The following is a 44,372-nucleotide window of genomic DNA, read 5'->3' as shown; positions in this document are numbered from 1 at the left end:
GACCAATGGCCGGTGCTCGGCGCCCTCACCCCAGCCCTCTCCCGAAGGGAGAGGGAGTTGGCCTGGCGTCGGCCCGAAGCACCGTGGCTTCACTCACCCCACCACCTCGGCGATCACCGCCAGGGTGTCGCCGCTCTGCACCCGCCCGGGAAAGTGCCGGGCGCTGATCAGGCCGGCGCGGCGGGCGCGGTATTCCACCGGGGCCACGCCGGTGCGGCGGGCGTCGTGGACCCGTGCCACCAGTTCCCCGGCCTGCACGGTCTCGCCCAGGTCCCTGCACATCTCCAGCAGTCCGTCGCTCTCGCTGCACAGGTAGCAGCCGTCATCGGGCATGTCCAGCATCACCGACTCGCCCCGCTGCGGCTCGCCTTCGAGCATGTCGAAGTGGATCAGCAGGTTGCGCACGCCGCGCTCGGCGATCGCCAGGCTGCGCGCGCTGAGGGTGCCGCCGCCGCCGAGCTCGGTGGTGACGAAGACCTTGCCCAGCGCCTCGGCCGCGGTGTCGTAGAGGCCCTGTGCGTCCTGCTCCAGCATGCGCATGCAGTAGGGTGCGGCGAAGGCGCGCATGCCCGCCTCGCAGCGCGCCTGCTGGGCCGGGTCGGGCAGCAGGTGGCAGGCGGCGAACGGCAGGAAGTCCAGGGTCTTGCCGCCGGAGTGGATGTCCAGCACCAGGTCGGCCATCGGCAGCAACGTGCGCTGGAAATAGTCGGCGATCTTCTGCGTTACCGTGCCGTCGGGCCGCCCCGGGAAGCTGCGGTTGAGGTTGCCGCGGTCGATCGGCGAGGTGCGCGTGCCGGCCCACACCGCCGGGGCGTTCATGAAGGGCACGATGATCAGCCGCCCGCGGATGGCCGTCGGGTCGAGGCTGCCGGCCAGCTTGCTCAGCGCCAGCGGGCCCTCGTACTCGTCGCCGTGGTTGCCGCCGGTGAACAGCGCGGTGGGGCCCGCGCCGTTCTTCACCACGCTGATCGGGATCATCACTGCGCCCCAGGCCGAGTCGTCGCGCGAGTAGGGCAGGCGCAGGAAGCCGTGCTGCACGCCGTCGCGCTCGAAGTCAACGGTGGGGCTGATGGGGTTGCGCAGGGTCTCGGTCATGCCTTCAGTCCTTCACGTAGAGCTTGCGCGGCAGGTCGCAGAAGGTTTCCACGCCGGTCTCGGTGATCAGGATGCTCTCGGTGATCTCCAGGCCCCAGTCGTCCATCCACAGCCCCGGCATGAAGTGGAAGGTCATTCCCGGCTCGAGCACGCTTTCGTCGCTCGGGCGCAGGCTCATGGTGCGCTCGCCCCAGTCCGGCGGGTAGCTGATGCCGATCGGGTAGCCGCAACGGCTGTCCTTCTGGATGTCGAACTTGTCCAGCACCTTGAAGAAGGCGCGGGCGATGTCGCCGGTGGTGTTGCCCGGGCGCGCCACCGCCAGGCCCGCGGAGATGCCTTCGACCACCGCCTGCTCGGCCTCGAGGAAGTGCGCCGGCGGCGTGCCCAGGTAGATGGTGCGCGACAGCGGGCAGTGGTAGCGCCTGTAGCAGCCGGCGATCTCGAAGAAGGTGCCGGCGCCGAGCCGGAACGGGCTGTCGTCCCAGGTCAGGTGTGGCGCGCTGGCGTCGGCGCCGGTGGGCAGCAGCGGCACGATGGCCGGGTAGTCGCCGCCGTGGCCCTCGACGCCGAGGATGCCGGCGCGGTAGATCTCGGCGACCAGCTCGTTCTTGCGCAGGCCCGGTTCGATGCGCTCGTAGATCGCCTCGTGCATGCGCTGGACGATGCGCGCGGCGATGCGCATGTACTCGATCTCCTGTGGTGACTTCACCGCCCGCCGCCAGTTGACCAGCGCGGTGGCGTCGCAGAAGCGCGTGTGCGGCAGGTGCTGTTGCAGCGAGCGGAAGGCCGCGGCGCTGAAGTAGTAGTTGTCCATCTCCACGCCGATGGCCAGGCGGTCCCAGCCGCGTGCGGCTATCACTTCGAGCGACAGGTAGTCCATCGGGTGGCGCACGCTGGACTGCACGTAGTGGTCCGGGTAGCCGATGATGTCGTCGTCGCCCATGAACACCGTGCGTCGCGCGCCGTTGGCGTCCTGGCCGCGGCCGAACCAGACCGGGTCGCCGTCCAGCGCCAGCAGCACGCACTGGTGCACGTAGAAGGACCAGCCGTCGTAGCCGGTAAGCCAGGCCATGTTGGACGGGTCGGACACTATCAGCAGCTCGATGCCGCGGGCGGCCATTGCCCGCCGTACCCTGGCGATTCGCGACGCATATTCCTCCCGGCTGAACGGGAGATTGACGACGATTTCGGACATTCTCTTGCCCTCGTGGATGGACCGTTTCTGCTCTGCAGGGGCGAGCTGGCTCGCGGGCCACGAAAGGCGGCCCGGGCGCGAACAGGCTCGCGTCTGCAGATCAGGGGTTGAAGACGAACCCCTTGCCCGCCGCGCGCGCCCGGTCGAAGGCGAAGCTGGCGATGGCGGTGTCCTGCGCGCCGGTGCCGGTCAGGTCGCAGAGGCTGACCTGGGCGGCCGAGGTGCGCCCGGGGTGCTGCCCGGCGATCACCTGGCCGAGCTCGGCCAGGGCGGACGAATCCTTCAGCGCACCCGCCGCGAGGGCGTGGTGCAGCTCGCCGAGCACGCGGGTCTGGCTCAGGCGGTCGGCGACGTAGAGGTCGCAGGCGGCCAGCGCCGCGGGGGCGATCTCGTTCTTGTGCTCGGCGTCCGAGCCCATGGCGGTGATGTGCAGGCCCGGCTGCAGGTGACGGGGCTGGATCAGCGGCTCGCGGCTCGGGGTGGTGGTGATGGCGATGTCGACGCCGTCCATGGCCGCGTCGACGCTCTCGGCCACGCGCGCCTCGACGCCCTGCAGCCCGGCGGCCAGCGCCGCGGCCCTGGCCGGGTCGCGGGCCCAGACGCGCACCTCGCGCACGTCACGTACCAGCCTCAGCGCGGCGAGCTGCAGCCGCGCCTGCTCGCCGGCGCCGAGCACGGCGACACGGGAGGACTCGGGACGGCTCAGCCACTTGGCCGCCACCGCGCCGGCGGCGGCGGTGCGCACCGCGGTGAGGAAGCCGTTGTCCAGCAGCAGCGCGTCGAGCAGCCCGGTGCGCGCGCAGAACAGCATCATCAGCCCGTTGAGGCTCGGCAGCCCGAGCGCCGGGTTGTCGAAGAAGCCCGGGCTGACCTTGATGGCGAACCGCGGCAGGCCCGGCAGGTAGGCGGTCTTCACGTCGACCTCGCCGTTGTGCTCGGGAATGTCCAGGCGCAGGATCGGCGGCATCGCCACCGCCGCGGTGGCGAGCAGGCGAAAGGCGTGTTCCACCGCGTCGAGGCTGGCCGCATCGAGGGCCAGGCAGGCACGCAGGTCGCTTTCACTGAGCAGGAGGGTCTCGGCCATGGGTTCTCCATCGGGTGCGCCGGGCACCGGTAGCAGGTTGCTCGGGGTCGGTCGCTACTCGCAGGCGCCGCCGAGCACCCGCAGGTGCTGCGCGGTATCGACGTTGCGCCCGCTGATCACCACCACCACCGGTCCGCGCGGCTTCACCAGCCCCTCGAGCAGGGCGGCGATGCCCACCGCGGCGGCGCCTTCGAGCACCAGCCGCTCCTCGTGATAGGCGTGGCGCATGCCGGCGGCGATGGCCGGTTCGTCGAGCAGGTGGATGCGGTCGGCCAGCTCGCGGACCAGGGCGAAGGTGTAGCGGTTGTCCATGCCGATGCCACCGCCGAGCGAGTCGGCCAGGCTCGGCAGTTCCTCCACCTCGACCGGGTGGCCAGCCTCGAGGCTGGCGTGCATCGCCGCGCCGCGGCGCATGCTGATGCCGTGGGCGCGGATCGCCGGGCGCTGGCGCTTGAGGCCGAGCGCGACGCCGGCGAACAGCCCGCCGCCGGACAGCGGCACCAGCACCTCGGAGACTTCCGGGCACTGCTCGAGGATTTCCAGGCCGAGGGTGCCCTGGCCGGCGATGATGTCCGGATGATCGAAGGCCGGCAGGAAGGTGGCGCCCTGCTCACGAGCGATGCGCTCGGCTTCCACCCGGGCGTCGTCCTGGCTGTGGCCGACGATGACCACTTCGGCGCCGAGATCGCGGATCGCCTGAACCTTGTTCGCCGGCACCAGCTGCGACAGGCAGACGATCGCCTTCACCCCCTGCTGCGCAGCGGCGTATGCCAGCGCCCGGCCATGGTTGCCGGTGGAGGCGGTGACCACCCCGCGGCGCTTCTGCGCGTCGGCAAGCTGCGCCACCGCGTTGCTCGCGCCGCGCAGCTTGAAGCTGCCGGTGGCCTGCTGCGATTCCAGCTTCAGCCAGACCGGCACGCCGGCCAGGCGGCTGAGCGAGCGCGAGGGCTCCAGTGGCGTCTCGCGCACCAGGCCACGGGTGCGCTGGCGGGCGGCGTATAGCTGGTCGAGAAGGATCGGCTGCATGGCGTACATTCCGATGGCGAATGCCGCGGAGTGTAGGAGCGCCGATTTCGGCCGCCGAATGTACTAGTACTCTTTTTTTTCGCCCCAAAATTGACCTGCTTCAATGCCTGCAGGTGCGCTGTTTCGGGGCCTGCAGCGGATTCCGGTCACAGGATGGTGCATCCGCCCCGCGCCGCTCAGCGGGCGCCGCGGAATTCGTGGATTTCCGGGTACTGCTCGAAGACTTCGCGGATGTCGCGCAGCCCCTCGCGCAGGCGCTGCTCGTCGCATTCGGCGCCGACGCACAGGCGCATCGCCCGCGGCCGGCGGGTGCCCGGCGGCAGAAAGGGGTCGGGCAGGGTAAGGGCGATGTCGCGCCGGCGCAGTTCGCGCTGCAGCGCGTCCAGGTCCCAGTGCCCGGGGATGTTAAGCCAGGCGTTGAGCGACGCCGGATGGCTGCCGCGCAGGTAGTCGCCGAGCTCAGCGCTCACCGCCGCCTGGCGGCTGGCGATCAGTTCGCGCTGCAGGCGCACCAGCTCGTCGGCGTGGCCGCGCTCGATCCAGCGCGTGGCCACCTCGCCGAGCAGCGGCGCGGCCATCCAGCTGTTCACCCGCAGGATGCTCTCGGTGCGCAGCGCCAGGCGCCGCGGCATGGCCAGGTAACCCAGGCGCAGGCCGGTGAGCACAGACTTGGTGAAGCTGGTGCAGTAGAACGACAGCTCCGGCAGGTAATGGCTGATCGGCGGCGCCTCGCGGCGGTCGGCCAGCAGTGGGCCGTAGATGTCGTCCTCGATGACGTAGACGCCGTAGCGGCGGGCAATGTCGGCGATCTCCCGGCGGCGCATTTCCGGCATCACGCTGCTGGTGGGGTTGTTCAGGTTCGGCGTGCAGACCAGTGCGGTGACCCGTTCGTTGGCGCAGAGGTCCTCGAAGTGCTCCGGATCGAGGCCGTGGCGGTCGGTCTCCACGCCTTGCAGGGTGAAGCCGAGGACCTGGGCGGTGCCGATCACGCCGTGGTCGGTATAGTTTTCGCAGAGCACCAGGTCGTCGGGTCCGGCCAGCGAGGCAAGGGCGAGGAAGATGGCGTGGGAGGTGCCGTTGGTCAGCAGCAGGTCCTGCAGTTCCACCTCAAGCCCCAGCCCGGCCAGCCACTGGAGGCCGACCTCGCGATGATGCTCGAAGCCGGCGATCGGCCGGCAGGCGTGGATCCACGGCTGCTCGTGCTCGGCCGCCAGTTCCTCGCAAGTCTGCCGCCAATAGCGGTCGTGAGTCTCGGTATGGACGATGCGCGCGGTGGAAAAGTCGAGCAGCGAGTTCTCGCCGCGGTCGAGCATGGAAGTGGCCACGCGCTCGCTGGTGCGCCGGCTGACGAAACTGCCGCGGCCCACCTCGCAGCGCACCCAGCCTTGGCGCTCGAGCTCCTTGTAGGCGTTGGTCACCGTCTGCACGCTGATGTCCAGCTGGTCGGCCAGCAGCCGCTGCGGCGGCAGGCGCTGGCCGTCCTGCAGGTTGCCCTGCTCGATGTCGGTCGCGATCGCGTTCACCAGCAGCTTGTACTTCGACGCGCCGGTGCGGGCGGCGAGCAGGGCCTGTTTCCAGTTACGCATGGCAGTCCACCTGAATTCGAGCCGACAGCATCGGTCGAAGCGAGGTGTCGTGCAATTGTCCTAGTGCAATCCTTCGAGCAAAACAGCTTTTGTATGCTCGGGCGGCGTAAACGCGGCGCACCTCCCAGCAGAAAAGAATCGGTGCCCGCGCCTAGGCAGGGAATGCCCTGTCCTGATGCTCTTGAAACTGCCTCCTATAAAAGCAGGTCCGCCTGCAAACCATAACAGCACAGGAGTACTCACGATGAGTCGCGCACGTCCCTTCCGCCTCGGCAAGTTGCTGCTGGCCTGTACCGCGCTGGCCGGAATGACCCTCGGCCTGGCCCAGGCCGACACCCTCGACAAGATCAAGGAAAGCGGCAGCGTCCGCATCGGCTACGCCAACGAGACCCCGTTCGCCTACACCGCGCTGGACGGCAGCGTGACCGGCGAATCGCCGGAGATCGTGCGCAAGGTCTTCGAGCGCATGGGCATCGAGAAGATCGAGCCGGTGCTCACCGAATGGGGTTCGCTGATCCCCGGCCTGCGCGCCGGACGCTTCGACCTCATCGCCGCCGGCATGTACATCACCCCCGAGCGCTGCAAGCAGGTGATCTTCACCGATCCGCAGTACCAGCTGCCCGACACCCTGCTGGTGAAGGCCGGCAATCCGAAGAACCTGCACAGCTACGAGGACATCGCCAAGAGCGGCGCCAAACTGGCGATCATGGCCGGCACCGTCAACCTGGCCTATGCCCGCGACGGCGGCATCAGCGACGACCAGATCCTCCAGGTGCCGGACACTGCCGCCCAGCTGCAGGCGGTGCGCAGCGGCCGCGCCGATGCCGCGGTGGGTACCCAGCTGACCATGAAGGGCCTGGCCGAGAAGGGCGGCGACTCCCTCGAGGCGATCGCCGAGTTCAAGGACGATCCGGCCCACACCGGCTACGGCGCGCTGGCCTTCCGCCCGGAAGACACCGCCCTGCGCGACGCGATCAATGCCGAGCTGAAGGGCTGGCTGGGCAGCGAGGAACACCTCGCCACGGTCGCCCCCTTCGGTTTCGACCAGTCGAACGTCACCGACAAGACCGCCGCGCAGCTCTGCGCCCAGTGATCCACGGGCGAACCGCCGCGCCGGTCCTCGGCGCGGCTTCGTTCGTCCGGCTCGCTTCGTCCCTGCCATAGAGGTAACGAACCGATGGGTGAACTCCTTCCCCTCATGCTGCAGGGTGCCTGGGTGACATTGCAGATCACCTTCTGGGCTTCGCTGCTGGCGATTGCCTGCGCGGTACTCGGGGCGCTCGGCCGGCTCTCGCCGTTCGCCCCGCTGCGCTGGTTTTCCATCACCTACATCGAGGTGTTCCGCGGCACCTCGCTGCTGGTGCAGCTGTTCTGGCTGTATTTCGTCCTGCCGATGCCACCGTTCCACGTGGAACTCTCGGCCTTCTCGGTGGCCGTGCTCGGCCTCGGGCTGCACATCGGCGCCTACGGGGCCGAGGTGATGCGCGGCGCCATCCGCTCGGTGGCGCCCGGCCAGTACGAGGCCTCGTTGGCGCTGAACATGACGCCGCTGACCCGCTTCCGCCGCATCATCCTGCCCCAGGCGCTGCTGGCAGCCATCCCGCCGGGCACCAACCTGCTGATCGAGCTGCTGAAGAACACCTCGCTGGTGTCGCTGATCACCCTGTCGGACCTGGCCTTCCGCGCCCGCCAGCTGGACCAGGCGACCTTCATGACCCTGGAGATCTTCGGCCTGACGCTGGTCCTGTACTTCCTCATGGCCCAGGCCATCAACCTGGCCATGCGCCTGGTCGAGCGCCGTCTCGGCCGCGGCCGGATCAAGGGAGGCCTGGCATGAACTTCTTCGACTGGCAGTTCGCCTGGGACATCCTTCCGCAGCTGCTCGAGGCCTCGCTCAAGACCATTGGCATCACCCTCGGCGGCTTCGCCATCGCCGTGGTGCTCGGCCTGATCCTCGCGGTGGGCCGGCGCAGCCGCCTGCCCTGGCTGTCCTGGCCGGTGACCGGACTGATCGAGTTCATCCGCAGCACGCCACTGCTGATCCAGGCCTATTTCCTGTTCTACGTGTTCCCCAACTACGGCCTGAACCTCAGCGCCCTGCAGGCGGGGATCATCGCCATCGCCATCCACTACGCCTGCTATACCGCGGAGGTCTACCGGGCGGGGCTGGATGCGGTGCCGCGCGGGCAGTGGGAGGCGGTCACCGCGCTGAACATGAAGCCGCTGACCGCCTACCGCGACGTCATCCTGCCGCAGGCGCTGCGGCCGATCCTGCCGGCGCTGGGCAACTACCTGGTGGCCATGCTCAAGGACACCCCGGTGCTCTCGGCCATCACCGTGGTCGAGATCATGCAGCAGGCCAAGAACATCGGTTCGGAGAGCTTCCGCTACCTCGAGCCGATCACCCTGGTCGGCCTGTTCTTCCTTCTTCTCAGCCTGGCCCTGGCCTGGTTCGTTCGCCGCCTCGAAGACCGCATGGAGGTCGCCCGATGAGCATGCAGCAACGTTTCGACGATTCCCCGATGGTCCGTCCCTCACGCCGGGACGGCTCCGCCGAACCCCTGGTGCGCTTCGATCAGGTGACCAAGCGCTACGGCAGCCTGACGGTGCTCGATCAACTGAACCTGGAAGTATCGCCCGGAGAGAAAGTGGCGATCATCGGCCCGAGCGGCTCCGGCAAATCCACCCTGCTGCGCGCGCTGATGACGCTGGAAACCATCGACGACGGCGTCATCGAGGTCGACGGAGAGCCGCTGACCCACATGCCCACCGCCGGCGGCCACCTGATACCGGCCAACGCGCGGCACCAGCGGCGCATCCGCGGCCGGATCGGCATGGTGTTCCAGAGCTTCAACCTGTTCCCGCACATGAACGCGCTGCAGAACGTCATCGAGGCGCCGGTGCAGGTGCTCGGCATGAGCAAGGCCGAAGCCAGCCAGCGGGGCGAGGAACTGCTGGCGATGGTCGGTCTGGAGGACAAGCTCGGGCACTACCCGGCACAGCTGTCCGGCGGCCAGCAGCAGCGGGTGGCGATCGCCCGCGCGCTGGCGATGCGCCCGAAGGTGATGCTGTTCGACGAGGTCACCTCGGCGCTCGACCCGGAGCTCTGCGGCGAGGTGCTCAACGTGATCCGCCAGCTCGGCGAAGCACACAACCTGACCATGCTGATGGTCACCCACCAGATGGGCTTCGCCCGCGAGTTCGCCGACCGGGTATGCTTCTTCTACAAGGGCCGCATCCACGAGCAGGGCACTCCCGAGGAACTGTTCGGCAACCCGCGCGAGGAACGTACCCAGGCCTTCCTCAGTGCCGTGAACGAGGCCCACTGACCAACCCGCAAGAGGTGCCACGCCCATGCTCGAATCGCTGGAAAGGATGCTCGCCCGCGGCAACGACAATCCGCTGCTGCGCTTCGGGCTGGGCAAGGGCTATCTGGATGCCGGCAAGGTGGAACTGGCGGCCGAGCATCTGAGGCACTGTGTCGAGCAGGACCCGCTGTACTCGGCGGCCTGGAAGCTGCTCGGCCAGGCGCTGCTGCGCCAGGGCGACGAGCAGGGCGCCCGGCGCGCCTGGGAGCAGGGGTCGAGGGTCGCCTGCACCCGTGGCGACAAGCAGGCCGAACGCGAGATCGCGGTGTTTCTGCGCAAGCTGGACAAGCCGCGCCGCGAGCCAGGCGACGCCTGAGCGCCGTCAGTCGCGGCGCACGAAGCGGAAGCCGGCGCCTTCGGCGTCGACCCGCATCACTTCCAGCTCGAGCTCAGGCGCGGGTATCGGCAGGTCCTGCACTTGGCCGGTGACGATCATTCCGGGCCGTAGCGCAGCAAGATCCTGGTGCTGGATGTAGATGTAGACACCACCATCGGACAGGTCGCGCGTCTGCGCGACCACGCTGCCGAGGCTGTCGTGGCTGATCCGGATACGGCATTTCATGGGGGTACGCGGATGCTCGCGCTGATTTCTGCTCATCGCCTTCTCTTCCCTGTTCAGGCGCGGTACTTCAATCAATACCAGCGCGGCTCGCCCGGCGGGCGCTTCTTGAAGCGTTTCATCGTCCACATGTACTGGCTCGGCCATTGCCGCACGTAGCGTTCGATGACCTGGCTCATGGCTGCCACACCGGTTTCCACATCCTCGCTGTACATCGCGTCGGGGGCCGCCTCGAGGATCACCTTGTAGCCCGAGCCGTCCTCCAGACGCAAGGCGTGCAGGAACACGCCGCGCGCCTTGCCGCCGGCGAGCATGCCGGGGACGAACTTGCTGGTCAGCGCGCGGGTGGCGAAGAAGGGCACGAACACCCCGCTGCCTTCGCTCGGCTCGGGGTCGGCGGGAATGCCGACCGCGCCGCCGCGGCGGACCTCCTTGATGACGCTGAGGATGCCTTCGCGGGTCGAAGGCGCCACCCGGTTGCCCAGCTGCACGCGCTGGCGGGCGAGCAGTTCGTCCACCGCCTTCAGCTTCGGCGGCCGGTAGAAGATGATCGGCTTGCACTGCGAGCAGTAGAAGTGATTCAGCACTTCCCAGTTACCCAGGTGGCTGGTGATGCCGACCACGCCCTGGCCGGAGGCCAGCGCCTGCTCCAGCACCTCCAGGCCTTCGACCTCCCTGATCAGCGACAGCGACTTCTGCGCCGGCCAGATCCAGGCGCAGGCGCTCTCGGTGAGGGTCTTGCCGGTGTCGCGCAGGGTCCGACGCAGCAGGGCGTCGAGCTCGGCCCCGGCCAGTTCCGGGAAGCAGTGCGACAGGTTGATGCGCGCGACCTCGCGCGAGCGGTTCGGCAGCTTCCACATCAGCCAGCCGATCAGCGTCCCGACGCGCTGCACCATGCGCCAGGGCAGGCGGGCGAACAGCCGCAGGAAACCCACCACCAGGGCCCCCTTGAGTTTTTCCACGACAGGCTCCAACCGCTCAGAAAAGCTTCGATTGTAACGACGCGGCCGAGTGCAGTCAGTAAAGGCTGGTACGAAGCCGTTGCTGCATGTCTCGCTCGTAAGCCTCGACGTCGAATTCCTCATAGATGCAGCGGAAGATATCGCCGGCGCTCGGCAGGCTGGCGCGCTCGACCTGGCGCGACGCATCCCACAGGCCGGAGCGCACCGCCGCCTTGGAGCACTGGAAGTAGCAGGTGTCGATGTGGATGCGCAGCGCACTGCGCGGCAGTTTGCCCTGGGCACGGCCCAGCTCCAGCAACTCGGGGTCCATGGAAATCTCGGCGCGGCCGTTGACGCGCAGGCTCTCGCCGACGCCGGGAATGAGGAACAGCAGCGCCACCTGCGGGTTCTCCACGATATTGCGCAGGCTGTCGATGCGGTTGTTGCCGGGGCGATCCGGCAACAGCAGGGTGCGGTCGTCGAGGATGTGCACGAAGCCCGGCGCATCACCGCGCGGCGAGCAGTCCAGGCCATCCGGGCCGACGCTGGCCAGCACCACGAAGGGCGAGGCCTCGATCAGCGCACGGTAGGGTTCGATCAGGCGGGGCAGTTCCTTGCGCCGCGAGCGCTCATGGCTTTCGCCGTACAGTGCCAGCAGCTCCTCCAGCGTGGTGATGGTGCTCATGGGGCCTTCAAATGCGCGTAACGATCGCAGTCCGTGGTGTGATCCATCACCATACCCGTGGCCTGCATGAAGGCATAGCAGATGGTCGGTCCGACGAAGGTGAAACCGGCCTTCTTCAATGCCTTGCTCATGGCCTCGGCCTCGGGCGTGACCGCCGGCACCTGGCCACGCACGCCGAAGTGGTTGACCTTCGGCACGCCGCCGACAAAGGACCAGAGGAAACCCACCGGGTCTTCCAGGCGCAGCCAGGCCCGGGCGTTCTGCCGCACGGCCTTGAGCTTGAGGCGGTTGCGGATGATGCCCGGCTCCTGCATCAGCGCCTCGATTTCCTCGTCGCTCAGACGCGCCAGGCGCTCGGGATCGAAGCCGTGCAACACCTGGCGATAGCGCTCGCGCTTCCGCAGTACGGTAATCCACGACAGCCCGGCCTGGGCCCCTTCGAGCAGCAGCATCTCGAACAGATGCCGGGCATCGCGCTGCGGCACGCCCCATTCCTCGTCGTGGTAACGCACGTACAGCGGGTCTTCGCCACACCAGGCACAACGGCGCACGCACTCTCTCCTTGGCTGCCGGGACCTGCGCCGGCCCGCGGGCGAGGCCGCGAATCGGGTATACTCCGGGGCTTTCTGTCGAAGCCCAGCACAGGTGAAATTTTGACCCAGACTACGCCTGCCGTGCGCACCTTCCAAGACCTGATCCTCGCCCTGCAAGGCTACTGGGCCGAGCAGGGCTGCGTGATTCAGCAGCCCTACGACATGGAGGTGGGTGCCGGGACGTTCCATACCGCGACCTTCCTGCGCGCCATCGGCCCGGAGACCTGGAACGCCGCCTACGTGCAGCCTTCCCGGCGCCCGGCCGACGGCCGCTACGGCGAGAACCCCAACCGGCTGCAGCACTACTACCAGTTCCAGGTGGTGCTCAAGCCCAACCCGGAAAACATCCAGGAACTCTACCTCGAGTCGCTGCGCCGCATCGGCGTCGACACCCGGGTGCACGACGTGCGCTTCGTCGAGGACAACTGGGAATCGCCGACCCTGGGCGCCTGGGGCCTGGGCTGGGAGGTCTGGCTCAACGGCATGGAGGTGACCCAGTTCACCTACTTCCAGCAGGTCGGCGGGGTCGAGTGCTACCCGGTCACCGGCGAGATCACCTACGGCCTCGAGCGCCTGGCGATGTACCTGCAGGGCGTCGACTCGGTCTACGACCTGATCTGGACCGACGGCCCGTTCGGCACCGTGACCTACGGCGACGTGTTCCACCAGAACGAGGTGGAGCAGTCGACCTACAACTTCGAGCACGCCAACGTGGCCAAGCTGTTCGAACTCTTCGACTTCTACGAGAGCGAGGCCAACCGCCTGATCCAGGCGCAGCTGCCGCTGCCGGCCTACGAGATGGTGCTCAAGGCCTCGCACACCTTCAACCTGCTGGACGCCCGCCGCGCCATCTCGGTGACCGAGCGCCAGCGCTACATCCTGCGTGTAAGGGCCCTGGCCCGCGCGATCGCCCAGAGCTATCTGCTGGCGCGCGCCCGGCTCGGCTTCCCGATGGCGACCCCGGCCCTGCGTGACGAGGTACTGGCACGCGACGACATCCAGGCCAAGCTGAAGGAGGCCGCCCAATGAGCGCACAGGATTTCCTCGTCGAACTCGGCACCGAAGAACTGCCGCCGAAGGCACTGAAGAAGCTCGGCGACGCCTTCCTCGCCGGCATCGAGAAGGGTCTGAAGGACGCCGGCCTGGACTATGCCCAGGCGCGCGTCTACGCCGCGCCGCGGCGTCTGGCGGTAGTGGTCGACCAGCTCGCCACCCAGCAGCCGGACCGCAGCGTCAACCTCGACGGCCCGCCGGTACAGGCCGCCTTCGACGCCGAAGGCAAGCCGACCCAGGCCGCCCTCGGCTTCGCCCGCAAGTGCGGTGTCGACCTGGCCGAGATCGACAGCAGCGGCCCCAAGCTGCGTTTCAGCCGCACCATCGCCGGCGAGCCGGCCAGCGAGCTGCTGCCGGCCATCGTCCAGGCCTCGCTCGACGCGCTGCCGATTCCCAAGCGCATGCGCTGGGCCGCGCGCAAGGATGAATTCGTCCGCCCGACCCAATGGCTGGTGATGCTGCTCGGCGACGCCGTGGTCGACTGCGAGATCCTCGCCCAGCGCGCCGGGCGCGAATCGCGCGGCCATCGCTTCCACCATCCCGAGCCGGTGCGCATCGCGCGGCCGGCAAGCTACCTTTCGGCGCTGCGCGAAGCAAAGGTGCTGGCCGACTTCCAGGAACGCCGCCAGCTGATCCAGCGCCGCGTCGCCGAGCTGGCCGACCAGCAGCGCGGCCGGGCCATCGTTCCCGACGACCTGCTCGACGAGGTGACCGCGCTGGTCGAGTGGCCGGTACCCCTGGTGTGCTCCTTCGAGGAACGCTTCCTCGCGGTGCCGCAGGAAGCGCTGATCTCCACCATGCAGGACAACCAGAAGTACTTCTGCCTGCTGGATGCCGAGGGCAGGCTGCTGCCGCGCTTCATCACCGTGGCCAACCTGGAGAGCCAGGATCCGGCGCAGATCGTCGCCGGCAACGAGAAGGTGGTGCGCCCGCGCCTGACCGACGCCGAGTTCTTCTTCAAGCAGGACAAGAAGCAGCGCCTCGAAGCCTTCAATGCACGCCTGGCCAACGTGGTGTTCCAGGCCGACCTCGGCACCGTGCTGGAGAAGGCGCAGCGCGTCTCCCAGCTGGCCGGGCAGGTCGCCGCCGGCATCGGTGGCGACCCGGCGCTGGCGCGCCGTGCCGGTCTGCTGTCCAAGGCCGACCTGGCTACCGAAATGGTCGGCGAGTTCCCGGAGATGCAGGGCATCGCCGGCTACTACTACGCGCTCAACGACGGCGAGCACCCCGACGTGGCGGCGGCGCTGAACGAGCAGTACATGCCGCGCGGGGCCGGTGCCGAGCTGCCGGCCACCCTCACCGGCGCCGCGGTGGCGGTAGCCGACAAGCTCGACACCCTGGTCGGCATCTTCGGCATCGGCATGCTGCCGACCGGCAGCAAGGACCCCTACGCCCTGCGCCGCGCCGCCCTGGGCGTGCTGCGCATCCTCATCGAGAAGGGCCTTGACCTGGACCTGGCCAAGGCGGTCGAGCGGGCCGTCGAGCTCTACGGCCCGCGGGTCAAGTCCGAAGGCCTGGCCGCGCAGGTGCTGGAGTTCATCTTCGACCGCCTGCGCGCCCGCTACGAGGACGAGGGCATCGACGTGGCCGCCTACCTCGCGGTACGCGCCGTGCAGCCCGCCTCGGCGCTGGACTTCGACCAGCGCGTGCAGGCCGTCCAGGCGTTCCGCACGCTGCCGGAGGCCGAAGCCCTGGCCGCGGCCAACAAGCGCGTCTCCAACCTGCTGGGCAAGTACGAAGGCCGGCTGCCGGAGGCGGTCGAGCCGCGCTGGTTCGACAATGCCACCGAGTTCTCGCTGTATTCGGCGATCCAGCAGGCCGAGCAGGCCGTGCAGCCGCTGGCCGCCGACCGCCACTACCGCGAGGCGCTGGCCCGCCTGGCGGCGCTGCGCGATCCGGTGGACGCCTTCTTCGACGCGGTGCTGGTCAATGCCGAGGACAGCTCGGTGCGGGCCAACCGCTATGCTCTGCTCGCCAGGTTGAGGGGACTGTTCCTTGGTGTCGCCGATATTTCCGCACTTGGCTAAGCCATTGAAACTGATCGTGCTCGACCGCGACGGAGTGATCAACGAAGACTCCGATGCCTTCGTCAAGACGGTGGACGAATGGATTCCCATCCCGGGCTCGCTGGAAGCCATCGCTCGGCTCTGCCAGGCCGGCTGGACGGTCGCGGTGGCCACCAACCAGTCAGGCCTGGCGCGTGGCCTGTTCGACTTCTCCACGCTCGGCGACATGCATTTCAAGATGCAGCAGCTGGTGATGGAGCAGGGCGGGCGGATCGACCTGATCGTGCACTGCCCGCACGGCCCGGATGACGGCTGCGACTGCCGCAAGCCGCAACCCGGGCTATTCCGCCGAATCGCCGAGCACTTCCACCTGCCGAACCTGAACGGCGTGCCGGTGGTGGGCGACAGCCATCGCGACCTGCACGCGGGCATGCTGCTCGGCGGCAAGCCCTACCTGGTTCGCACCGGCAAGGGCGAGCGCACGCTCAAGAGCGCGCTGCCGCCGGGGACCGAGGTCTTCGACGACCTCTCGGCGGTCGCCGATCACTTAATCAAGGTTTACCGATGAGCGTCCTGCAATCGCTGCGCACTGTGCTCTTCTACTTCCTGCTGGCCTTCTCGGCCTTCGCCTGGTGCCTGGTGTGCATGGTCTTCGCGCCTTTCATGCCGTTCCGCCAGCGCTACCGCTTCGTGATCCAAGCCTGGTGCGGCTTCGCCGTGCGGCTGGCGCGTGTGGTGGTCGGCCTGCGTTACGAGGTGAGCGGCCAGGAGAACATCCCGCAGCAACCCTGCGTGATCCTCGCCAAGCACCAGAGCACCTGGGAGACCTTCTTCCTTTCGGCCTACTTCGAGCCGCTGAGCCAGGTACTCAAGCGGGAGCTGCTCTACGTGCCCTTCTTCGGCTGGGCCATGGCGCTGCTGCGACCGATCGCCATCGACCGCAGCAACCCGAAGGCGGCGCTCAAGCAGCTCGCCAAGCAAGGCGACGAACGCCTGAAGCAGGGCGTGTGGGTTCTGATCTTCCCCGAGGGCACCCGGGTGCCGGTCGGGCAGATCGGCAAGTTCTCACGTGGCGGCACCGCCCTGGCGGTCAACGCCGGCCTGCCGGTGCTGCCGGTGGCGCACAATGCCGGCGAGTTCTGGCCGCGCGAAGGCTGGGCCAAGCACCCCGGCACCATCAAGGTGGTATTCGGCCCGGCGATGTACGCCGAAGGCGAAGGCCCCCGCGCCATCGCCGCGCTCAACGAGCGCGCCTTCGAGTGGGTGCGACAGACCCAGGAAGCCCTCAGCGGCGAACACGCACCGGTCGAGGTGACCAGCACCGCCGCGCTCTGAAGCGGCTGTCGCAACGAAAAAGGCCCATGCGGATGCATGGGCCTTTTCTTTTTCTGCAGCGAAGGCTCAGAAGTCCAGGTTCGACACGGCCAAGGCGTTGCTTTCGATGAAGTCACGGCGAGGCTCCACCGCGTCGCCCATCAGCGTGTTGAAGATCTGGTCGGCGGCGATGGCGTCCTCGATGGTCACCTTCAGCATGCGCCGCACGTTCGGGTCCATGGTGGTTTCCCACAGCTGCTCGGGGTTCATCTCGCCGAGACCCTTGTAGCGCTGCACGCTGTGCCGACGGGTACCCTCGGTCATCAGCCAGTCGAGCGCTTCCTTGAAGCTGGCGACCGGCTTTTTGCGCTCGCCGCGCTGCACGTAGGCGCCTTCCTCGAGCAGGCTGTTGAGCTTCTCGCCGAGTGCGGTGACCGTCTTGTAGTCGTTGCTGGAGAAGAAGTCGCGGTTGAAGGTGACGTAGTTCGCCAGGCCGTGAGAGGTCATTTCCACCTCCGGCAGCCAAAGATGGCGTTCCTTGTCCTCGCGCAGGCTGGCCTTGTAGACCAGGCCGGACTTCTCCACGCCCTTGAGCATGGCGCTGTACTTCTCGAGCCAGGTACGCATGGCCTGTTCGTCGGCCAGTTGCTCCAGGGTCACCCGCGGCAGGTAGATGAAGTGCTCGGTCAGCTCCTGCGGGTACAGGCGCGACAGTCGCTGCAGGGTCTTCATCACCGTGCGGTAATCGTTGACCAGCTTTTCCAGCGCCTCGCCGGAAAGCCCCGGAGCATGTTCGTTGACGTGCAGGCTGGCGTCTTCCAGGGCCGACTGGGTGAGGTACTCCTCCATTGCCTCGTCGTCCTTGATGTACTGCTCCTGCTTGCCGCGCTTGACCTTGTACAGCGGCGGCTGGGCGATGTAGACGTAGCCGCGCTCGATCAGCTCCGGCAGCTGGCGGAAGAAGAAGGTCAGCAGCAGGGTGCGGATGTGCGAGCCGTCGACGTCGGCGTCGGTCATGATGATGATGTTGTGGTAGCGAAGCTTGTCGATGTTGTATTCCTCGCGCCCGATGCCGCAGCCCAGCGCGGTGATCAGGGTGCCGACTTCGGCAGAGGAGAGCATCTTGTCGAAGCGCGCCTTCTCGACGTTGAGGATCTTGCCCTTGAGCGGCAGGATCGCCTGGGTGCGGCGGTTGCGCCCCTGCTTGGCTGAACCGCCGGCGGAGTCACCCTCCACGATGTAGAGTTCGGAGAGCGCCGGATCCTTCTCCTGGCAGTCGGCGAGCTTGCCGGGCAGCCCGGCGATATCCAGCGCGCCCTTGCGGCGGGTCATTTCGCGGGCCTTGCGCGCCGCTTCGCGCGCGCGCGCAGCGTCGATCATCTTGCCGACCACCGCCTTGGCCTCGTTCGGATGCTCAAGCAGGAAGTCGCCGAAGTACTTGCCCATTTCCTGTTCCACCGCGGTCTTCACCTCGGATGAGACCAGCTTGTCCTTGGTCTGCGAGCTGAACTTCGGGTCCGGCACCTTCACCGAGATGATCGCCGTGAGGCCCTCGCGGGCGTCGTCGCCGGTGGTGGCCACCTTGAGCTTCTTGGCCAGGCCTTCCTGCTCGATGTAGGCGTTCAGGTTGCGCGTCAGCGCCGAGCGGAAACCGGCCAGGTGGGTACCGCCGTCGCGCTGGGGAATGTTGTTGGTGAAGCAGAGGATGTTCTCGTTGAAACTGTCGTTCCACTGCAGCGCCACTTCGACGCCCACGCCATCGTCGCGCTGGACGTTGAAGTGGAACACCTGGTTCACGGCGTTCTTGTTGGTGTTCAGGTACTCGACGAAGGCCCGCAGGCCGCCCTCGTACTTGAACAGCTCTTCCTTCGCGCTACGCTCGTCGCGCAGCAGGATGCCGACGCCGGAGTTGAGGAACGACAGTTCGCGCAGACGCTTGGCGAGGATGTCCCAGCTGAAGTGGATATTCTGGAAGGTTTCGGCGGACGGCTTGAAATGCACCTCGGTGCCGGAGCTTTCGGTCTCGCCGACCGGGCTCAGCGGCGCCTGCGGTACGCCATGGCGATAGGTCTGCTCCCAGACCTTGCCTTCGCGGCGGATGGTCAGCTGCAGCTCCTCGGACAGCGCGTTCACCACCGAGACGCCGACGCCGTGCAGACCGCCGGAGACCTTGTAGGAGTTGTCGTCGAACTTACCGCCGGCGTGCAGCACGGTCATGATGACCTCGGCCGCCGAGACGCCTTCTTCCTTGTGGATGTCCACCGGGATGCCGCGCCCGTTGTCGCGCACGGTGATCGATTCGTCTGTGTGGATGGTGATGCTGATTTCGCTGCAATAGCCGGCGAGCGCCTCGTCGATCGAGTTGTCCACCACCTCGAAGACCATGTGGTGCAGGCCGGTGCCGTCGTCCGTGTCGCCGATGTACATGCCGGGCCGCTTGCGTACGGCATCCAGGCCCTTCAGCACCTTGATGCTGGAGGAATCGTAGGTGTGGTTTTCGCTCATGCGTTCACTCCCGAGGGGCCGTGGGTCTGGGTGACACGGCCATGTTCCACGTGAAACATTGAGACCGGCGTGGATGTCTGCCAGCCTTCCATCAATGCGTTCGAATCGACACAGGTGATGAATACCTGGCAATTCAGTTGTTCGAGCAACCGGCACAGCGCCAGCCGGTGGTGTTCGTCGAGCTCGGAGGGCAGGTCGTCGACCAGGTAGATACACTGGCCGCGCTTGGTCTCGCTGACGAGATGCCCCTGTGCAATCCGCAGCGCGCAGACGACGAGTTTCTGCTGCCCTCGCGACAGGATTTCGGCGGCATTGTGCCCGCCGACCTTGAGCCGCAGGTCGGCCCGTTGCGGCCCGGCCTGGGTATGACCCAGCGCCCGGTCGCGCTCCAGCGTCGCGGCCAGCACCTCCCCGAGCCGGCGGTCCTTGTCCCAGCCACGGTAGTAGCTCAGTTGCAGGTCCTCGAGCGCACAGAGCGCTTGCAGCGTTTCCTCGAACACCGGCTTGAGCGCCTGGATATAGGCCCGCCGGTAGGCGTCGATCTCGTCGGCCGCTAGTTCCAGTTCACGGTCCCAGGCGGCTTGCGCAGCGCCGTCCAGTCTACCATGCCGGAGCCATGAATTCCGCTGGCGCAGGGCCTGCTGCAGCCGCTGCCAGGCACGCAGAAAACGTGGTTCCACGTGGAACACACCCCAATCGAGGAACTGCCGGCGCAGCTTGGGTGCCCCCTCCAGCAGGCGGAAACTGTCCGGGTTGATCACCTGCAGCGGCAGGGTGTCGGCCAGCTCGGCAGCGCTGCGCACGTTCTGCCCGTCGACGCGGATGACCGTCTCGCCGTCGCGGCTGCGCGATACGCCGATCGCCCGAGCCTGGCCGCTGGCCAGCGCCGCCTGGCCGAACAGCACGCAGGATTGCTCCTCGTGCCCGACCACGGGCGCGATGCGACTGCTGCGAAAGGAGCGCGCCAGACCGAGCAGGTGGATGGCTTCGAGCAGGCTGGTCTTGCCGCTGCCGTTGTCGCCGTAGAGGATGTTGATGCGGGGAGAGGGGAGAAGCGCCACCGGCTGCAGGTTGCGCACGCCGGTGACGGTGAAGCGGCTGAGGGACATTGAGTGGCGATTACAACCGCATCGGCATGACGACGTACGACGAATCGTCGTTGTCGGCTTCCTGCAGCAGGGCGCTGCTGTTGGCGTCGGACAGCACCAGGCGCACCTGCTCGCTGGTCATGACGCCGAGCACGTCCAGCAGGTAGCTGACGTTGAAACCGATCTCCAGCGCGCCGCCGTTGTAGTCGACGACCACCTCTTCCTCGGCCTCCTCCTGCTCCGGGTTGTTCGCCTGGATCTTCAGCAGGCCGTTGTCGAGCATCAGGCGGATGCCGCGGTATTTCTCGTTGGAGAGGATCGCGGTACGGCTGAAGGCTTCGCGCAACAGCTGGCGATCGCCGGTCACCAGCTTGTCGCCGCCGCGCGGCAGCACGCGCTCGTAGTCAGGGAACTTGCCGTCGACCAGCTTCGAGGTGAAGGTGAACTCGCCGGTGGTGGCGCGGATGTGGTGCTGGCCGAGCACGATGCCGACCTCGCCGTCCTGGTCGGTGAGCAGGCGGGCCAGCTCGAGAATGCCCTTGCGGGGCACGATCACCTGGTGGCGGTCGACCTGTTCGATGCCGGCCTGCATCGAGCACATGGCCAGACGGTGGCCGTCGGTGGCCACGGCGCGCAGCATGCCGCTGGACACTTCCAGCAGCATGCCATTGAGGTAGTAGCGGACGTCCTGCTGCGCCATGGCGAAGCTGCTGCGCTCGATCAGCCGGCGCACCCTGGCCTGCGGCAGGGTGAAAGTCATCGAGCCGGGACCTTCCTCGACGGTGGGGAAATCGTTGGCCGGCAGCGTCGAGAGTGTGAAGCGGCTGCGACCGGACTTGACCACCACCTTCTGGTCGTCGAGGCGAACGTCGATCGCCGCGTCGGCCGGCAGGCTCTTACAGATGTCCATCAGCTTGCGCGCCGGCACGGTGATCTCGCCGGGCTCGGCGGCATCCTCCAGCGCGACCCGCCCGACCAGCTCGACTTCCAGGTCGGTGCCGGTGAGCGACAGCTGCTGGCCGTCGACCGACAGCAGCACGTTGGACAGGACCGGCAAGGTCTGCCGGCGTTCGACGACGCCGGCGACCAGCTGCAGGGGTTTCAACAGGGCTTCGCGCTGGATGGTGAAATGCATGATCTGGTCCCTTGCCTATGTTGGATGGCCGCGTCGATCAGGTCGTCAGCGTACGCAGCAGGTTCTTGTAGTCCTCGCGGATGTCCGCGTCGGACTCGCGCAGTTCGGCGATCTTACGGCATGCATGCAGCACAGTGGTGTGATCCCGCCCGCCGAAGGCATCGCCGATCTCCGGCAGGCTGTGGTTGGTCAATTCCTTGGACAGCGCCATGGCGACCTGCCGCGGGCGCGCCACCGAACGCGAGCGCCGCTTCGAGAGCAGGTCGGACACCTTTATCTTGTAGTACTCGGCCACGGTGCGCTGGATGTTGTCGATGCTCACCAGCTTGTCCTGCAGCGCGAGCAGGTCCTTGAGCGACTCGCGGATCAGCTCGATGGTGATGTCGCGCCCCATGAAGTGGGCATGGGCGATCACCCGCTTGAGCGCGCCCTCGAGCTCGCGGACGTTGGAGCGGATGCGCTGGGCGACGAAGAAGGCGGCGTCGTGCGGCAGCTCGACCCGCGCCTGCTCGGCCTTCTTCATCAGGATGGCGACCCGGGTCTCCAGTTCCGGCGGCTCGACCGCTACGGTCAGACCCCATCCGAAGCGCGACTTCAGGCGCTCCTCGAGGCCGTCTATCTCCTTCGGGTAGCGGTCGCTGGTGAGGATCACCTGCTGGCCGCCCTCGAGCAGCGCATTGAAGGTGTGGAAGAACTCCTCCTGGGAGCGTTCCTTCTTGGCGAAGAACTGGATGTCGTCGATCAGCAGCGCGTCCACCGAACGGTAGAAGCGCTTGAACTCGTTGATGGCGTTGAGCTGCAGCGCCTTGACCATGTCGGCGACGAAGCGCTCCGAGTGCAGGTAGACCACCTTGGCGTTCGGGTTCTTCTTCAGCAGGTGGTTGCCTACCGCGTGCATCAGGTGGGTCTTGCCGAGGCCGACGCCGCCATAAAGGAAGAGCGGGTTGTAGCCGTGCTTGGGGTTGTCGGCGACCTGCCAGGCAGCGGCGCGCGCCAGCTGGTTGGACTTGCCCTCGACGAAGTTCTCGAAGGTGAAGGTGCGGTTCAGGTAGCTGGTGTGCTTGAGCGCGCCCTCGACCTGGACGTTGCGCTCCGCGCGGACCGGCGGCGGTTCGGCGGCCTGGACCTGCGCCGGCTCGTCCAATGCCACCGCTGCCTGTATCGCCTCGGCGATCGGCTGCTGCGCGACCGGCACCGGCGCAGCGGCGCGGGCGGCGGACGAGGGCAGGGCATTGGCCGCGGTGCGCTTGCTGCCGATCGCCAGCGACAGGGCCGGCGCCAGCCCGGGCGAACGCTCGCCCATCAGTTCCATCAGCCGGGTCAGGTACTTTTCGTTCACCCAGTCGAGCACGAAGCGATTGGGCGCATACACGCGCAACTCGTCGCCATCGGCCTCGACCTGAAGCGGGCGGATCCAGGTATTGAATTGCTGAGCCGGCAGCTCATCGCGTAACGACTCGATGCACTGCTGCCAAAGTTCAACGGACACCAGGCTTCCTCTTCATGGGTGACGAACGCGGCCGGCGGGCCCCGCCCGCGGTGCGAATGGCCGTCTATTCTAGCTGCCGGCCAGGCGGTTATCCACAACAGAAGCCCCTTCGCAAGGTCTTCACCGATGGACTGCCAGAACGCAATGGCGCCTCCGCCATGCCGGCCAACCCTGTGGAAAACCCGGGCCCAGCACTGGGGAAAAACCCATGAGGATCCGGCGGACAACCCTGCCCTGTGGATGAAACGCTGGTTCGTCCCCAGCCTGTGCATAGCCCTTGCACCCTGAACCCAGGGTTTTCCCACCGGGCTGCCCACCGGCTGGAAGCCAGACGTCCCGTGCGTTGAGAAGGCTTATCCACAGAAAGCCGGCTGGCTAAGAGAAATTAAAGATTCAGAAAAGCTTTCTCTCTTTCTTCATGTCTTATTGATTTCCAGCCTGCACGTGCTGGTTGGAAATTGACCTGCGCACGCCGCTTCACTACAATCGCCGGTCTCTTTAACGGGGGCCATTCCGGCCCGTAGTGGACCACCCAGGTAAACGCATCATGAAACGCACTTTCCAACCCAGCACCCTCAAGCGCGCTCGCACCCACGGTTTCCGTGCCCGCATGGCTACCAAGAACGGCCGTCAGGTGCTGTCGCGTCGTCGCGCCAAAGGCCGCAAGCGCCTGACCGTCTGAAGCAACCGGACATTCCGGTGAGTCGAGGCTTCGGCCGGGAAAAGCGACTGCTGACCCCCGCCCGGTTCAAGGCAGTCTTCGACTCCCCAACCGGCAAGGTGCCAGGTAGGCATGTACTGCTCCTGGCCCGTCCGAACGGACTGGACCATCCCCGCCTGGGGCTGGTGATCGGCAAGAAGAGCGTCAAGCTGGCCGTCGAGCGCAATCGGCTCAAACGCCAGATGCGCGAATCCTTCCGCCATCATCAGGCCGATCTGCAGGGCTGGGATCTGGTGATCGTCGCCCGCAAGGGTCTCGGCGATCTCGATAACGCCGAACTTTCCCGGCAGTGCGCCAAGCTCTGGCGTCGACTGCTCCGAAGCCCTGCCCCGGACAAGACTCCACCGGCCAAGACTGACGATGCGTAAACTGGCCCTCGCTTCCATCCAGTTCTACCGCTATGCCATCAGCCCCTTGATGGCCAGTCATTGCCGTTTCTACCCCAGCTGTTCCTGCTACACCTACGAGGCCATCGAGACGCATGGCCTGCTGCGTGGGGGCTGGCTGGGTCTGCGCCGGCTCGGCCGCTGCCACCCCTGGAACCCGGGGGGCTATGACCCGGTGCCGCCTCGCACCCCCTCTTCAACTTCCCCGATGGCCGAGTAACCATGGATATCAAACGCTCGATCCTGCTTGTCGCCCTGGCGGTGGTGGCTTACCTGCTGGTTCTGCAGTGGAACCAGGACTACGGGCAGGCGGCGCTTCCCGAACCCGCCTCCCAGACACAGACCTCCGACGCGAGCCTGCCCGACGTGCCACAGGCCGGCACGGCCAACGGCGCGCAGGACATTCCGTCGGTCGCCAACGACCAGCCTGCCGCAGTGGCCGGCAACGCCGCCGGCGGCCAGCTGATTCGCGTACGCACCGACGTGCTGGACCTGGCCATCGACCCGCGCGGCGGCGACATCGTCAACCTCGCCCTGCCTCAGTACCCGCGCCGCCAGGACCGTCCGGACGTGCCCTTCCAGCTCTTCGAGCGCAGTGCCGAGCGCACCTACGAGGCGCAGAGCGGGCTGATCGGCGATGGTCCGGACCGCGCCACCGGACGGCCGCTGTACAGCAGCGCCCAGACCAGCTACACCCTCGCCGAAGGCCAGGACGAGCTGGTGGTCGACCTGACCTACAGCGCCGACGGGGTCAATTACGTCAAGCGCTTCGTCTTCCAGCGCGGCGACTACGACCTCGGCGTCAAGTACCTCATCGACAACCAGAGCGGCGAAGCCTGGACCGGCCACATGTTCGGCCAGCTCAAGCGCGACAGCAGCGGCGACCCGTCCTCCAGCACCGCCACCGGCACCGCGACCTACCTGGGTGCCGCCCTGTGGACCGCCGACGAGCCCTATCGCAAGGTGTCCATGAAGGACATGGACAACCAGCGCCTGCGCGAAAGCGTCCAGGGCGGCTGGATCGCCTGGCTGCAGCACTACTTCGTCACCGCCTGGATTCCCGACCCGCAAAGCCTGAACCAGGTGCAGACGCGCAAGGACAGCCAGGGCAACTACATCATCGGCTTCACCGGCCAGGCGGTCACTGTGCCCGCCGGCCAGCAGGGCGAAGTGGGCGCCACCCTCTATGCCGGCCCGAAGCTGCAGGACAAGCTCGAGGCGCTGTCGCCCGGCCTGCGCCTGACTGTCGACTACGGCTTCCTGTGGTTCCTCGCCCAGCCGATCTTCTGGCTGCTGGAACACATCCACGCGCTGCTCGGCAACTGGGGCTGGTCGATCATCGTGCTGACCGTCCTCATCAAGCTGGCCTTCTTCCCGCTGTCGGCCGCCAGCTACAGGTCGATGGCGCGCATGCGCGCGGTTTCGCCGAAGATGCAGGCGCTCAAGGAGCAGTACGGCGACGATCGCCAGAAGATGTCCCAGGCGATGATGGAGTTGTACAAGAAGGAGAAGATCAACCCGCTCGGCGGCTGCCTGCCGATCCTGGTGCAAATGCCGGTGTTCCTGGCGCTCTACTGGGTGCTACTGGAAAGCGTCGAGATGCGCCAGGCGCCCTGGATGTTCTGGATCACCGACCTGTCGGTGAAGGATCCGTTCTTCATCCTGCCGATCATTATGGGCGCGACCATGTTCATCCAGCAGCTGCTCAACCCGACGCCGCCGGATCCCATGCAGGCCCGCGTGATGAAGCTGATGCCGATCATCTTCACCTTCTTCTTCCTCTGGTTCCCGGCCGGCCTGGTGCTCTACTGGGTGGTCAACAACTGCTTGTCGATTGCGCAGCAGTGGTACATTACCCGGCAGATCGAACGCAGCGCCAAGACGGCCTGACGCCACCACAGCCTAGCGAACGCCCCGTGATCGGGGCGTTTTGCTATCTGCCCTCCGGAGGTCCCCGTGAGCCCTGTCCAGCAGACCATCACCGCCGTCGCCACCGCCCCCGGCCGGGGCGGCGTCGGCATCGTCCGGGTGTCCGGGCCGCGCGCCCGGGCCATCGCCATCATCCTGAGCGGCCGCGAGCCCCGTCCGCGCCATGCCCACCACGGGCCCTGGTACGCCGACGACGGCGAGGTGATCGACGAAGGGATCCTGCTGTTCTTCCCCGGCCCGCACTCGTTCACCGGCGAGGACGTGCTCGAGCTGCAGGGCCACGGCGGGCCGGTGGTGCTCGACCTGCTGCTCGACCGCTGCGTCGAACTCGGCGCCCGGCTGGCGCGCCCCGGCGAGTTCAGCGAGCGCGCCTTTCTCAACGACAAGCTCGACCTGGCCCAGGCCGAGGCCATCGCCGACCTGATCGAGGCCAGCTCGGCGCAGGCCGCGCGCAATGCCGTACGTTCCCTGCAGGGAGCCTTCTCCGAGCGGGTCGGCGCGCTCACCGAGCAGCTGGTCCAGCTGCGCATCTACGTCGAGGCGGCCATCGATTTCCCCGAGGAGGAGATCGACTTTCTCGCCGATGGCCACGTGCTCGGCCAGTTGCAGGCACTGCAAGCCGAGCTCGACCGGGTACTGCGCGAGGCAGGGCAGGGCGCGCTGCTGCGCGAAGGCATGACGGTGGTGATCGCCGGCCGGCCGAACGCCGGCAAGTCGAGCCTGCTCAATGCGCTGGCCGAGCGCGAGGCGGCGATCGTCACCGATATCGCCGGTACCACCCGCGACGTGCTGCGCGAACATATCCACATAGACGGCATGCCGCTGCACGTGATCGACACCGCTGGCCTGCGGCAGGCCAGCGACCAGGTCGAGCGCATCGGCGTGCAGCGCGCGCTGGCGGCCATCGAGCAGGCCGACCGCATCCTGCTGGTGGTCGACGCCACCGCGGCCGAGGCCGGCGACCCGATGGCGCTCTGGCCGGAATTCCTGGAGCGCGCGCCGGACCCGGCCAGGGTGACCCTGGTGCGCAACAAGATCGACCTGCTCGGCGAACCCGCCGGCATCGAGCAGCCGGCCGACGCGCCACTGACCGTCGCCCTGTCCGCCCGCAGCGGCGAGGGCATGTCGCTGCTGCGCGAACACCTGAAGGCCTGCATGGGCTACGACCAGACCGCCGAAGGCGGTTTCAGCGCCCGCCGGCGCCACCTGGAAGCGCTCAGGCAGGCCGCCGCCAGCCTCGCCCACGGCCGCACCCAGCTTACCGCCATGGGCGCCGGCGAACTGCTGGCCGAGGACCTGCGCCAGGCCCAGCAGGCGCTCGGCGAAATCACCGGCGCCTTCAGCTCCGACGACCTGCTCGGGCGGATCTTCTCCAGCTTCTGCATCGGCAAGTAAGCCTTCCTCGCCACACCTTCCCCTTTGATACGCCAGCCGACCGGACGCCCACCGGTCGGTTTCAGCCTCGCCGTACCCTGTGGAAAAGGCTGCCTGAGCCCGGTAGACAAGCCGCTGCACGAAGGGTGGATGAACGCCGCTGTGGACAACCACCCGGCTTATGCACAGGCACTGTACCGGAAGCACACCGTCTCCCCACCTGAATCCGACAGGCTTATCCTTGTCTGCAGGCCTAGCCATGTCTGGGCTGAACGCGGTTATCCACAGAAAAGAGGCTGCATAGGAATAAACATAAAAACAGGCTTTAAAGAATTCTTTCTTTCTTTTGTTTATTTCTGTTTGCCCAGGCAAGGCGCCGCCAAGGGCGCAACTGGTCATTTTTTGGCCAGGACGCTTCTTAAAGAGCGGTGAATTCCCTATACTTCCGCGCCTGTTTTTCTCCCCTCGTACGAGGTTCCTGTGGATTTCCCAACCCGTTTCGACGTCATCGTCATCGGCGGCGGCCATGCCGGCACCGAGGCGGCGCTGGCAGCCGCGCGCATGGGCGTGAAAACCCTGCTGCTGACCCACAACGTGGAAACCCTCGGGCAGATGAGCTGCAACCCGGCGATTGGCGGCATCGGCAAGAGCCACTTGGTCAAGGAGATCGATGCGCTCGGCGGCGCCATGGCCACTGCCACCGACCTCGGCGGCATCCAGTTCCGCGTGCTCAACAGCCGCAAGGGCCCGGCCGTGCGCGCCACCCGCGCGCAGGCCGACCGCGTGCTGTACAAGGCGGCGATCCGGCAGATGCTGGAGAACCAGCCGAACCTGTGGATATTCCAGCAGGCCGCCGAGGACCTGATCGTCGAGCAGGACCAGGTGTGCGGCGTGGTCACCCAGATGGGCCTGCGCTTGCTCGCCGGGAATGTGGTGCTGACCACCGGCACCTTCCTCGGCGGGCTTATCCACATCGGCCTGCAGAACTATTCCGGCGGTCGCGCCGGCGATCCGCCCTCGATCGCCCTGGCCCAGCGCCTGCGCGAACTGCCGCTGCGCGTCGGCCGGCTGAAGACCGGCACGCCGCCGCGCATCGACGGGCGCAGCGTCGACTTCACGGTGATGACCGAGCAGCCGGGCGACACGCCGCTGCCGGTGATGTCCTTCCTCGGCAGCCGCGAGCAGCACCCGGCGCAGGTCAGTTGCTGGATCACCCATACCAACGCGCGCACCCATGAGATCATCGCCGCCAACCTCGACCGCTCGCCGATGTACTCCGGCGTCATCGAGGGTGTCGGGCCGCGCTACTGCCCGTCGATCGAGGACAAGATCCACCGCTTCGCCGACAAGGACAGCCACCAGGTCTTCCTCGAGCCCGAGGGGCTGACCACCCACGAGCTGTACCCCAACGGCATCTCCACCTCGCTGCCGTTCGACGTGCAATTGCAGATCGTGCGCAGCATCCGCGGCATGGAGAACGCCCACATCGTCCGCCCGGGCTACGCCATCGAATACGACTACTTCGATCCGCGCGACCTGAAGTACAGCCTGGAGACCAAGGTGATCGGCGGGCTGTTCTTCGCCGGCCAGATCAACGGCACCACCGGCTACGAGGAAGCCGGCGCCCAGGGCCTGCTCGCCGGCGCCAACGCCGCGCTGCGCGCGCAGGGCCGGGACAGCTGGTGCCCGCGCCGCGACGAGGCCTACCTCGGCGTGCTGGTGGACGACCTGATCACCCTCGGCACCCAGGAGCCCTACCGCATGTTCACCTCGCGCGCCGAGTACCGGCTGATCCTGCGCGAGGACAACGCCGACCTGCGCCTGACCGAGCAGGGCCGCGCGCTCGGCCTGGTGGACGACGCCCGCTGGGCGGCCTTCTGCGCCAAGCGCGAGGGCATCGAGCGCGAGGAACAGCGCCTGAAGAGCAGCTGGGTGCGTCCCGGCACGCCCGAGGCCGAGGCCCTGGCGGCCCGCTTCGGCAGCGCGCTGACCCGCGAATACAACCTGCTCAACCTGCTTGCGCGCCCGGAGATCGACTATCCCGGGCTGATCGAGGCCACCGGCGGTGAGGCGGCCGAGGCGCAGGTCGCCGAGCAGGTCGAGATCAAGACCAAGTACGCCGGCTACATCGACCGCCAGCAGGACGAGATCGCCCGCCTGCGCGCCAGCGAGGCCACGCGGCTGCCGGCCGACCTGGACTACGCGACGATCTCCGGGCTGTCCAAGGAAATCCAGCACAAGCTCGCTCAGGCCCGTCCGGAAACGCTCGGCCAGGCCTCGCGGATTCCCGGCGTCACCCCGGCGGCCGTGTCGCTGCTGCTGATCCACCTGAAGAAGCGCGGCGCCGGCGCCCGCCTGGAGCAGAGCGCCTGATGACCACCGTCAGCCCCCGCCAGGCCGAGGAGCTCGCCGCCGGCATCCGCGCACTGGGCCTGGCCTGCACGGCCGAGCAGCAGGAGCGCCTGCTGGCCTACCTGGCGCTGCTGGTGAAGTGGAACAAGGCCTACAACCTGACTGCGGTGCGCGATCCGGACGAGATGGTGTCGCGGCACCTGCTCGACAGCCTGAGCATCGCGCCGCATGTCGCGGCCGGCGGCGACACCTGGCTGGACGTCGGCAGCGGCGGCGGCATGCCCGGGGTGCCGCTGGCGATCCTGTTTCCCGAGCGGCGCTTCACGCTGCTCGACGGCAACGGCAAGAAGACCCGCTTCCTCACCCAGGTCAAGCTCGAGCTCGGGCTCGGCAACCTGGAGGTGGTGCAGAGCCGGGTCGAGGCCTTCCGTCCGTCGCAGCCGTTCGCCGGCATCGTCTCGCGGGCATTCAGCGCGCTCGCCGACTTCGCCAACTGGACCCGCCACCTCGGCGACGCCGCCACGCGCTGGCTGGCGATGAAGGGCGTGCAGCCCGACGACGAGCTGCAGGCGCTGCCGGCCGACTTCCATGTGGAGCACTGCCACCTGCTGGACGTGCCCGGTTGCCAAGGGCAGCGGCATCTGCTGATACTGCGCCGCACCTCATGACCCGGACAGACTGACCATGGCCAGAGTATTCGCCGTCGCCAACCAGAAGGGGGGCGTCGCCAAGACCACCACCTGCATCAACCTGGCGGCATCCCTGGTCGCCACCCGCCGCCGCGTGCTGCTCATCGATCTCGACCCGCAGGGCAACGCCACCACCGGTAGCGGGGTGGACAAGCTGGCGCTGGAGCACTCGATCTACGACGTGCTGATCGGCGAGTGCAGCCTGGTCGACGCCATGCAGTTCTCCGAGCACGGCGGCTACCAGCTGCTGCCGGCCAACCGCGACCTCACCGCCGCGGAGGTCGCGCTGCTCAACCTGCCGGCCAAGGAGCACCGCCTGCGCGAGGCGCTGGCGCCGGTGCGGGAGAACTACGACTACATCCTGATCGATTGCCCGCCGTCGCTGTCCATGCTGACGATCAACGCGCTGGCCGCGGCCGACGGGGTGATCATCCCGATGCAGTGCGAGTACTACGCGCTCGAAGGGCTCAGCGACCTGGTCAACTCGATCCAGCGGATCGCCCAGGCGCTGAACCCCGAGCTGAAGATAGAGGGGCTGCTGCGGACCATGTACGACCCGCGCAGCAGCCTGACGATCGAAGTCTCCGACCAGCTCAAGGCGCACTTCGGCGACCGCCTCTACGAGACGGTGATCCCGCGCAACGTGCGCCTGGCCGAAGCGCCCAGCCACGGCATGCCGGCGCTGGTCTACGACAAGCAGTCCCGCGGAGCGCTCGCCTACCTGGCGCTCGCCAGCGAGCTGTCCCGCCGTCAGCGCCGCGTCGCGCGGGCGGCCCACGCATAAGGAATCCCGATGGCGACGAAGAAAAGAGGCCTGGGCCGCGGGCTCGATGCCCTGCTGGGCGGCACGACCGTCACGGCCATGCAGGAGGAGGCCGCCAAGGCCGACACGCGCGAGCTGCAGCATCTGCCGATCGAACGCGTCCAGCGCGGCAAGTACCAGCCGCGGCGCGACATGGATCCGACCGCGCTGGAAGAGCTGGCGGCCTCGATCAAGGCCCAGGGCCTGATGCAGCCGATCGTGGTCCGGCCGCTGGCCGGCAACCGCTTCGAGATCATCGCCGGCGAACGCCGCTGGCGCGCCAGCCAGCTGGCCGGGCTGGACAGCATCCCGGCGCTGGTGCGCGAGGTGCCGGACGAGGCCGCCATCGCCATGGCGCTGATCGAGAACATCCAGCGCGAGGACCTCAACCCGATCGAGGAGGCCTTCGCCCTGCAGCGCCTGCAGCAGGAATTCCAGCTCACCCAGCAGCAGGTCGCCGACGCGGTGGGCAAGTCGCGGGTGACGGTGAGCAACCTGCTGCGCCTGATCGCCCTGCCGGACGAGATCAAGACCCTGCTCTCCCATGGCGACCTGGAGATGGGCCATGCCCGCGCACTGCTCGGGCTGCCGGCGGAACGGCAGGTCGAGGGCGCGCGGCATGTTGTCGCACAGGGTCTGACCGTGCGGCAGACCGAGGCCCTCGTCCGGCAGTGGCTCAATGCCAAGGAAACACCGGTGGCCAAGCCCGCTGCCGACCCCGACATCACCCGCCTGGAACAGCGGCTGGCCGAGCGCCTGGGCTCGCCGGTGCAGATCCGCCACGGGCGCAAGGGCAAGGGGCAGCTGGTGATCCGCTACAGTTCCCTCGACGAACTGCAGGGCGTGCTCGCGCATATTCGCTGAAACAATTGCACATGTTTGCCGTGTAGCGGGCAGTCGGAATTCACTACCGGCAGGTTGAACCGCCCCGTCAGCAAACCTATACTCTGCGCGCATTTTCGCGGGCATAAAGCATGCCAAGCGATCATTGCCAGGATCTATCGAGGGAATGCAGACGTTGGACGCACGCACGCCAAACCGCCTGCCCTTCCATCGTCTCCCGGTGTTTCCCGTGCTCATGGTCCAGCTGGGCGTCGCGCTCGCGACGCCGCTCGGGTTGTGGCTGTGGCAGGGATCGGTAGCGGGCTACTCGGGGTTGTGCGGAGGGATGATCGCCTTCCTGCCCAATCTCTATTTCGCCCGCAAGGCGTTCCGCTTCAGCGGCGCCCGCGCGGCACAGAGCATCGTCCGGTCGTTCTACGCCGGCGAAGCGGGAAAACTGGTTCTCACGGCAGTGCTGTTCGCGCTGACGTTTGCAGGGGTGAAGCCGCTGGACGCGCTGGCCGTGTTCGGGGTCTTCCTGCTGACCCAGGCGGTCGGCTGGTTCTCACCCCTGCTGGTGAAGAGAAGAATTACGAATTGATGCGTTGAGGCACACATGGCAGCAGAGAACGCTTCGGGTTATATCCAGCACCACCTGACGAACCTCACCTTCGGCCAGCATCCGGTCAACGGCTGGAGCTTTGCCCACACCGCCGCCGAAGCCAAGGAGATGGGCTTCTGGGCGTTCCACGTCGATACCCTTGGCTGGTCCGTGTTCCTCGGCCTGGTGTTCATCTTCCTCTTCCGCATGGCGGCCAAGCGCGCCACCTCAGGCCAGCCCGGCGGCCTGCAGAACTTCGTCGAGGTGCTCGTCGAATTCGTCGACGGCAGCGTGCGCGACACCTTCCACGGGCGCAATCCGCTGATCGCGCCGCTGGCCCTGACGATCTTCGTCTGGGTGTTCCTGATGAACTTCATGGACCTGATTCCGGTGGACTGGCTGCCGATGCTGGCGGCGACCATCACCGGCAACGAGCACCTGTTCTTCCGCGTGGTGCCGACCACCGACCCGAACGCCACGCTCGGCCTGGCCATCTCGGTGTTCGCGCTGATCCTGTTCTACAGCGTCAAGGTCAAGGGCATCGGCGGCTTCCTCGGCGAACTGACCCTGCACCCCTTCAGCAGCAAGAACATGGCCGTGCAGATCCTGCTGGTGCCGGTCAACTTCCTGCTCGAATTCGTCACCCTGATCGCCAAGCCGGTCTCCCTGGCCCTGCGACTGTTCGGCAACCTCTATGCCGGTGAGCTGATTTTCATCCTGATCGCGATCATGTTCGCCAACGGCGTGGTCCTCGGCGGTCTGGGTATCGTGCTGCAGTGGGCGTGGGCCGTGTTCCACATTCTGATCATCGTGCTGCAGGCGTTCATCTTCATGATGCTGACGATCGTCTACCTGTCGATGGCGCATGAAGACAACGATCACTGATCCTTTAGCAATACCAAACCCTTAAACCAAGACGACATAGTGTCGGAGGAAAAATGGAAACTGTAGTTGGTCTCACCGCGATCGCCGTTGCCCTGCTGATTGGTCTGGGTGCCCTGGGTACCGCCATCGGCTTCGGTCTGCTGGGCGGCAAGTTCCTGGAAGGCGCGGCGCGTCAGCCGGAAATGGTCCCCATGCTGCAGGTGAAAATGTTCATCGTCGCCGGTCTGCTCGATGCCGTGACCATGATCGGTGTCGGTATCGCCCTGTTCTTCACCTTCGCGAACCCCTTCGTTGGTCAAATCGCCGGCTGAGCCATTCCTCCTCTGGGTGGAATGGTTTGACGGACAACGAACGAGCGAGGTGTTGGCGTGAACATTAATGCAACCCTGATTGGCCAGTCCGTTGCCTTCTTCATCTTCGTGCTGTTCTGCATGAAGTTCGTGTGGCCTCCGGTCATCACGGCTCTGCGCGAGCGCCAGAAGAAGATTGCGGACGGCCTGGACGCTGCCAACCGCGCAAATCGTGATCTGGAGCTGGCCCAGGAAAAAGTGGGCGAGCAACTGCGCGAAGCGAAGGCTCAGGCAGCCGAAATCATCGAGCAGGCCAAGAAGCGCGCGAACCAGATCGTCGAAGAGGCCCGTGAACAGGCCCGTGGCGAAGGCGACCGCATCAAGGCTCAGGCTCAGGCCGAGATCGAACAGGAACTCAACAGCGTCAAGGACGCCCTGCGGGCCCAGGTGGGCGTGCTGGCCGTCGGCGGTGCCGAGAAGATCCTGGGTGCCACTATCGATCGAAACGCGCACGCGGAGCTGGTTGATAAACTGGCTGCCGAAATCTAAGCGAGGGCGATCATGGCAGAACTGACCACGCTGGCCCGACCTTACGCCAAGGCTGCTTTCGAGTACGCCCAGGCCCATCAGCAGCTGGCCTCCTGGTCGGCCATGCTCGGCCTGGCTGCGGCGGTTGCCAAAGACGACCGCATGCAGCAAGTGCTCAAGGCCCCGCGTCTGACGAGTGCAGAGAAAGCCGGCGCCTTCATCGAGGTGTGCGGCAACGAGTTCGACGCCCAGGCACAGAACTTCATCCACGTACTGGCAGAGAATGAGCGCCTGGCGCTGCTGCCCGAGATCTCCGAGCTGTTCGAGCTATACAAGGCCGAGCAGGAGAGGTCGGTGGACGTCGAAGTGACCAGTGCCTTCGCATTGAGCGCAGAACAGCAAGACAAACTCGCCAAGGTTCTCAGCGCACGGCTCAGCCGGGAAGTGCGTCTGCACGCCGCGGAAGACCCCGCCCTCATCGGTGGTGTCGTGATCCGCGCCGGCGACCTGGTTATCGATGGCTCGGTTCGCGGCAAGCTCGCGAAACTGGCCGAAGCGTTGAAATCTTGAGTTTGAAGGGGCAGCAGAGCAATGCAGCAACTCAATCCTTCCGAAATTAGTGAAATCATCAAGGGACGCATCGAGAAGCTCGATGTGTCCTCCCAGGCCCGCAACGAGGGCACCATCGTCAGCGTCTCCGACGGCATCGTGCGCATCTACGGCCTGGCCGACGTGATGTACGGCGAGATGATCGAGTTCCCGGGCGGCGTCTACGGCATGGCGCTGAACCTCGAGCAGGACTCGGTCGGCGCGGTCGTGCTGGGCAACTACCTGGGCCTGGCCGAAGGCATGAGCGCCAAGTGCACCGGTCGCATCCTCGAGGTGCCGGTCGGTCCCGAGCTGCTCGGCCGCGTGGTCGATGCGCTGGGCAACCCGATCGACGGCAAGGGCCCGATCAACGCCGCCGCCACCGACGCGGTGGAAAAGGTCGCGCCGGGCGTGATCTGGCGTAAGTCGGTCGACCAGCCGGTGCAGACCGGCTACAAGGCCGTCGATGCCATGATCCCGATCGGCCGCGGCCAGCGCGAGCTGATCATCGGCGACCGCCAGATCGGCAAGACCGCCCTGGCCGTCGACGCCATCATCAACCAGAAGAACAGCGGCATCCGCTGCGTCTACGTCGCGATCGGCCAGAAGCAGTCGACCATCGCCAACGTGGTGCGCAAGCTGGAAGAGAACGGCGCGCTGCAGAACACCATCGTGGTCGCCGCCTCGGCGTCCGAATCGGCGGCCCTGCAGTTCCTCGCTCCGTACGCCGGCTGCACCATGGGCGAATACTTCCGCGACCGCGGCGAAGACGCGTTGATCGTCTATGACGACCTGTCCAAGCAGGCCGTGGCCTACCGCCAGATCTCCCTGCTGCTGCGCCGCCCGCCGGGCCGCGAAGCCTACCCGGGCGACGTGTTCTACCTCCACAGCCGTCTGCTGGAGCGCGCCTCGCGCGTGTCCGAGGAGTACGTGGAGCAGTTCACCCAGGGCGCGGTGAAGGGCAAGACCGGTTCGCTGACCGCGCTGCCGCTGATCGAAACCCAGGCCGGCGACGTGTCCGCGTTCGTTCCGACCAACGTGATCTCGATCACCGACGGCCAGATCTTCCTCGAAGCCTCGCTGTTCAACTCGGGCATCCGTCCGGCGGTCAACGCCGGTATCTCGGTATCCCGTGTCGGTGGCGCGGCCCAGACCAAGATCATCAAGAAGCTCTCCGGCGGCATCCGTACCGCGCTGGCGCAGTACCGTGAACTGGCGGCCTTCGCCCAGTTCGCCTCGGACCTCGACGAAGCCACCCGCAAGCAGCTCGAGCACGGTCAGCGCGTCACCGAGCTGATGAAGCAGAAGCAGTACGCGCCGATGTCCATCGCCGAGATGGCGCTGTCGCTGTACGCCGCCGAGCGCGGATACCTGAGCGATGTCGAGCTGGCCAAGATCGGCAGCTTCGAAGCCGCGCTGATTGCCTACTTCAACCGTGATCACGCCGACCTGATGGCGAAGATCAACGAGAAGGGTGACTTCAACGACGAGATCGACGCAGGCATCAAGGCCGGCATCGAGAAGTTCAAGAGCACCCAAACCTGGTAAGCCGCAGCGGGCGTCCCGGTGACGCCCGCCTGCTAACCCGAAAGGTGTGAAATGGCAGGCGCAAAAGAGATTCGCAGCAAGATTGCGAGCATCAAAAGCACGCAAAAGATCACCAGCGCCATGGAAAAGGTGGCGGTCAGCAAGATGCGCAAGGCCCAGATGCGCATGGCGGCCAGCCGTCCCTACGCCGAGCGCATCCGGCAGGTGATCGGCCACCTGGCCAACGCCAACCCGGAGTACCGGCACCCGTTCATGGTCGAGCGTGAGGTCAAGCGCGTCGGCTATATCGTGGTGACCTCCGATCGCGGCCTGGCCGGCGGCCTGAACACCAACCTGTTCAAGGTGCTGGTCAAGGACATGGGCGTTCAGCGCGAGCGCTCGGTGGAAATCGACCTGGCGGTGATCGGCAGCAAGGGTGCTTCGTTCTTCCGCAGCTTCGGCGGCAACGTCGTCGCGGCGATTAGCCACCTGGGCGAGGCCCCGTCGATCGGCGATCTGATCGGCAGCATCAAGGTGATGCTCGACGCCTATCTCGAAGGTCGCATCGATCGCCTGTACGTGGTCTCGAACAAGTTCGTCAACACCATGACGCAGAAGCCCACCGTCGAGCAGCTGGTTCCGCTGGTCGCCGACGAGAGCCAGGAGCTTCAGCACCACTGGGACTACCTGTACGAACCCGACGCCAAGCAGCTGCTCGAGGGCCTGATGGTGCGCTACGTGGAGTCGCAGGTGTACCAGGCGGTGGTCGAGAACAACGCGGCCGAGCAGGCGGCGCGGATGATCGCGATGAAGAACGCCACCGACAACGCCGGCGAACTGATCAACGAGCTTCAGCTGGTCTACAACAAGGCCCGCCAGGCGGCGATCACCCAGGAAATTTCCGAAATCGTTGGCGGCGCAGCCGCGGTTTAAGACCGGTTCAAATATTCAGAGGACCAGAAGATGAGCAGTGGACGTATCGTTCAAATCATCGGCGCCGTCATCGACGTGGAGTTTCCGCGTGATCAGGTGCCGAACGTCTATGACGCGCTGAAAGTCGTCGGCGCCGAAACCACCCTGGAAGTCCAGCAGCAGCTGGGCGACGGCATCGTCCGTTCGATCGCCATGGGTTCCACCGAAGGCCTCAAGCGTGGCCTGAACGTGAACAACACCGGCGCCGCCATTTCCGTTCCGGTCGGCAAGGCGACCCTGGGCCGGATCATGGACGTGCTGGGCAACCCCATCGACGAAGCCGGCCCGATCGGCGAGGAAGAGCGCTGGGGCATCCACCGCCAGGCGCCGAGCTACGCCGAGCAGGCGGGCGGCAACGAGCTGCTGGAAACCGGCATCAAGGTGATCGACCTGGTCTGCCCGTTCGCCAAGGGCGGCAAGGTCGGCCTGTTCGGCGGCGCCGGCGTCGGCAAGACCGTGAACATGATGGAACTGATCCGCAACATCGCCATCGAGCACAGCGGCTACTCCGTGTTCGCCGGCGTGGGCGAGCGTACCCGTGAAGGGAACGACTTCTACCACGAGATGAAGGACTCCAACGTTCTCGACAAGGTCGCCCTGGTGTACGGCCAGATGAACGAGCCGCCAGGCAACCGTCTGCGCGTCGCCCTGACCGGCCTGACCATGGCCGAGAAGTTCCGCGATGAAGGCCGCGACGTTCTGCTGTTCGTCGACAACATCTACCGTTACACCCTGGCCGGCACCGAGGTGTCCGCGTTGCTCGGCCGTATGCCGTCGGCGGTGGGCTACCAGCCGACCCTGGCCGAGGAAATGGGCGTGCTGCAGGAGCGCATCACCTCCACCAAGAAGGGCTCGATCACCTCGATCCAGGCCGTCTACGTTCCCGCGGACGACCTGACCGACCCGTCGCCGGCGACCACCTTCGCCCACCTCGACGCCACCGTCGTACTGTCGCGTGACATCGCCTCCTTGGGTATCTACCCGGCGGTCGATCCGCTCGACTCGACCTCGCGTCAGCTGGACCCGAACGTGATCGGCACGGAGCACTACGAGACCGCCCGCGGCGTGCAGTACGTGCTGCAGCGCTACAAGGAGCTCAAGGACATCATCGCGATCCTGGGTATGGACGAACTGTCGGAATCCGACAAGCAGCTCGTATCCCGTGCGCGCAAGATCCAGCGCTTCCTGTCGCAGCCGTTCTTCGTGGCCGAAGTGTTCACCGGCTCGCCGGGCAAGTACGTGTCGCTGAAGGACACCATCGCTGGCTTCAAGGGCATTCTCAACGGCGACTACGACCACCTGCCGGAGCAGGCGTTCTACATGGTCGGCGGCATCGAAGAAGCCATCGAGAAAGCCAAGAAACTGTAATCCGTGCGCCCGGCGACGGGCGCCGCGGTTCGTCCGCCAGTACGGTCGGCCGGTCATGCGGCGTGATGGGGCTCCAGGGCCCTGGCCACGCACCGCAGGGCAGGCGCAAGGGCCGGGTCGACGGGCCGATACGTGAGGTTAGATATGGCTATGTCAGTCCATTGCGATATCGTCAGCGCCGAAGGTGAAATCTTCTCGGGTCTGGTCGAGATGGTCATCGCCCATGGCTTCCTCGGCGATCTGGGGATCGCGCCGGGCCATGCGCCGTTGCTCACCGACCTGCGTCCGGGCCCGATCCGTCTGGTCAAGCAGGGTGGCGAAGAGGAGGTGTACTACATCTCCGGCGGCTTCCTCGAAGTGCAGCCGAGCATGGTGAAGGTCCTGGCCGACACCGCGCTGCGTGCCGGCGACCTCGACGAGGCGGCGGCCCAGGAAGCGGTCCAGGCCGCGGAAAAGGCGCTCAACGCCAAGGGGTCCGAGTTCAACTACGGCGCCGCCTCGGCGCAGCTCGCCGAAGCCGCGGCCCAGCTGCGGACCATCCAGCAGTTGCGTCGCCAGGCCAAGCGCTGAGCGATCGCGTCACAAGGAAAGGGCAGCTTCGGCTGCCCTTTTCTTTTTCGCCCGTCGGCAGCCATCGGGTAGCCGGCGGTTTCGGGCCGGTGGCGCTCCCCGCTAGAATTCCGCCTTTCAGGCCGACGCCCGGCCACGCCAATGCACCGGCCTTTTCCCGGGTCACCAACGGAGTTTCTGCATGAGCCTCGAAGTCATCGTTCTCGCCGCCGGCCAGGGTACCCGCATGCGCTCGGCCCTGCCCAAGGTGCTCCACCCCGTCGCCGGCAAGCCCATGCTCGGGCACGTGCTCGACACCGCGCGCGAGCTGGCGCCCGGCGGCATCCGCGTGGTGGTCGGGCACGGTGCCGAACAGGTTCGCGAGCGGCTGGACGCCCCGGACCTAGGCTTCTTCCTGCAGGCCGAGCAGCTGGGCACCGGCCATGCCGTGGCCCAGGCGCTGCCGGGGCTGGACGCCGAACGCGTGCTGATCCTCTACGGCGACGTGCCGCTGATCGAGACGCAGACCCTGGAGCGCCTGCTGGCCAGGGTCGGCCCTCGGCAGATCGCCCTGCTCACCGTCGAGCTGGACGACCCCACCGGCTACGGGCGCATCGTTCGCGGCACGGACGGGCAGGTGCAGGCGATCGTCGAGCACAAGGACGCCTCGCCCGAACAGCGGCGGATCCGCGAGGGCAACACCGGCATCCTGGCGGTACCCGGCGAGCGCCTGGCCGGCTGGCTGCAGCGGCTTTCGAACGACAACGTGCAGGGCGAGTACTACCTGACCGACGTGATCGCCATGGCGGTGGCCGACGGGCTGGTGGTGGCCACCGAGCAGCCGCAGGCGGCGATGGAGGTGCAGGGCGCCAACGACCGCATGCAGCTGGCCGAGCTCGAGCGTCATTACCAGCAGCGCAGCGCGCGGCGGCTGATGGCCCAGGGCGTGACCCTGCTGGATCCGGCGCGCTTCGACCTGCGCGGCGAGGTCAGCGTCGGACGCGACGTGGTCATCGACGTCAACGTCATCCTCGAAGGCCGGGTGGTCATCGAGGACGGCGTGCAGATCGGTCCGAACTGCGTGGTGCGCGACAGCACCCTGCGCCGCGGCGCCGTGGTCAAGGCCAACAGTCACCTGGAAGGCGCCGAGCTGGGCGAGGGGGCCGACTGCGGTCCGTTCGCACGGCTGCGGCCGGGCACCGTGCTGGGGGCCCGGGCACACGTCGGCAACTTCGTCGAGCTGAAGAACGCCCGCCTCGGCGAGGGCGCCAAGGCCGGCCACCTGAGCTATCTCGGCGACGCCCGCATCGGCGCCCGCAGCAACATCGGCGCCGGCACCATCACCTGCAACTACGACGGCGCCAACAAGCACCGCACCGAACTCGGCGAAGACGTCTTCATCGGCTCGAACAGCGCGCTGGTGGCGCCGGTCACGCTCGGCGCCGGCGCCACCACCGGCGCCGGCTCGGTGATCACCGGCGACGTCCCGGCCGACACCCTGGCGGTGGGCCGCGCGCGTCAGCGCAACATCGAGGGCTGGAAGCGGCCGGTGAAGAAGAAGCCGGTCTGAGCCGCGAACGGGATCGCCCGTGTCTGACGGGGGATTGGATGGTGGGTTGAAGCGGAGCCTCGCCCGGCCCACCCTACGAAGGTCGGTGTCCCGTAGGGTGGGCTTCAGCCCACCAGGGGCACTTGCAGCCCATCCCTTCGTTATGTTTTGATTCGCGCCTATCAACTTACGAATCGAAACTAACGATGTCGAAGCGAAACACGCCGCAGCGCCGTCACGCCATTCTCGCCAGGCTCGCCGAGCAGGGCGAGGTGAGCGTCGAAGCGCTCGCCCGCGAGTTTGCTACGTCCGAGGTCACCATCCGCAAGGACCTCAACGCGCTGGAGAAGAACGGCCTGCTGCTGCGCCGCTACGGTGGCGCGGTGCCGTTGCCGCAGGAGCTCATCGCCGACGGCACGCAGCCGGTCTCGCCCTTCAAGCTGGGCATCGCCCGCGCCGCGGTCGGCTGCATCCGCGAGCACGCGCGGATCATCCTCGACAGCGGCAGCACCACCGCCGCCATGGTTCCGGAACTCGGCCGCAAGCCCGGGCTGGTGGTCATGACCAACTCGCTGAACGTGGCCAACGCCCTGCGCGAACTGGAGCACGAGCCGGCGCTGCTGATGACCGGCGGTACCTGGGATCCGCATTCGGAATCCTTCCAGGGCCAGGTCGCCGAGCAGGTGCTGCGCTCCTACGATTTCGACCAGCTGTTCATCGGCGCCGACGGCATCGACCTGGAGCGTGGCACCACCACCTTCAACGAACTGCTGGATCTGTCGCGGGTCATGGCCGAGGTGGCGCGCGAGGTGATCGTGCTCGCCGAATCGGACAAGATCGGCCGACGCATTCCCAACCTGGAGCTGCCCTGGAGCAGCATCAACACCCTCATCACCGACGAGCGCCTGGCCGACGAGGCCCGCGATCGCATCCAGGCCCGCGGCGTCAGGCTGATCTGCGCCGCGGCCGCCCATCCATAGGAGACTTGCTCATGTGTGGCATCGTAGGCGCCGTCGCCGAGCGCAACATCACCGCCATCCTGCTCGAAGGCCTCAAGCGCCTGGAATACCGCGGCTACGACAGCGCCGGACTGGCGGTGCTGGATGCCGCCGGGCAGCTGCAGCGGCTGCGGCGTAGCGGCAAGGTCGCCGAGCTGGAACAGGCCCTGCGCGAAACCGAGCTCGGCGGGAGACTCGGCATCGCCCACACGCGCTGGGCCACCCATGGCGCGCCCTGCGAGCGCAACGCCCATCCGCACCTGTCCGGCAACGAGCTGGCGGTGGTGCACAACGGCATCATCGAGAATCACGAGGCGCTGCGCCGGCGCCTGCAGGCCGAGGGCTACGAATTCACCTCGGATACCGACACCGAGGTCATCGTGCACCTGCTGCGCCAGAAGCTCGACGCCCTCGGCGACCTCGCCGCAGCGCTGCAGGCGGCGGTGAAGGAACTGCACGGCGCCTATGGCCTGGCGGTCATCAGCACGCGCCAGCCGGACCGTATCCTCGCCGCGCGCAGCGGCAGCCCGCTGGTGATCGGGCTCGGCCTCGGCGAGAACTTCCTCGCCTCCGACCAGCTTGCCCTGCGCCAGGTCACCGACCGCTTCCTGTACCTGGAGGAGGGCGACATCGCCGAAATCCGCCGCGATGCCGTGCGCATCTGGGACGTGACCGGCGTGCCGGTGCAGCGCGAGCCGGTGCAGTACCACGAAGGCGCCGAAGCGGCGGACAAGGGCGAGTTCCGTCACTTCATGCTCAAGGAGATCCACGAGCAGCCGAAGGTCGTGCAGCGCGCCCTGGAAAACCGGCTCGGTGCCGACCAGGTGCTGCCCCAGGCCTTCGGCCCGCAGGCCGCCGAGCTGTTCGCCCGGGTCCGCAACGTGCAGATCGTCGCCTGCGGCACCAGCTACCACGCCGGGATGGTTGCGCGTTACTGGCTGGAGGCGCTGGCCGGGCTGCCGTGCCAGGTCGAGGTCGCCAGCGAGTTCCGCTACCGCAAGGTGGTGGTCCAGCCCGACACCCTGTTCGTCACCATCTCGCAGTCCGGGGAGACCGCCGACACTCTGGCCGCGCTGCGCAATGCCAAGGCCGCCGGCTACCTGGCCAGCCTGGCGATCTGCAACGTCGGCACCAGCTCGCTGGTGCGCGAGTCCGACCTGACCCTGCTGACCCAGGCCGGCCCGGAGATCGGCGTCGCCTCGACCAAGGCCTTCACCACCCAGCTGGTCGGCCTGCTGCTGCTGACCCTGTCCCTCGGCCGTGTACGCGGGACCCTCGACGGCGAGCTCGAACGCACTCTGGTGGAGGAATTGCGGCGGCTACCGACCCGTCTTGGCGAGGCGCTGGCCATGGACCCGCGCATCGAGGAGGTGGCCGAGCACTTCGCCGAGAAGCAGCACACGCTGTTCCTCGGCCGCGGCGAGCAATACCCGGTGGCCATGGAAGGGGCGCTGAAGCTCAAGGAGATTTCCTACATCCACGCCGAGGCCTATCCGGCCGGCGAGCTCAAGCACGGCCCGCTGGCGCTGGTGGATGCGCACATGCCGGTGGTGACGGTGGCGCCGAACAACGAGCTGCTGGAGAAGCTCAAGTCCAACCTGCAGGAAGTCCGCGCGCGCGGCGGCGAGCTGATCGTGTTCGCCGACCGCGAGGCCGGCATCGAGAACGGCGAGGGCACGCTGCTGGTGAAGATGCCGCACATCCACGACGTGCTCTCGCCGATCCTCTACACCGTGCCGCTGCAGCTGCTGTCGTACCACGTCGCCGTGCTGCGCGGCACCGACGTCGACCAGCCGCGCAACCTGGCCAAGTCGGTGACGGTGGAGTAATCGATTTAGGCACGCTCTACACTGATCGTCAGGAACAAAGCCTGTACGGGCCGTCGCCGGCTCGTACTGAGCCGACCGCTGTGTCCTCTGCATGGCGATATTCTTCAATACTCAGCCAAACGAGACCTTGAGTACCTTGGCCATACCGTAGCCACCTCGCTAAATTAGCGAACTAACCAAAAGGATTTGGGGCGCTATGAGAAGGAAAGCTCGCATACTCATCCTATGTAAGACCTATCCCTCACCCAGTGCGACATACATGGAGACGTCCTGTGTCGCTGGGATGGACGCCAACGGAAACTTGATCCGCCTCTATCCCGTTCCCTTCCGGCTGGTTACAGAAGACCAACAGTTTTCGAAGTGGCAATGGATCGAGGCAGCCATCGAGAAGAACGTCGGCGATCATCGGCCGGAAAGCCACAAGATCGGGGTGGATACGATTCAGCCGCGGGAGCGCCTGCCGGCCGGAAACTGGAAGCTCCGGCGGGAGATGTTGGATAAGCTGCCGATTTACGAGAGTTTCGAAGCGCTGGAGCAGGCGCGCCTGGATTTCAATGTGACTGCGGTGGTTCAATTCCCGCGGACACCTCGATAGGTGGAAAATCCACTGAAACGAGGAGTCATTCATGAGCCGTAAACGTCGATCCTTCGATGTCAGCTTCAAGCTGCAAGTCGTCCAGATGATCAAGGATCAGGGCCTGAGCGTTGCGCAGGTCTGTCGAGACATGAACCTGGGGGAAACGGCTGTGCGCCGTTGGCTCCAACAGTATGAGGCCGAGCTCTCGGGGCAACCTGGAATCGGCAAGCCTTTGACGCCGGAGCAGCAACGAATCCGCCAGCTTGAGGCGGAGCTTCGCCAACTGAAGCAGGACAACGAACTGCTAAAAAAGG

General features: G+C 66.8%; 46 protein-coding genes. 33 read left to right on the top strand and 13 right to left on the bottom strand.

Annotation, left to right across the window (positions count from 1 at the left end):
- Positions 1-93: 93 nt before the first annotated feature.
- The 5 genes from doeB to ehuR all read right to left on the bottom strand — a co-directional run bounded on the left by doeB (position 94) and on the right by ehuR (position 5,986).
- The gene (doeB, locus tag H610_RS0121080; RefSeq protein WP_028241513.1) at positions 94-1,095 is read right to left on the bottom strand and encodes a N(2)-acetyl-L-2,4-diaminobutanoate deacetylase DoeB; all 1,002 of its coding nucleotides are present in this window, start codon (positions 1,093-1,095) and stop codon (positions 94-96) included.
- A gap of 4 nt (positions 1,096-1,099) precedes the next feature.
- Entirely contained in the window at positions 1,100-2,290 is a 1,191-nt protein-coding gene (gene doeA, locus H610_RS0121075; RefSeq protein WP_028241512.1) for an ectoine hydrolase DoeA, read from the bottom strand.
- Between the two features lie 100 nt (positions 2,291-2,390).
- On the bottom strand, positions 2,391-3,374 hold the full coding sequence (locus H610_RS0121070; protein ID WP_028241511.1) for a cyclodeaminase: 984 nt from the start codon (positions 3,372-3,374) through the stop codon (positions 2,391-2,393).
- Positions 3,375-3,428: 54 nt separating this feature from the next.
- Positions 3,429-4,400: a hydroxyectoine utilization dehydratase EutB gene (gene eutB / locus H610_RS0121065; RefSeq protein WP_028241510.1), complete on the bottom strand. Its 972-nt coding sequence runs from the start codon at positions 4,398-4,400 to the stop codon at positions 3,429-3,431.
- Between the two features lie 176 nt (positions 4,401-4,576).
- Positions 4,577-5,986, bottom strand: a complete 1,410-nt coding sequence (ehuR, locus tag H610_RS0121060) for a MocR-like ectoine utilization transcription factor EhuR (RefSeq protein ID WP_028241509.1) — start codon at positions 5,984-5,986, stop codon at positions 4,577-4,579.
- Between the two features lie 244 nt (positions 5,987-6,230).
- On the opposite strand from ehuR, the gene ehuB reads away from it, so the two are divergent.
- The 5 genes from ehuB to H610_RS0121035 all read left to right on the top strand — a co-directional run bounded on the left by ehuB (position 6,231) and on the right by H610_RS0121035 (position 9,670).
- A complete protein-coding gene (gene ehuB / locus H610_RS0121055; RefSeq protein WP_028241508.1) occupies positions 6,231-7,079 on the top strand; it encodes an ectoine/hydroxyectoine ABC transporter substrate-binding protein EhuB in 849 nt (282 codons plus the stop codon).
- An 84-nt stretch (positions 7,080-7,163) separates the two neighbouring features.
- Positions 7,164-7,823 carry an ectoine/hydroxyectoine ABC transporter permease subunit EhuC gene (ehuC, locus tag H610_RS0121050; protein ID WP_028241507.1) on the top strand — a complete coding sequence of 220 codons (660 nt, stop codon included), beginning with the start codon at positions 7,164-7,166 and terminating at the stop codon, positions 7,821-7,823.
- The gene (gene ehuD / locus H610_RS0121045; protein WP_028241506.1) at positions 7,820-8,479 is read left to right on the top strand and encodes an ectoine/hydroxyectoine ABC transporter permease subunit EhuD; all 660 of its coding nucleotides are present in this window, start codon (positions 7,820-7,822) and stop codon (positions 8,477-8,479) included. Before ehuC ends, ehuD begins: the two co-directional genes overlap by 4 nt.
- Positions 8,480-8,481: 2 nt before the next feature.
- A complete protein-coding gene (ehuA, locus tag H610_RS0121040) occupies positions 8,482-9,315 on the top strand; it encodes an ectoine/hydroxyectoine ABC transporter ATP-binding protein EhuA (RefSeq protein ID WP_051231908.1) in 834 nt (277 codons plus the stop codon).
- A gap of 25 nt (positions 9,316-9,340) precedes the next feature.
- On the top strand, positions 9,341-9,670 hold the full coding sequence (locus H610_RS0121035) for a tetratricopeptide repeat protein (protein WP_028241504.1): 330 nt from the start codon (positions 9,341-9,343) through the stop codon (positions 9,668-9,670).
- 6 nt (positions 9,671-9,676) lie between these two features.
- Here the strand turns inward: H610_RS0121035 and H610_RS0121030 are convergent, their stop codons facing one another.
- From H610_RS0121030 to H610_RS0121015, 4 genes are read right to left on the bottom strand one after another with little or no spacing between them, the layout of a single operon-like run.
- Positions 9,677-9,952, bottom strand: a complete 276-nt coding sequence (locus tag H610_RS0121030) for a PilZ domain-containing protein (protein ID WP_028241503.1) — start codon at positions 9,950-9,952, stop codon at positions 9,677-9,679.
- A 35-nt stretch (positions 9,953-9,987) separates the two neighbouring features.
- Entirely contained in the window at positions 9,988-10,875 is an 888-nt protein-coding gene (locus H610_RS0121025; protein ID WP_028241502.1) for a lysophospholipid acyltransferase, read from the bottom strand.
- 55 nt (positions 10,876-10,930) lie between these two features.
- A complete protein-coding gene (locus H610_RS0121020) occupies positions 10,931-11,539 on the bottom strand; it encodes a pyridoxamine 5'-phosphate oxidase family protein (protein WP_028241501.1) in 609 nt (202 codons plus the stop codon).
- Positions 11,536-12,090: a DNA-3-methyladenine glycosylase I gene (locus H610_RS0121015; protein ID WP_028241500.1), complete on the bottom strand. Its 555-nt coding sequence runs from the start codon at positions 12,088-12,090 to the stop codon at positions 11,536-11,538. The genes H610_RS0121020 and H610_RS0121015 overlap by 4 nt, the downstream gene beginning before the upstream one ends.
- 102 nt (positions 12,091-12,192) lie before the next feature.
- Here H610_RS0121015 and glyQ point away from each other — a divergent pair, with 102 nt between their 5' ends.
- Genes glyQ through H610_RS0120995 form a run of 4 tightly spaced genes read left to right on the top strand, consistent with a single transcriptional unit; the run spans position 12,193 to position 16,526 of the window.
- Positions 12,193-13,161, top strand: a complete 969-nt coding sequence (glyQ, locus tag H610_RS0121010) for a glycine--tRNA ligase subunit alpha (RefSeq protein ID WP_028241499.1) — start codon at positions 12,193-12,195, stop codon at positions 13,159-13,161.
- The gene (gene glyS / locus H610_RS0121005; protein WP_028241498.1) at positions 13,158-15,212 is read left to right on the top strand and encodes a glycine--tRNA ligase subunit beta; all 2,055 of its coding nucleotides are present in this window, start codon (positions 13,158-13,160) and stop codon (positions 15,210-15,212) included. The genes glyQ and glyS overlap by 4 nt, the downstream gene beginning before the upstream one ends.
- 4 nt (positions 15,213-15,216) lie before the next feature.
- Positions 15,217-15,759, top strand: coding sequence for a D-glycero-beta-D-manno-heptose 1,7-bisphosphate 7-phosphatase (gmhB, locus tag H610_RS0121000; RefSeq protein ID WP_028241497.1), 543 nt, complete (start codon positions 15,217-15,219; stop codon positions 15,757-15,759).
- Positions 15,756-16,526, top strand: coding sequence for a lysophospholipid acyltransferase family protein (locus tag H610_RS0120995; protein ID WP_028241496.1), 771 nt, complete (start codon positions 15,756-15,758; stop codon positions 16,524-16,526). Before gmhB ends, H610_RS0120995 begins: the two co-directional genes overlap by 4 nt.
- A gap of 66 nt (positions 16,527-16,592) precedes the next feature.
- Here the strand turns inward: H610_RS0120995 and gyrB are convergent, their stop codons facing one another.
- Genes gyrB through dnaA form a run of 4 tightly spaced genes read right to left on the bottom strand, consistent with a single transcriptional unit; the run spans position 16,593 to position 22,722 of the window.
- Positions 16,593-19,010, bottom strand: coding sequence for a DNA topoisomerase (ATP-hydrolyzing) subunit B (gyrB, locus tag H610_RS0120990; protein WP_028241495.1), 2,418 nt, complete (start codon positions 19,008-19,010; stop codon positions 16,593-16,595).
- Positions 19,007-20,119, bottom strand: coding sequence for a DNA replication/repair protein RecF (gene recF, locus H610_RS0120985; RefSeq protein WP_028241494.1), 1,113 nt, complete (start codon positions 20,117-20,119; stop codon positions 19,007-19,009). Before recF ends, gyrB begins: the two co-directional genes overlap by 4 nt.
- A gap of 10 nt (positions 20,120-20,129) precedes the next feature.
- The gene (gene dnaN / locus H610_RS0120980; protein WP_028241493.1) at positions 20,130-21,233 is read right to left on the bottom strand and encodes a DNA polymerase III subunit beta; all 1,104 of its coding nucleotides are present in this window, start codon (positions 21,231-21,233) and stop codon (positions 20,130-20,132) included.
- Between the two features lie 37 nt (positions 21,234-21,270).
- A complete protein-coding gene (gene dnaA / locus H610_RS0120975) occupies positions 21,271-22,722 on the bottom strand; it encodes a chromosomal replication initiator protein DnaA (RefSeq protein WP_028241492.1) in 1,452 nt (483 codons plus the stop codon).
- A gap of 547 nt (positions 22,723-23,269) precedes the next feature.
- Here dnaA and rpmH point away from each other — a divergent pair.
- The 24 genes from rpmH to H610_RS0120870 all read left to right on the top strand — a co-directional run.
- Positions 23,270-23,404 carry a 50S ribosomal protein L34 gene (gene rpmH, locus H610_RS25230; protein ID WP_003458028.1) on the top strand — a complete coding sequence of 45 codons (135 nt, stop codon included), beginning with the start codon at positions 23,270-23,272 and terminating at the stop codon, positions 23,402-23,404.
- 17 nt (positions 23,405-23,421) lie between these two features.
- Entirely contained in the window at positions 23,422-23,811 is a 390-nt protein-coding gene (gene rnpA / locus H610_RS25225; protein ID WP_084166521.1) for a ribonuclease P protein component, read from the top strand.
- On the top strand, positions 23,804-24,049 hold the full coding sequence (yidD, locus tag H610_RS25220) for a membrane protein insertion efficiency factor YidD (protein ID WP_084166520.1): 246 nt from the start codon (positions 23,804-23,806) through the stop codon (positions 24,047-24,049). Before rnpA ends, yidD begins: the two co-directional genes overlap by 8 nt.
- Before the next feature lie 2 nt (positions 24,050-24,051).
- A complete protein-coding gene (gene yidC / locus H610_RS0120965; RefSeq protein WP_028241491.1) occupies positions 24,052-25,719 on the top strand; it encodes a membrane protein insertase YidC in 1,668 nt (555 codons plus the stop codon).
- A 66-nt stretch (positions 25,720-25,785) separates the two neighbouring features.
- Positions 25,786-27,153, top strand: a complete 1,368-nt coding sequence (mnmE, locus tag H610_RS0120960; protein ID WP_028241490.1) for a tRNA uridine-5-carboxymethylaminomethyl(34) synthesis GTPase MnmE — start codon at positions 25,786-25,788, stop codon at positions 27,151-27,153.
- Between the two features lie 129 nt (positions 27,154-27,282).
- Positions 27,283-27,564 carry a hypothetical protein gene (locus H610_RS25625; RefSeq protein ID WP_152529141.1) on the top strand — a complete coding sequence of 94 codons (282 nt, stop codon included), beginning with the start codon at positions 27,283-27,285 and terminating at the stop codon, positions 27,562-27,564.
- A gap of 48 nt (positions 27,565-27,612) precedes the next feature.
- Positions 27,613-29,505, top strand: coding sequence for a tRNA uridine-5-carboxymethylaminomethyl(34) synthesis enzyme MnmG (mnmG, locus tag H610_RS0120955; protein WP_028241489.1), 1,893 nt, complete (start codon positions 27,613-27,615; stop codon positions 29,503-29,505).
- The gene (gene rsmG / locus H610_RS0120950; protein WP_028241488.1) at positions 29,505-30,152 is read left to right on the top strand and encodes a 16S rRNA (guanine(527)-N(7))-methyltransferase RsmG; all 648 of its coding nucleotides are present in this window, start codon (positions 29,505-29,507) and stop codon (positions 30,150-30,152) included. Before mnmG ends, rsmG begins: the two co-directional genes overlap by 1 nt.
- Before the next feature lie 16 nt (positions 30,153-30,168).
- A complete protein-coding gene (locus tag H610_RS0120945; RefSeq protein ID WP_028241487.1) occupies positions 30,169-30,957 on the top strand; it encodes a ParA family protein in 789 nt (262 codons plus the stop codon).
- Between the two features lie 9 nt (positions 30,958-30,966).
- A complete protein-coding gene (locus tag H610_RS0120940) occupies positions 30,967-31,839 on the top strand; it encodes a ParB/RepB/Spo0J family partition protein (protein ID WP_028241486.1) in 873 nt (290 codons plus the stop codon).
- A 154-nt stretch (positions 31,840-31,993) separates the two neighbouring features.
- Complete coding sequence (locus H610_RS0120935; protein WP_028241485.1) at positions 31,994-32,398, top strand: F0F1 ATP synthase subunit I; 405 nt, start codon at positions 31,994-31,996, stop codon at positions 32,396-32,398.
- Positions 32,399-32,413: 15 nt separating this feature from the next.
- Positions 32,414-33,283 (top strand): F0F1 ATP synthase subunit A, encoded by an 870-nt coding sequence (gene atpB / locus H610_RS0120930; RefSeq protein WP_028241484.1) that lies wholly within the window; start codon positions 32,414-32,416, stop codon positions 33,281-33,283.
- A gap of 53 nt (positions 33,284-33,336) precedes the next feature.
- Positions 33,337-33,594, top strand: coding sequence for a F0F1 ATP synthase subunit C (atpE, locus tag H610_RS0120925; RefSeq protein WP_003097235.1), 258 nt, complete (start codon positions 33,337-33,339; stop codon positions 33,592-33,594).
- A gap of 57 nt (positions 33,595-33,651) precedes the next feature.
- On the top strand, positions 33,652-34,122 hold the full coding sequence (locus H610_RS0120920) for a F0F1 ATP synthase subunit B (RefSeq protein WP_028241483.1): 471 nt from the start codon (positions 33,652-33,654) through the stop codon (positions 34,120-34,122).
- A 12-nt stretch (positions 34,123-34,134) separates the two neighbouring features.
- Positions 34,135-34,671 carry a F0F1 ATP synthase subunit delta gene (locus H610_RS0120915; protein WP_028241482.1) on the top strand — a complete coding sequence of 179 codons (537 nt, stop codon included), beginning with the start codon at positions 34,135-34,137 and terminating at the stop codon, positions 34,669-34,671.
- A gap of 21 nt (positions 34,672-34,692) precedes the next feature.
- Positions 34,693-36,237: a F0F1 ATP synthase subunit alpha gene (gene atpA / locus H610_RS0120910; RefSeq protein ID WP_028241481.1), complete on the top strand. Its 1,545-nt coding sequence runs from the start codon at positions 34,693-34,695 to the stop codon at positions 36,235-36,237.
- A gap of 51 nt (positions 36,238-36,288) precedes the next feature.
- The gene (gene atpG, locus H610_RS0120905; protein ID WP_028241480.1) at positions 36,289-37,149 is read left to right on the top strand and encodes a F0F1 ATP synthase subunit gamma; all 861 of its coding nucleotides are present in this window, start codon (positions 36,289-36,291) and stop codon (positions 37,147-37,149) included.
- A 30-nt stretch (positions 37,150-37,179) separates the two neighbouring features.
- Complete coding sequence (gene atpD, locus H610_RS0120900; RefSeq protein ID WP_028241479.1) at positions 37,180-38,556, top strand: F0F1 ATP synthase subunit beta; 1,377 nt, start codon at positions 37,180-37,182, stop codon at positions 38,554-38,556.
- Positions 38,557-38,700: 144 nt separating this feature from the next.
- Complete coding sequence (locus H610_RS0120895) at positions 38,701-39,126, top strand: F0F1 ATP synthase subunit epsilon (RefSeq protein WP_028241478.1); 426 nt, start codon at positions 38,701-38,703, stop codon at positions 39,124-39,126.
- Positions 39,127-39,307: 181 nt separating this feature from the next.
- The gene (glmU, locus tag H610_RS0120890; protein ID WP_028241477.1) at positions 39,308-40,675 is read left to right on the top strand and encodes a bifunctional UDP-N-acetylglucosamine diphosphorylase/glucosamine-1-phosphate N-acetyltransferase GlmU; all 1,368 of its coding nucleotides are present in this window, start codon (positions 39,308-39,310) and stop codon (positions 40,673-40,675) included.
- Positions 40,676-40,860: 185 nt separating this feature from the next.
- Positions 40,861-41,634, top strand: a complete 774-nt coding sequence (locus tag H610_RS0120885; protein ID WP_028241476.1) for a DeoR/GlpR family DNA-binding transcription regulator — start codon at positions 40,861-40,863, stop codon at positions 41,632-41,634.
- An 11-nt stretch (positions 41,635-41,645) separates the two neighbouring features.
- Complete coding sequence (gene glmS, locus H610_RS0120880; protein ID WP_028241475.1) at positions 41,646-43,481, top strand: glutamine--fructose-6-phosphate transaminase (isomerizing); 1,836 nt, start codon at positions 41,646-41,648, stop codon at positions 43,479-43,481.
- A gap of 283 nt (positions 43,482-43,764) precedes the next feature.
- A complete protein-coding gene (locus tag H610_RS24330) occupies positions 43,765-44,076 on the top strand; it encodes a hypothetical protein (RefSeq protein ID WP_201768388.1) in 312 nt (103 codons plus the stop codon).
- Between the two features lie 31 nt (positions 44,077-44,107).
- A partial coding sequence (locus H610_RS0120870; RefSeq protein WP_028241474.1) for an IS3 family transposase occupies positions 44,108-44,372 on the top strand: 265 nt, incomplete at its 3' end.

Source organism: Stutzerimonas azotifigens DSM 17556 (assembly GCF_000425625.1).
In the GTDB taxonomy this organism is placed as follows: domain Bacteria; phylum Pseudomonadota; class Gammaproteobacteria; order Pseudomonadales; family Pseudomonadaceae; genus Stutzerimonas; species Stutzerimonas azotifigens.
This window is presented reverse-complemented; position numbering and strand designations above follow the sequence as displayed.

Excerpts from the sequence above, each read along its gene's own strand:
- doeB (WP_028241513.1), bottom strand. The coding sequence starts at position 1,095 with ATGACCGAGACCCTGCGCAACCCCATCAGCCCCACCGTTGACTTCGAG.
- doeA (WP_028241512.1), bottom strand. The coding sequence starts at position 2,290 with ATGTCCGAAATCGTCGTCAATCTCCCGTTCAGCCGGGAGGAATATGCG.
- H610_RS0121070 (WP_028241511.1), bottom strand. The coding sequence starts at position 3,374 with ATGGCCGAGACCCTCCTGCTCAGTGAAAGCGACCTGCGTGCCTGCCTG.
- eutB (WP_028241510.1), bottom strand. The coding sequence starts at position 4,400 with ATGCAGCCGATCCTTCTCGACCAGCTATACGCCGCCCGCCAGCGCACC.
- ehuR (WP_028241509.1), bottom strand. The coding sequence starts at position 5,986 with ATGCGTAACTGGAAACAGGCCCTGCTCGCCGCCCGCACCGGCGCGTCG.
- ehuB (WP_028241508.1), top strand. The coding sequence starts at position 6,231 with ATGAGTCGCGCACGTCCCTTCCGCCTCGGCAAGTTGCTGCTGGCCTGT.
- ehuC (WP_028241507.1), top strand. The coding sequence starts at position 7,164 with ATGGGTGAACTCCTTCCCCTCATGCTGCAGGGTGCCTGGGTGACATTG.
- ehuD (WP_028241506.1), top strand. The coding sequence starts at position 7,820 with ATGAACTTCTTCGACTGGCAGTTCGCCTGGGACATCCTTCCGCAGCTG.
- ehuA (WP_051231908.1), top strand. The coding sequence starts at position 8,482 with ATGCAGCAACGTTTCGACGATTCCCCGATGGTCCGTCCCTCACGCCGG.
- H610_RS0121035 (WP_028241504.1), top strand. The coding sequence starts at position 9,341 with ATGCTCGAATCGCTGGAAAGGATGCTCGCCCGCGGCAACGACAATCCG.
- H610_RS0121030 (WP_028241503.1), bottom strand. The coding sequence starts at position 9,952 with ATGAGCAGAAATCAGCGCGAGCATCCGCGTACCCCCATGAAATGCCGT.
- H610_RS0121020 (WP_028241501.1), bottom strand. The coding sequence starts at position 11,539 with ATGAGCACCATCACCACGCTGGAGGAGCTGCTGGCACTGTACGGCGAA.
- glyS (WP_028241498.1), top strand. The coding sequence starts at position 13,158 with ATGAGCGCACAGGATTTCCTCGTCGAACTCGGCACCGAAGAACTGCCG.
- H610_RS0120995 (WP_028241496.1), top strand. The coding sequence starts at position 15,756 with ATGAGCGTCCTGCAATCGCTGCGCACTGTGCTCTTCTACTTCCTGCTG.
- gyrB (WP_028241495.1), bottom strand. The coding sequence starts at position 19,010 with ATGAGCGAAAACCACACCTACGATTCCTCCAGCATCAAGGTGCTGAAG.
- recF (WP_028241494.1), bottom strand. The coding sequence starts at position 20,119 with ATGTCCCTCAGCCGCTTCACCGTCACCGGCGTGCGCAACCTGCAGCCG.
- dnaN (WP_028241493.1), bottom strand. The coding sequence starts at position 21,233 with ATGCATTTCACCATCCAGCGCGAAGCCCTGTTGAAACCCCTGCAGCTG.
- rpmH (WP_003458028.1), top strand. The coding sequence starts at position 23,270 with ATGAAACGCACTTTCCAACCCAGCACCCTCAAGCGCGCTCGCACCCAC.
- yidD (WP_084166520.1), top strand. The coding sequence starts at position 23,804 with ATGCGTAAACTGGCCCTCGCTTCCATCCAGTTCTACCGCTATGCCATC.
- yidC (WP_028241491.1), top strand. The coding sequence starts at position 24,052 with ATGGATATCAAACGCTCGATCCTGCTTGTCGCCCTGGCGGTGGTGGCT.
- H610_RS25625 (WP_152529141.1), top strand. The coding sequence starts at position 27,283 with ATGAACGCCGCTGTGGACAACCACCCGGCTTATGCACAGGCACTGTAC.
- rsmG (WP_028241488.1), top strand. The coding sequence starts at position 29,505 with ATGACCACCGTCAGCCCCCGCCAGGCCGAGGAGCTCGCCGCCGGCATC.
- H610_RS0120945 (WP_028241487.1), top strand. The coding sequence starts at position 30,169 with ATGGCCAGAGTATTCGCCGTCGCCAACCAGAAGGGGGGCGTCGCCAAG.
- H610_RS0120940 (WP_028241486.1), top strand. The coding sequence starts at position 30,967 with ATGGCGACGAAGAAAAGAGGCCTGGGCCGCGGGCTCGATGCCCTGCTG.
- atpB (WP_028241484.1), top strand. The coding sequence starts at position 32,414 with ATGGCAGCAGAGAACGCTTCGGGTTATATCCAGCACCACCTGACGAAC.
- atpE (WP_003097235.1), top strand. The coding sequence starts at position 33,337 with ATGGAAACTGTAGTTGGTCTCACCGCGATCGCCGTTGCCCTGCTGATT.
- H610_RS0120915 (WP_028241482.1), top strand. The coding sequence starts at position 34,135 with ATGGCAGAACTGACCACGCTGGCCCGACCTTACGCCAAGGCTGCTTTC.
- atpA (WP_028241481.1), top strand. The coding sequence starts at position 34,693 with ATGCAGCAACTCAATCCTTCCGAAATTAGTGAAATCATCAAGGGACGC.
- atpG (WP_028241480.1), top strand. The coding sequence starts at position 36,289 with ATGGCAGGCGCAAAAGAGATTCGCAGCAAGATTGCGAGCATCAAAAGC.
- atpD (WP_028241479.1), top strand. The coding sequence starts at position 37,180 with ATGAGCAGTGGACGTATCGTTCAAATCATCGGCGCCGTCATCGACGTG.
- H610_RS0120895 (WP_028241478.1), top strand. The coding sequence starts at position 38,701 with ATGGCTATGTCAGTCCATTGCGATATCGTCAGCGCCGAAGGTGAAATC.
- glmU (WP_028241477.1), top strand. The coding sequence starts at position 39,308 with ATGAGCCTCGAAGTCATCGTTCTCGCCGCCGGCCAGGGTACCCGCATG.
- H610_RS0120885 (WP_028241476.1), top strand. The coding sequence starts at position 40,861 with ATGTCGAAGCGAAACACGCCGCAGCGCCGTCACGCCATTCTCGCCAGG.
- glmS (WP_028241475.1), top strand. The coding sequence starts at position 41,646 with ATGTGTGGCATCGTAGGCGCCGTCGCCGAGCGCAACATCACCGCCATC.
- H610_RS24330 (WP_201768388.1), top strand. The coding sequence starts at position 43,765 with ATGGACGCCAACGGAAACTTGATCCGCCTCTATCCCGTTCCCTTCCGG.